The organism is Streptomyces sp. TAA486 (assembly GCF_000426165.1).
In genome coordinates, this window is the sequence record NZ_AUEV01000009.1 from 229,323 (window position 1) to 286,993 (window position 57,671).

49 protein-coding genes and 2 pseudogenes (2 of these 51 cut by a window edge) are annotated in these 57,671 nt (G+C 70.3%); 28 read left to right on the top strand and 23 right to left on the bottom strand.

Annotation, left to right across the window (positions count from 1 at the left end; all coding sequences use genetic code 11):
- A protein-coding gene (locus tag I004_RS0115525) for a glycosyl hydrolase family 65 domain-containing protein (protein ID WP_078511243.1) crosses the window boundary here: on the top strand, positions 1-362 show its 3' end. It extends 2,419 nt beyond the left edge of the window; only the last 362 of its 2,781 coding nucleotides appear in the window; the start codon falls outside the window, past its left edge; the stop codon is at positions 360-362.
- 133 nt (positions 363-495) lie between these two features.
- Here I004_RS0115525 and I004_RS0115530 read toward each other — a convergent pair whose 3' ends face one another.
- Positions 496-999 carry an NUDIX domain-containing protein gene (locus I004_RS0115530; protein WP_028436256.1) on the bottom strand — a complete coding sequence of 168 codons (504 nt, stop codon included), beginning with the start codon at positions 997-999 and terminating at the stop codon, positions 496-498.
- 165 nt (positions 1,000-1,164) lie between these two features.
- Between I004_RS0115530 and I004_RS0115535 the strand changes: the two genes are divergently transcribed.
- Positions 1,165-2,574, top strand: coding sequence for a S28 family serine protease (locus tag I004_RS0115535; RefSeq protein WP_028436257.1), 1,410 nt, complete (start codon positions 1,165-1,167; stop codon positions 2,572-2,574).
- A 184-nt stretch (positions 2,575-2,758) separates the two neighbouring features.
- Here the strand turns inward: I004_RS0115535 and I004_RS0115540 are convergent, their stop codons facing one another.
- Positions 2,759-3,634 carry a sugar phosphate isomerase/epimerase family protein gene (locus I004_RS0115540; RefSeq protein WP_028436258.1) on the bottom strand — a complete coding sequence of 292 codons (876 nt, stop codon included), beginning with the start codon at positions 3,632-3,634 and terminating at the stop codon, positions 2,759-2,761.
- Between the two features lie 98 nt (positions 3,635-3,732).
- Entirely contained in the window at positions 3,733-4,893 is a 1,161-nt protein-coding gene (locus I004_RS0115545; protein WP_028436259.1) for a LacI family DNA-binding transcriptional regulator, read from the bottom strand.
- A 324-nt stretch (positions 4,894-5,217) separates the two neighbouring features.
- Between I004_RS0115545 and I004_RS0115550 the strand changes: the two genes are divergently transcribed.
- The 11 genes from I004_RS0115550 to I004_RS0115600 all read left to right on the top strand — a co-directional run bounded on the left by I004_RS0115550 (position 5,218) and on the right by I004_RS0115600 (position 16,383).
- Positions 5,218-6,405, top strand: a complete 1,188-nt coding sequence (locus I004_RS0115550) for a Gfo/Idh/MocA family protein (RefSeq protein WP_028436260.1) — start codon at positions 5,218-5,220, stop codon at positions 6,403-6,405.
- Between the two features lie 7 nt (positions 6,406-6,412).
- The gene (locus tag I004_RS0115555) at positions 6,413-7,363 is read left to right on the top strand and encodes a DUF6807 domain-containing protein (protein WP_028436261.1); all 951 of its coding nucleotides are present in this window, start codon (positions 6,413-6,415) and stop codon (positions 7,361-7,363) included.
- Positions 7,364-7,439: 76 nt separating this feature from the next.
- Positions 7,440-8,183 (top strand): cupin, encoded by a 744-nt coding sequence (locus I004_RS0115560; protein WP_028436262.1) that lies wholly within the window; start codon positions 7,440-7,442, stop codon positions 8,181-8,183.
- 41 nt (positions 8,184-8,224) lie between these two features.
- Positions 8,225-9,508 carry an extracellular solute-binding protein gene (locus I004_RS0115565; RefSeq protein ID WP_028436263.1) on the top strand — a complete coding sequence of 428 codons (1,284 nt, stop codon included), beginning with the start codon at positions 8,225-8,227 and terminating at the stop codon, positions 9,506-9,508.
- Positions 9,508-10,506: a carbohydrate ABC transporter permease gene (locus tag I004_RS0115570; RefSeq protein WP_037976326.1), complete on the top strand. Its 999-nt coding sequence runs from the start codon at positions 9,508-9,510 to the stop codon at positions 10,504-10,506. The genes I004_RS0115565 and I004_RS0115570 overlap by 1 nt, the downstream gene beginning before the upstream one ends.
- On the top strand, positions 10,506-11,372 hold the full coding sequence (locus I004_RS0115575) for a carbohydrate ABC transporter permease (RefSeq protein WP_028436265.1): 867 nt from the start codon (positions 10,506-10,508) through the stop codon (positions 11,370-11,372). Before I004_RS0115570 ends, I004_RS0115575 begins: the two co-directional genes overlap by 1 nt.
- 6 nt (positions 11,373-11,378) lie before the next feature.
- Entirely contained in the window at positions 11,379-11,987 is a 609-nt protein-coding gene (locus I004_RS0115580) for a hypothetical protein (protein WP_028436266.1), read from the top strand.
- Positions 11,988-12,143: 156 nt separating this feature from the next.
- A complete protein-coding gene (locus I004_RS0115585) occupies positions 12,144-13,295 on the top strand; it encodes a Gfo/Idh/MocA family protein (RefSeq protein ID WP_028436267.1) in 1,152 nt (383 codons plus the stop codon).
- A 50-nt stretch (positions 13,296-13,345) separates the two neighbouring features.
- Complete coding sequence (locus I004_RS0115590) at positions 13,346-14,578, top strand: dihydrodipicolinate synthase family protein (RefSeq protein WP_028436268.1); 1,233 nt, start codon at positions 13,346-13,348, stop codon at positions 14,576-14,578.
- Complete coding sequence (locus tag I004_RS0115595; protein WP_028436269.1) at positions 14,575-15,426, top strand: sugar phosphate isomerase/epimerase family protein; 852 nt, start codon at positions 14,575-14,577, stop codon at positions 15,424-15,426. Before I004_RS0115590 ends, I004_RS0115595 begins: the two co-directional genes overlap by 4 nt.
- A gap of 477 nt (positions 15,427-15,903) precedes the next feature.
- Positions 15,904-16,383, top strand: coding sequence for a hypothetical protein (locus I004_RS0115600; protein ID WP_028436270.1), 480 nt, complete (start codon positions 15,904-15,906; stop codon positions 16,381-16,383).
- Positions 16,384-16,476: 93 nt separating this feature from the next.
- On the opposite strand, the gene I004_RS0115605 is transcribed toward I004_RS0115600, so the two are convergent.
- The 4 genes from I004_RS0115605 to I004_RS0115620 all read right to left on the bottom strand — a co-directional run bounded on the left by I004_RS0115605 (position 16,477) and on the right by I004_RS0115620 (position 23,409).
- Positions 16,477-16,683, bottom strand: coding sequence for a DUF397 domain-containing protein (locus tag I004_RS0115605; protein WP_028436271.1), 207 nt, complete (start codon positions 16,681-16,683; stop codon positions 16,477-16,479).
- The gene (locus I004_RS0115610; RefSeq protein ID WP_078511245.1) at positions 16,680-17,579 is read right to left on the bottom strand and encodes a Scr1 family TA system antitoxin-like transcriptional regulator; all 900 of its coding nucleotides are present in this window, start codon (positions 17,577-17,579) and stop codon (positions 16,680-16,682) included. Before I004_RS0115610 ends, I004_RS0115605 begins: the two co-directional genes overlap by 4 nt.
- 218 nt (positions 17,580-17,797) lie before the next feature.
- On the bottom strand, positions 17,798-18,673 hold the full coding sequence (locus tag I004_RS0115615) for a hypothetical protein (RefSeq protein ID WP_028436273.1): 876 nt from the start codon (positions 18,671-18,673) through the stop codon (positions 17,798-17,800).
- Between the two features lie 41 nt (positions 18,674-18,714).
- Positions 18,715-23,409 (bottom strand): RHS repeat domain-containing protein, encoded by a 4,695-nt coding sequence (locus I004_RS0115620; RefSeq protein ID WP_028436274.1) that lies wholly within the window; start codon positions 23,407-23,409, stop codon positions 18,715-18,717.
- A 180-nt stretch (positions 23,410-23,589) separates the two neighbouring features.
- On the opposite strand from I004_RS0115620, the gene I004_RS0115625 reads away from it, so the two are divergent.
- Positions 23,590-23,943, top strand: coding sequence for an antibiotic biosynthesis monooxygenase (locus I004_RS0115625; RefSeq protein WP_028436275.1), 354 nt, complete (start codon positions 23,590-23,592; stop codon positions 23,941-23,943).
- Between the two features lie 67 nt (positions 23,944-24,010).
- Here the strand turns inward: I004_RS0115625 and I004_RS34135 are convergent, their stop codons facing one another.
- From I004_RS34135 to I004_RS0115660, 6 genes and pseudogenes are all read right to left on the bottom strand, one after another.
- Positions 24,011-24,508, bottom strand: coding sequence for a GNAT family N-acetyltransferase (locus tag I004_RS34135; protein WP_037976441.1), 498 nt, complete (start codon positions 24,506-24,508; stop codon positions 24,011-24,013).
- A gap of 126 nt (positions 24,509-24,634) precedes the next feature.
- Positions 24,635-25,021: pseudogene (locus I004_RS34140) on the bottom strand (VOC family protein); the annotation flags it as partial.
- A gap of 183 nt (positions 25,022-25,204) precedes the next feature.
- Positions 25,205-25,594, bottom strand: a complete 390-nt coding sequence (rbsD, locus tag I004_RS0115640; RefSeq protein WP_028436276.1) for a D-ribose pyranase — start codon at positions 25,592-25,594, stop codon at positions 25,205-25,207.
- Positions 25,595-25,770: 176 nt separating this feature from the next.
- Positions 25,771-27,763: pseudogene (locus I004_RS40335) on the bottom strand (ABC transporter permease/substrate-binding protein).
- A 40-nt stretch (positions 27,764-27,803) separates the two neighbouring features.
- Entirely contained in the window at positions 27,804-29,438 is a 1,635-nt protein-coding gene (locus I004_RS34150) for a sugar ABC transporter ATP-binding protein (protein ID WP_051345063.1), read from the bottom strand.
- Complete coding sequence (locus I004_RS0115660; protein WP_028436278.1) at positions 29,435-30,442, bottom strand: LacI family DNA-binding transcriptional regulator; 1,008 nt, start codon at positions 30,440-30,442, stop codon at positions 29,435-29,437. Before I004_RS0115660 ends, I004_RS34150 begins: the two co-directional genes overlap by 4 nt.
- Positions 30,443-30,633: 191 nt before the next feature.
- Between I004_RS0115660 and recD2 the strand changes: the two genes are divergently transcribed.
- Positions 30,634-32,877, top strand: coding sequence for an SF1B family DNA helicase RecD2 (gene recD2, locus I004_RS34155; RefSeq protein WP_037976330.1), 2,244 nt, complete (start codon positions 30,634-30,636; stop codon positions 32,875-32,877).
- Between the two features lie 153 nt (positions 32,878-33,030).
- Positions 33,031-34,335, top strand: coding sequence for a citrate synthase (locus I004_RS0115670; RefSeq protein WP_199779399.1), 1,305 nt, complete (start codon positions 33,031-33,033; stop codon positions 34,333-34,335).
- 603 nt (positions 34,336-34,938) lie between these two features.
- On the opposite strand, the gene I004_RS0115675 is transcribed toward I004_RS0115670, so the two are convergent.
- From I004_RS0115675 to I004_RS0115690, 4 genes are all read right to left on the bottom strand, one after another.
- Positions 34,939-37,284, bottom strand: coding sequence for a heavy metal translocating P-type ATPase (locus tag I004_RS0115675; RefSeq protein ID WP_028436280.1), 2,346 nt, complete (start codon positions 37,282-37,284; stop codon positions 34,939-34,941).
- A gap of 34 nt (positions 37,285-37,318) precedes the next feature.
- The gene (locus tag I004_RS0115680) at positions 37,319-37,537 is read right to left on the bottom strand and encodes a heavy-metal-associated domain-containing protein (protein ID WP_028436281.1); all 219 of its coding nucleotides are present in this window, start codon (positions 37,535-37,537) and stop codon (positions 37,319-37,321) included.
- A 195-nt stretch (positions 37,538-37,732) separates the two neighbouring features.
- Positions 37,733-37,927, bottom strand: a complete 195-nt coding sequence (locus I004_RS0115685; protein ID WP_028436282.1) for a helix-turn-helix transcriptional regulator — start codon at positions 37,925-37,927, stop codon at positions 37,733-37,735.
- A gap of 165 nt (positions 37,928-38,092) precedes the next feature.
- A complete protein-coding gene (locus I004_RS0115690) occupies positions 38,093-39,004 on the bottom strand; it encodes a sugar phosphate isomerase/epimerase family protein (protein ID WP_028436283.1) in 912 nt (303 codons plus the stop codon).
- Between the two features lie 284 nt (positions 39,005-39,288).
- Here I004_RS0115690 and iolC point away from each other — a divergent pair, with 284 nt between their 5' ends.
- From iolC to I004_RS0115730, 8 genes are all read left to right on the top strand, one after another.
- On the top strand, positions 39,289-40,308 hold the full coding sequence (gene iolC, locus I004_RS0115695) for a 5-dehydro-2-deoxygluconokinase (protein WP_028436284.1): 1,020 nt from the start codon (positions 39,289-39,291) through the stop codon (positions 40,306-40,308).
- A gap of 68 nt (positions 40,309-40,376) precedes the next feature.
- Positions 40,377-41,258 (top strand): Cgl0159 family (beta/alpha)8-fold protein, encoded by an 882-nt coding sequence (locus I004_RS0115700; RefSeq protein ID WP_037976333.1) that lies wholly within the window; start codon positions 40,377-40,379, stop codon positions 41,256-41,258.
- 121 nt (positions 41,259-41,379) lie between these two features.
- A complete protein-coding gene (iolB, locus tag I004_RS0115705; protein ID WP_028436286.1) occupies positions 41,380-42,357 on the top strand; it encodes a 5-deoxy-glucuronate isomerase in 978 nt (325 codons plus the stop codon).
- Positions 42,354-44,306, top strand: a complete 1,953-nt coding sequence (gene iolD / locus I004_RS0115710; RefSeq protein ID WP_078511247.1) for a 3D-(3,5/4)-trihydroxycyclohexane-1,2-dione acylhydrolase (decyclizing) — start codon at positions 42,354-42,356, stop codon at positions 44,304-44,306. Before iolB ends, iolD begins: the two co-directional genes overlap by 4 nt.
- Before the next feature lie 118 nt (positions 44,307-44,424).
- Positions 44,425-45,921, top strand: a complete 1,497-nt coding sequence (locus tag I004_RS0115715; RefSeq protein WP_028436288.1) for a CoA-acylating methylmalonate-semialdehyde dehydrogenase — start codon at positions 44,425-44,427, stop codon at positions 45,919-45,921.
- A gap of 143 nt (positions 45,922-46,064) precedes the next feature.
- Positions 46,065-46,715, top strand: coding sequence for a class I SAM-dependent methyltransferase (locus tag I004_RS0115720; RefSeq protein ID WP_028436289.1), 651 nt, complete (start codon positions 46,065-46,067; stop codon positions 46,713-46,715).
- A 22-nt stretch (positions 46,716-46,737) separates the two neighbouring features.
- A complete protein-coding gene (locus I004_RS39495; protein ID WP_158677041.1) occupies positions 46,738-46,902 on the top strand; it encodes a hypothetical protein in 165 nt (54 codons plus the stop codon).
- 133 nt (positions 46,903-47,035) lie between these two features.
- Positions 47,036-48,250: a serine hydrolase domain-containing protein gene (locus I004_RS0115730; RefSeq protein ID WP_028436290.1), complete on the top strand. Its 1,215-nt coding sequence runs from the start codon at positions 47,036-47,038 to the stop codon at positions 48,248-48,250.
- A 93-nt stretch (positions 48,251-48,343) separates the two neighbouring features.
- On the opposite strand, the gene I004_RS34160 is transcribed toward I004_RS0115730, so the two are convergent.
- From I004_RS34160 to I004_RS39500, 3 genes are all read right to left on the bottom strand, one after another.
- Positions 48,344-48,892 carry a GNAT family N-acetyltransferase gene (locus I004_RS34160; RefSeq protein ID WP_078511249.1) on the bottom strand — a complete coding sequence of 183 codons (549 nt, stop codon included), beginning with the start codon at positions 48,890-48,892 and terminating at the stop codon, positions 48,344-48,346.
- A gap of 43 nt (positions 48,893-48,935) precedes the next feature.
- A complete protein-coding gene (locus tag I004_RS0115740; protein ID WP_028436291.1) occupies positions 48,936-49,433 on the bottom strand; it encodes a GyrI-like domain-containing protein in 498 nt (165 codons plus the stop codon).
- A gap of 79 nt (positions 49,434-49,512) precedes the next feature.
- Positions 49,513-49,650 carry a hypothetical protein gene (locus I004_RS39500; RefSeq protein ID WP_158677042.1) on the bottom strand — a complete coding sequence of 46 codons (138 nt, stop codon included), beginning with the start codon at positions 49,648-49,650 and terminating at the stop codon, positions 49,513-49,515.
- Positions 49,651-49,682: 32 nt separating this feature from the next.
- Here I004_RS39500 and I004_RS0115750 point away from each other — a divergent pair, with 32 nt between their 5' ends.
- Complete coding sequence (locus tag I004_RS0115750; protein ID WP_028436292.1) at positions 49,683-51,896, top strand: FUSC family protein; 2,214 nt, start codon at positions 49,683-49,685, stop codon at positions 51,894-51,896.
- 348 nt (positions 51,897-52,244) lie between these two features.
- Here I004_RS0115750 and I004_RS0115755 read toward each other — a convergent pair whose 3' ends face one another.
- The gene (locus I004_RS0115755; protein WP_028436293.1) at positions 52,245-53,150 is read right to left on the bottom strand and encodes an ATP-dependent DNA ligase; all 906 of its coding nucleotides are present in this window, start codon (positions 53,148-53,150) and stop codon (positions 52,245-52,247) included.
- A gap of 152 nt (positions 53,151-53,302) precedes the next feature.
- Between I004_RS0115755 and I004_RS0115760 the strand changes: the two genes are divergently transcribed.
- Both I004_RS0115760 and I004_RS0115765 read left to right on the top strand, forming a co-directional pair.
- On the top strand, positions 53,303-53,722 hold the full coding sequence (locus I004_RS0115760; RefSeq protein WP_028436294.1) for an SgcJ/EcaC family oxidoreductase: 420 nt from the start codon (positions 53,303-53,305) through the stop codon (positions 53,720-53,722).
- 6 nt (positions 53,723-53,728) lie between these two features.
- Positions 53,729-54,307, top strand: a complete 579-nt coding sequence (locus I004_RS0115765; RefSeq protein WP_028436295.1) for a dihydrofolate reductase family protein — start codon at positions 53,729-53,731, stop codon at positions 54,305-54,307.
- Positions 54,308-54,349: 42 nt separating this feature from the next.
- Here the strand turns inward: I004_RS0115765 and I004_RS0115770 are convergent, their stop codons facing one another.
- Both I004_RS0115770 and nhaA read right to left on the bottom strand, forming a co-directional pair.
- Entirely contained in the window at positions 54,350-55,648 is a 1,299-nt protein-coding gene (locus tag I004_RS0115770; protein ID WP_028436296.1) for an ArsB/NhaD family transporter, read from the bottom strand.
- On the bottom strand, positions 55,648-56,946 hold the full coding sequence (nhaA, locus tag I004_RS34165; RefSeq protein WP_078511255.1) for a Na+/H+ antiporter NhaA: 1,299 nt from the start codon (positions 56,944-56,946) through the stop codon (positions 55,648-55,650). Before nhaA ends, I004_RS0115770 begins: the two co-directional genes overlap by 1 nt.
- Positions 56,947-57,133: 187 nt before the next feature.
- Between nhaA and I004_RS0115780 the strand changes: the two genes are divergently transcribed.
- Positions 57,134-57,671 carry the 5' end (the start) of a helix-turn-helix domain-containing protein gene (locus I004_RS0115780; protein WP_028436297.1) on the top strand. Its footprint extends 593 nt past the window's final position, so only the first 538 of its 1,131 coding nucleotides appear in the window; its start codon is at positions 57,134-57,136; its stop codon lies off the right edge, out of view.

A 57,671-nucleotide genomic window follows, 5' to 3' on the forward strand; every position in this document is an offset into this window, starting at 1 on the left:
CCCGCAGGCCCGACCAGGAGCCGACGCCGAACGTCGCCCGCTGCCAGAAGGCCGCTGCCTCCTCGGAGGAGTCCGGCATGTACGCGGGTTCCGCCGTCGACGGCAACTCGGCCACGTCCTGGCTGCCCGACGGCAAGAAGGGCTCGCTCACCGTGCGGCTCGCACGCACGGTCGGCGCCGGCGGCAGCATCGAGCCGCAGTGGGCCGGCAAGCCCGCGAGCCACCGCACCGAGGTGTCGGCCGACGGCAAGAAGTGGCACGCCGCCGGTGAGGGCGGGTCCTTCCGCTACGTACGGGTCTCGGTCACCTCGAAGGACGCGAAGAAGCCCGCCGGCATCAAGGAGTTGCGGGTGACCCGGTGAGGCCCGGCCGCGGCTGACCACCTCGGCCGTCGCCACGCGGGCCTCCGGGCGGTGCGCTCCTCAGGGAGCACCACCCGGAGCCGTCCCGCCGGGAGTCATCCGGGGACGGGGGCAGCCGGGTCCGGCAGGCCGCTCAGTCCCTGCACAGATCCACGATGTATTCGTCCACCGTCTGCACCATGCCGCCGCCCGGCAGCGGTTCACCGTTCGCGCGCCAGTGGACCGCCGACACCTCGTTGTTGGGCGCGAAGGCGCGCGGCCGGTCGGTGTGCGCGGTGAACACCCCGCCGTACAGGACGCGTCCGCTCGTACCCAGCGCCGTGCGCGTGTGCCCGACGAAGCGGAGCTCGCCCGGCTCCAGCAGCTGAGCCGTCTCCTCCCACAGCTCCCGTACGGCCGCCGCCCGCGGGGACTCCCCGGGCTCGATCCCGCCACCCGGCAGCTCCCAGCACTCGCGCTCCCGCTCGTAGACCATCAGCACCTTCCCCTCGTGCCAGAGCACGACCAGCGCGTATCCCATGGGCGCGTCGTCGAAGGCGGAGTCCTCCGGCTGGTCGCGCGCGTCGTGGAAGGCGAGCAGGGCCATGTTGCGGGGGCCGGTGACCAGGGGCTGCGGCTGATGCCGGTAGTCGGTCATGGTGCGCAGCCTAGGCCCTGTCCTCCGGATCTCCGCGGGCCCGCGACGCCGGCCACGGCGCAGCTGTAACGCATGCGACATCTCGTGCAGGGGCGACAGATCTGGCGGTACGCCATCCCTGCCGGTAAGTTCACCTCGACCTTTGACGGATCCAGGGGAGAGCGCATGCGAAGAACGCTCAGATGGACGCTGTCGCTTGCGGTGCTCATAGGCACTGCCGGCGCCGGCGGAGCGTCGATGTCGTCCGCCACAGCGGCCGACACCGACATCAAGGACCGCGTCCTCGCTATCAAGGGGATGAGCTTCATCGAGGAGAAGAAGGTCGACGGCTACCGCTTCTTCCTCCTCAACTACGAACAGCCGGTCGACCACAGGCACCCCGAGAAGGGGACCTTCAAGCAGCGCATCTCACTGCTGCACAAGAGCGAGGACCGGCCCACTGTCTACTTCACGTCCGGCTACGGGCTGAACGAGGAGCCCAGGCGCAGCGAGCCGACGCAGATGACCGACGGCAACCAGGTCTCCATGGAGTACCGGTTCTTCACGCCGTCCCGGCCCGACCCGGCCGACTGGTCGAAGCTCGACATCTGGCAGGCGGCCAGCGACCAGCACCGCATCTTCAAGGCGCTGAACAAGATCTACGGCGAGCGCTGGATCTCCACCGGCGGCAGCAAGGGCGGAATGACGGCGACGTACTACCGCCGCTTCTTCCCCAAGGACATGGACGGCACCGTCGCCTACGTCGCGCCCAACGACGTGAAGAACGACGAGGACTCGGCCTACTACACCTTCTTCGAGAAGGTCGGCTCCGACAAGTGCCGCGACAAGCTCAACGCCGCTCAGCACGAGATCTTCGACCGCCGCGGCGAGATGGTGAAGCGGCTGAAGGAGCTGGCCAAGAAGGAGGGTTACACCTTCAAGCTGGCCGGCAGCGCGGACAAGGCCTTCGAACTCGTCGCGCAGGACATCGTGTGGGGCTTCTGGCAGTACCACCTCGAGAAGGAGGAGTGCGACGCCGTACCCTCCACGAAGGCCAAGACCCAGGAACTGTGGGACTGGGGCAACGAGATCGGCGGCTGGGAGGCCGGCTCCGACCAGGGCATCGAGTACTACACGCCGTACTACTACCAGGCCGGCACGCAGATGGGTTCACCCGACTACGAGTCGCCGCTCCTGGACGATGTGCGCAAGTACCCGGGGCTCAACAAGCCCCGCACGTACGTGCCGCGTGACATCCCGATGAAGTTCGACCGTAAGGCGATGAAGGACGTCGACAAGTGGGTGCGCGCCCACGCGTCCCAGATGCTCTTCGTCAACGGCGAGAACGACCCGTGGAGCGCCGAGCCGTTCAGCGTCGGCAAGGGCACCGATGAGGCGTACGTGCTCGAGGCGCCCGGAGCCAACCACGGTGCGAACATCGCGGGGCTGAGCGACGAGGACAAGAAGAAGGCGACCGCCGCGCTGCTGAAGTGGGCCGGTGTGGAGCCCGCGAAGGGTGCGCAGCCGAAGCGCCTGACGAAGTACGACGCGGACCTGGACCGTCCCGTCAAGGAGGACCGGATGCTGCGGCCGTAAGGCTGCCGGCACCGCCGTTCACTCTGCACAACCGGTGCCCGGCCGGGGCCAGTTCGGCCCGGCCGGGCACCGGTCTGTCCGCGACCGCGAGCCCGGGCGCGCCGGGCCGGGGGAGGTGAGCCGTGACGGGATCAGGGCATCGGGCAGGACGACGGCACGGAACGACGCGGCGTCGCCTCCCGGCTCACTTCCCGGCGTCCTCGCCCGTCATCAGGCTCCGCAGATGGTCCCGTACCGACGGAAGCAGCCCGGGGAGCTCAGGCACCTGCGGGTACCAGCGCTTCTCGTACTCCCAGCACAACCAGCCGCGTGACGGGTCGGAGTGCGGCCCGGTCGCCACGCTGCCCCCGGTCCCGACGGCCCCGATGGGGTCCTTCGCGTTGCCGGCGTGCGTCAGGAGCCCGACCACCTCCCGCAGCGGCAGGACTCCTTCGCCGGGCGGCACCGGAGTGGTGTCGTCCGCGGAGACGATGTCCTTGACCTGCACATAGCCCAGGAACGGGGCGAGGAGACGCTGGCTCGTGCCCGGGTCCTCACCGGCGCGCCAGGTGTGCATGACGTCCCAGAGCGCACCGGCCGAGGCATGCCCCACGGCGGCGAGGACGCGGGCGGCGTCCTCGCCGGTGCTGTGGGAGTCGTGCGTCTCCAGCAGCAGTCGCACGCCGAGGTCGGCGGCGAGCGGCGCCAGGGCCGCCAGCCGGCGTGCGGCCGTCGCGTCGGCCTCCTCGCGGCTGCAGTCGCCGCCGCCAGGGAAGACCCGTACGAACGACGCGCCCAAGTCCCGTGCGAGCTCCATGAGTTCCTGCACGTCCGTCAGCACGGCGTCGTCGTCGCCGGGGGCCGCGACCTTGGCGTACCCGGCGATCGCCAGGACCTCCACGCCCGCCGCCTTGAACTCCTCGACCACGTCGACGCGCTCGGCCAGGGTCAGACCCGGGTGGACGGGCTCCTCCGGATGCGCGCGCAGCTCCAGTCCCTCGAAGCCGGAGTCGGCCGCGAGACGTACGACGTCGGGAACGGGGAGGGAAGGGATGCCGAGGGTGGAGAAGGCGAGTCGCATGAGCACAGCGGACCAGATGCCCCTGTGCTCGTACAAGCTCCGGGGGTCAACTGGTCGCACGTGCCTCCGCGCCGGGGTGAGAGAGGCGGCGTCCCAGCTCAGCCGCGGGGCCCGGGCGGTGGAGCCGTCGAGCCGCGCGCCATGAGCTCGGTCCGTACGGTGGCGACACCGCCGGGTGGCGGAGTCTCGCGGCCGAGGGCGAGCCGCCCGGCGCGGGCGCCCGCGTCGTGCAGGGGGATGCGGACGGTGGTGAGCGTCGGCGAGGCGTCGGCGCTGAAGGGAAGGTCGTCGAAGCCCGCGACGGAGACGTCTTCGGGGATGCGCAGGCCCTGGTCGCGCAGCGCGGCGCAGACGCCGAGCGCGACAGTGTCGTTCGCGGCGAGAACGGCCGTCAGGTCGGGCACGCGGCGCAGCAGTTCGAGGGCGCCGTCGTAGCCGGAGGAGCGGTCGTAGGCGCCGCCGTGCACGGTGAACTGCTCGGCGTCGGCAAGGAGTTCGGGGGCTCTGGCCCGTATGGCGAGCCGGTGGCCCTCCAGGCGGTCCCGGGTGGTGGTGCGGTCGGACGGGCCGGTCACGTAGCCGATGCTGCGGTGACCGAGCGAGAGGAGATGTTCGGTGAGGCGGCGGCTGCCGCCGCGGTTGTCGAAGGCGAGGGTGACTATGCCGTCCCCGGTGTCCGCGCTGCCCTCTCCGTCCCGTCCGTTCTCCTGGGGCGGCCGTGGCTGCTCCCGTTCGGGGCCTTGGTGCGTGTCCTTCTGCTCCGGCGGGAGAGGGGGCCGGCCGCACAGCACGATGCGAGTGCCTCCGGAGGCGAGGCGGCGCAGCCGGGTCGCGAGCGCGGCGCCGTGCTTCTCGTCCTCCACGCCACTGCCCGTCAGGACGACGGCGGCCGCGCGCTGGCGCTGAAGGTGTGTGAGATAGCTCAGCTCGCTCTCCGTCGAGCCGCCCGTGTTGCAGACGACGGCGAGCTTCTGGCCGCCGCCGCCCTGACCCCCGGCGCCCATCTCGCTCTGCACGGCGCTGGCGATGATGCCGAAGAACGGGTCGGCGATGTCGTTGACCAGGACGCCGACCAGGTCGGAAGTGGCCGCGGCGAGTGCGCTGGCGGGTCCGTTGACGACGTACTGCAGCTCCTCGACCGCGCGCATGACCCGTGTGCGGGTGGCGCCCGCGACAGGGTAGTTGCCGCTCAGCACGCGCGAGACGGTCGCTGCCGAGACCCCTGCTCGCGTCGCCACATCGGCCAGAGTCACTGCCATCCAGTCCTCCGTTGTCCACAGTTCACGTAAATGCCTTGGGGGAGCGCCCTCACCGGTCGGTCGTGCACTGGTGATGCGACGCGGCGGCGCGGTTGACGCGAATGTGCATCAGTGCAGCGCACACGCCACAGTCGTGTTCGTCGGTGGCCGGGCGCGCCCATGTTCTCACTCCGTGTGTCCCTTGGTTACCGCAACCGGTTCCCCGGCCGGTTTGGAACGAGGCATTCCGGTCCCCTGGTGCACAGGGTCTTGTCCTGTCATATCAAGCACCCTTAGTGTCCTCGCCACGGTAAGCGCTTGCACTCTTTGGGAGGCCACTGCTGTATGGCGTTCGAGAAGACTCCGGTACGCGCCGCAGTCGTCGGCACCGGCGGCATCATCACCGGTGCTCATCTGACCGCGTTGCGGGCACACGCCTCACGTGTGCGCCTCGTTGGCGCGGTCGACGTCGACGAGAGCCGTCTCGCTGACTTCCTCGCCGAGGCGGGGGACGGCGTGAGCGGATATCCGGGCATGACGGAGATGCTCGCGGCGCAACAGCCGGACCTGGTGCTGATCGGGACGCCGCCCTCCCTCCACGCCGAACAGGCCCGCGCGGCACTGCGCGCAGGGGCGTGGGTCCTGTGCGAGAAGCCGCTGTGCCTCTCGCTCGCCGAGTACGACACCATCGCGGCGGAGGAAGGGCCGTCGGAGAACGGCGCCGGCGGCAACGGCGGAGCCGACGCCTCGTCAGAGCCCGGCGACCCGGCCGCCCGCAGCGGTCCGTACGCCTCCGTCGTCTTCCAGCACCGCTACGGCTCGGGAGCGGAACACGCCCGCGAACTCCTGCGCTCCGGAGGCCTCGGGTCACCCCTGGTGGCCCACTGCCAGACCACCTGGCACAGGGACACGGAGTACTACTCCGTTCCGTGGCGCGGACGTTGGGCCACGGAGGGCGGCGGGCCGACCATGGGCCACGGCATCCACCAGATGGATCTGCTGCTGCATCTGCTCGGCGAGTGGAGCGAGATACGTGCCATGGCGGGGCGGCTCGTGCACGACGTGGAGAGCGAGGACGTCTCCACGGCACTGGTCCGCTTCGAGAGCGGCGCCATGGCGACAGTCGTCAACAGCGTGCTCAGCCCCGACGAGGTCAGCCGGATACGCATCGACTGCACAGATGCGACCGTCGAGTTGACGCACCTGTACGGGTACGGCAACGACGACTGGGCCTACACCCCGGCCCCGCACGCTCGCAGCCTTTCCGAGCGCACCTCCCACTGGCGCACCCCTGCCGCCGACGTGCCCAGTTCGCACGCGGCCCAGCTCGGCGGCTTCCTCGACGCCATGGAGAAGGGCGAACGCCCCCCGGGCAGCGGCCCCGACGCCCGTCGCACGCTCGAATTCCTCGCTGCGCTATACAAGTCGGCGTTCACGGCTCAGCCCGTGCACCAGGGTGACATCACACCGCAGGACCCCTTCTACAAGGCCATGCACGGCGAACACCCGGACTGGGCACCGAAGGAGCACTGACAGCACGATGAGCGCCACCTCCCCCCGTGATCACCTTCCCGTCACCGTCACGCACACCCACGGCGAGCGCATAGGCGTCGAGGCCGGCGGTACGGAACTGATGGCCTACGTCTACGCCCCCGATCCCGTCGCCTTCGAATCGCGCAAACCGTACGCGCACCCGCTGCGCACCCTCGCCGGCAGCACGGTCACCGGCTACCGGCCCAACGACCACCGCTGGCACAAGGGCCTCCAGATGACCGCCAGCCACCTGTCGGGCCAGAACTTCTGGGGCGGCAACTGCTATGTGCACGGCGAGGGTTATCTGCCACGTCCCGAACTCGTCGGCTTCATGCGCCACGACGGCTTCGACGCCTTCGAAGTGGCCGACGACAGGCTGGACTTCACCGAGATGCTCACCTGGGTCGAGAACGGCGGCGAGGAGTGGGCGCGCGAGCGGCGCGGTGTCGCGCTCCACTCGGTTGACGCCGTGAGCGGCGCATACGCGATCGACTGGTCCATCGAGCTCACCAACACCCGCGGCGAACCACTGGAGTTCGGCTCGCCGACGACCCACGGCCGCGAGATGGCCGGCTACACGGGGCTGCAGTGGCGCGGTCCCCGCGACTTCACCGGTGGCCAGGTGCTCTCTCCCGCCGGGCCGAGCACCGACGAGGAGATGATGGGGCAGCCCGCCGGCGAGCACTCCTGGATCGGCTTCGTCGGCGAACACGACGACGTGGACGCCCATTCGACGATCGTGTTCGCGCACGCTCCCGGCAACGAGGAGTCCGTGCACGCCTCGCACTGGTTCGTACGCTCCGAGCCCATCCCGACCGTGGCCTTCTCCTGGGCGTTCTTCGACGAGTTCGTCCTGCCGCCGGGCGACTCCTTCTCGTACCGCTACAGGATGCTCGTCGCAGACGGCGCCTGGGACGCGGACGGCATCGAGCGGCAGCTGAAGGCGATCCCATGGTGACCGGCCGGGAGAGACCGTCCCTGAACCGCGACCCCTGAACGACCCATCCCGAACGCCGAGTTGAAGGAGACCGCACGTGCTGGACGCACCGCTGCCGGGCGGGATAGGCCTGTCGCACATCACCGCCTACGACTGGGAGGCCGCCGACGGCGTGTGCGGCGGCAGCCCCCACATCCACCTCGCCTGCACCGAGGCGTACGTCGTCACCGGGGGAGAGGGCGCCGTCCAGACGCTGAGCCCCGAGGGCGGATTCACCGAGACACCGCTGGAGCCCGGCGTCATCGCATGGTTCACACCGGGAACCGTGCACCGGATGGTGAACGGCGCCGGGCTGCGGGTGACCGTGCTGATGCAGAACAGCGGTCTCCCGGAGGCCGGCGACGCGGTGTTCACCTTTCCGCAGGAGGTGCTGGCCGACCCCGAGGCGTACGCCGCCGCGGCCGCGCTGCCCGCGAAGGAGGGCCCCGAAGCCGACCGTGCCGCACGTGAGCGGCGCGATCTCGCCGTGCAGGGCTTCCTGGTCCTGAGAGACGCGGTGAAGGACGGCGACACCGAGCCGCTGCACGCGTTCCACCGGGCCGCCGCGGGCATCGTCGCCCCCAAGGTGGCTGCCTGGCAGCCGCGTTGGCGTGACGGTGCGCTGGCGGCCGCGGAACTCACCGGGCAGCACCTCGCCGCGCTCGCCGACGGCGACGCCTCCCACCTCTCCGCCGCACGCGCCCGCTCCGCGGAGCCCACACGGCGCGGTGGCTACGGGATGTGCGGACGCCGCGACGAGTACGAACTGCCCGGCACCACGCTGCCGTACTACGGCGAATAGCACCGACTGCACCGACCGCACGTACCGGAAAGGTTCATCGCATGCCCGCACCCAGGACAAGGGCGTCCTGCGCGGCGGCCGTCGCCATCGCCCTGTGCGCGACGCTCACCGGCTGCGGAGGCGGACCCTCGGCCGCCGCCGACGGCAAGGTCACGCTCCGCTTCACCTGGTGGGGTAACGCCGACCGCGCCGCCCGCACCGAGAAGGCCGTGACCGCCTTCGAACGGGCCCATCCGTCCATCGACATCCAGACCTCCTACTCCACGTACGACTCCTACAAGCAGAAGCTCGCCACCCAGGCGGCAGGCGGCGACGTGCCCGACCTCATCCAGCTCGACTACCGGCAGATCAGCCAGTACGCGGGTTCCGACGTGATGCTCGACCTGTCCCGGCAGCGCAAGCATCTCCCCACGGACAAGATGGATCCGGCACTGCTGCGCACCGGGCAGGTCGGCGGCCGGCAGTACGCCCTGCCCATGGGCATCGGCACCCAGACGGTCGCCTACGACAAGAAGGCATGGCGCGCGGCCGGGGTGAAGCAGCCCCAGCCAGGGTGGAGTTGGCAGGACTGGGTGCGGGCGCTGCGCAAGATCAAGGACGACCGCGGCTCCTACGCCATGACCGACCCGGGAGCCGCCGAGGACCAGTTCGAGATCTGGCTGCGCGGCCAGGGGAAGAAGCTCTACACCAAGGGCGGGCAGATCGCCTTCAGCGCGGGTGACTTGGCGCGCTGGTGGTCCTTCACCTCGGCGCTCCGCAAGGAGGGGCTGGTCAGTCCGGCCACGGACACCACGCAGATGTCCGGGTCGGTGGAGGACACACCGATGGGACGCAAGAGGTCCATCGCGGAGTTCAACTGGGACGCCCCGTCGGCGGGTTACGAGGCGATGTACGGCGACCGGCTCGCCATCGCCCCGACCCCCACGGGTGAGGACGGCACGTTCGGTCAGTACTACAAGCCGTCCATGCTGCTCGGGATCGCGGCCGGCAGCGAACACCCCCGCGAGGCCGCCCAGTTCATCGACTTCTTCCTCAACTCCGACAAGGCCGCCGACATCATGGGTGTCGACAGGGGCACCCCGGTCAACAGCACGCAGCGCCGCAGGGTGCTCTCCACCGTCACCGGATTCCAGAAGCAGGTGGCCCGGCTCCAGACGTCGTTGCAGGGCAAGCTCAAGGCTCCCCCGGCCGCCCCGCCGCGCGGCGACAACGGACTTCAGTCGACCTTCCAGCGCGACTACGACCAGGTCTCCTTCGAGAAACTCTCACCACGCGAGGCCGCAGAGGACTTCCTCACCGAGGCACGAGCGGAGCTGAGGCCCTGATGGCGAACACTTCCACCGCCCCGGCCACCTCGACGGCGGCGCCCGCAGGAGCCGGGCCCGCGGCGGACAGCACGCGCGGTACGGGCCCGAAGGGCCCCGGCCGCCCGCCCCGGCGCGAACGCCAGGGGGCCGCCTGGGTGTTCCTCTCCCCGTGGGTGCTGGGCGCGTCCGTGCTCACGCTGATCCCGATGGCGGTCTCGCTCTATCTGTCGTTCACCGACTACAACCTCTTCGATCCGCCGTCGTGGATCGGCCTGCGCAACTACGTGCAGATGTTCACCGAGGACCCGCGGCTGCTCCGCTCGATCGGCAACACGCTGCTGTACGTGCTCGTCGCCGTGCCGCTGCAACTCGCCCTGGCGCTCACCGTCGCCCTCGCCCTGAAGTCGATGCGGCGCGGGCGGAACTTCTACCGGTCCGCCTTCTACGCACCCTCGCTGCTCGGCGCCTCCATGAGCATCGCGCTGGTATGGCGGGCGATATTCAACGACGGCGGCACCGTCGACAACCTGATGAGCGGCCTCGGCTTCCACATCGGCGGCTGGGTCAACCACCCGGGCTGGGCCCTGGTGAGCGTCGCGCTGCTGACCGTATGGCAGTTCGGTGCACCCATGGTCATCTTCCTCGCCGGACTCCAGCAGATCCCGCAGGACCTCTACGAGGCAGCGGCCGTCGACGGGGCAGGCAGGTGGCGGCAGTTCGCCTCGATCACCCTGCCGATGCTCTCTCCCGTGCTGTTCTTCAACCTGGTGCTCCAGACCATCCAGGCCTTCCAGGTCTTCACCCCGGCCTTCGCGGTCAGCGGCGGCCGCGGCGGACCTGCGGACTCCACGCTCTTCTACACGCTCTACCTCTACGAACGGGGCTTCACCGCCTCGCACATGGGCTACGCGTCCGCGATGGCGTGGATGCTGCTGCTCGCCATCGGCATCGTCACGGCGGTGCTGTTCCGCACGTCCCGGTCCTGGGTCTTCTACGCGAACGAGGAGGCCGACTGATGTCCGCCACCGCCGTACCGAGGCAGAACCGCCGGATCGAGTGGCGGCGCGTCGCGCTCCACGGAGGCGCCCTGGCCGTACTCCTCGTGCTGCTCTACCCGTTGGCCTGGCTCGTCGCCACCTCGTTCAAGCCGGCGGACGAAGTGCTCGCCAGCCTCGCCCTGTTGCCTTCCCGGCTGGCCACCGAGAACTACGGCACCGCGGCCGAGGGCATCGAAGGCGTCACGCTGCTCCAACTGTTCGGCAACTCGCTGACGATCTCGGTCGGTGCCGTCCTGGGCAATGTGCTCAGCTGCTCGCTGGCCGCATACGCCTTCGCGCGGCTGCGATTCACCATGCGCGGGCCGCTGTTCGCCTTCATGATCGCCACGATCATGCTGCCGCACCACGCCGTTCTGATCCCGCAGTACATCGTCTTCAACCAGCTCGGCATGGTGAACACGTTCTGGCCGATGGTGCTGCCGAAGTTCCTGGCCACCGACGCCTTCTTCGTCTTCCTCATCGTGCAGTTCATGCGCGGCCTGCCGCGCGAGCTGGACGAAGCGGCGAAGATCGACGGCTGCGGGCCGTTCCGCATTTTCGCCCGCGTGGTTCTTCCGCTGACCAGGCCAGCACTGATCACCACCGCGATCTTCACCTTCATCTGGACATGGAACGACTTCTTCACCCAGTTGATCTATCTCTTCGAGCCGGAGAAGTACACACTCACACTGGCGCTGCGCACGTTCGTCGACACCTCCAGCCAGTCCGCGTACGGGCCGATGTTCGCGATGTCCGTGTTCGCGCTGCTGCCGATCGTGCTGTTCTTCCTGGCCTTCCAGCGGCTGCTCGTCGAGGGCATGGCCAATTCCGGTCTGAAAGGCTGACCTCACATGAGCACTTCGCGGGTACGCAGTGACCGCGGCGACCTCTTCGGAGCGCGATTCGAACTCTTCGCCGACGTGCTCGCGCTCGGCGTCGCCGCGACCGCCGCCTCGCTGCCGCTGGTCACGTTTCCGGCCGCGCTGTCCACGGCGTGCACCCTGCTGAGGCGCCGGCGCCTATATGCCGAACCGTGCACGGCGGGACGCTACTTCGTCGTCCTCCGGAAGCGGCTGACCCGGCGCGGCGAATGGGCCGCCGGTGCGGCCGCGCTCGCGTTCGGCCTCCTCGTGGCCGCCGACGCAGGGCTCGCCTCGGCCGGTCTGCCGGGCGCGGCGCCCTTCGCCCTGGCACTGGCCGTGGTGGCCACCGCGGCCGCGGTGGTCGGGCTGCGCGCGAGCGCTCAGCCGTCGCACGAGCAGTTTCCGGGCTGGCTCCCCGCCGTGCAGGCAGGTGCCGTCCGCACGGTTCGGGATCTGCCGGGCAGCGGCCTGGTGCTATTGGCCGTGCTCACGGCGGCGGTGTGTGCCTGGGCCCTGCTGCCCGTCGTCCTCCTGCTGCCCGGGCCCCTGGCCCTGGCACTGACGGCCGTCGAGCTGCGGCCGGGGCGCGGACAGTGAGCCGGGCGGCCGCCCGGCGAGTGCCGTTTCGCTTACCCGTACGTGCCGGACCCGCAGGGCCTTGTGGACCCCGGAGAAACGCGGCTAGCTTTTCTGGGTAGAAAGCGCTTGCTGCCCATCTTGCCACCCCCCAGGTGACCGAAGGAGACGACCCACGTGACACGCAGGACAGTGCGCATCGCCATGAACGGCGTGACCGGACGCATGGGGTACCGCCAGCATCTGGTGCGTTCCATCCTGGCCATCCGCGAGCAGGGCGGCCTCGACCTCGGCGACGGCAGCACACTGTGGCCCGAGCCGGTGCTCGTCGGCCGACGGGACCTCGCGCTCAAGGCGATCGCCGAGCGGCACGGACTGGACGAGTGGAGCACCGACCTCGACGCCGTCCTCACCGACGGCAGCATCGACGTCTACTTCGACTCCCAGGTCACCAGCGCCCGCGAGGACGCGCTGCGCAAGGCGATCGGTGCCGGGAAGCACATCTACACCGAGAAGCCCACCGCCACTGGCCTCGACGGAGCTCTCTCCCTCGCGAGGCTCGCGCACGAGGCGGGCATCAAGCACGGCGTCGTGCAGGACAAGCTGTTCCTGCCGGGGCTGCTCAAGCTCAAGCGCCTCGTCGACGGCGGCTTCTTCGGGCGCATCCTCTCGGTGCGCGGCGAATTCGGCTACTGGGTCTTCGAGGGCGACTGGCAGGAGGCACAGCGACCCTCCTGGAACTACCGGTCCGAGGACGGCGGCGGCATCGTCGTCGACATGTTCCCGCACTGGGAGTACGTGCTGAACGGCATCTTCGGCCGGGTCACCTCCGTACAGGCCCTCGCGGCGACGCACATCCCGCGTCGCTGGGACGAGCAGGGGCGGGCCTACGAAGCCACCGCCGACGACTCCGCGTACGGCGTCTTCCAGCTCGAGGGCGGCATCGTCGCGCAGATCAACTCCTCCTGGGCGGTGCGCGTCAACCGCGACGAGCTCGTCGAGTTCCAGGTCGACGGCACGGAGGGCTCGGCCGTCGCGGGACTGCGCCGCTGCCGCGCACAGCACCGCTCCGGCACGCCCAAGCCCGTATGGAACCCCGACCTGCCCGCCACGGAGGTCTTCCGGGAGCAGTGGCAGGAGGTCCCGGACAACGGGGAGTTCGACAACGGCTTCAAGGCGCAGTGGGAGCTCTTCCTGCGGCACGTCGCGCTCGGGACGCCGTACGACTGGGACCTGCTCGCCGGAGCCCGCGGCGTCCAACTCGCCGAACTCGGCCTGCTCTCCTCGGCGGAGGGCCGTCGCATGTCCGTTCCGGAGCTGTCGCTCTGAGACCCGGTCCCGGTCCAGGACCCCGATCCAGGCTTCGAGGGAGACCTTCTGTGATCCGACTTCCCGATGAGAACGGGTCGTTGCGTACGTACGAGCCCAGGGCCGAGCCCGCGGCGCCCGTCGCCGCGCCGCCGGCCGGAGCGGCGCCCGCCTCCCGAACGGTCTTCGCGGCGGCGCACGTCGTCGCCGACCGGTACCGGGAGGCCACCGGGGCCGGCGGCCCCGCCGCGCTCGACTGGGACGCCACGCTCGCCTTCCGCCGCCACCTGTGGTCGCACGGCCTGCGCGTCGCCGAGGCCATGGACACGGCGCAGCGCGGCATGGGACTGGACTGGCCCGTCGCGGCCGAGCTGATCGAACGTTCCGCCGCGGAGGCGAGGTCCGTGGGCGGACGCGTCGCCTGCGGCGTGGGGACGGACCAACTCGACTCGGATGGCGTGGACGTGGCGCAGGTGCGCGGCGCCTACGAGGAGCAGTCCGAGGTCGTGGAGAAGGCCGGCGCGCAGACGATCCTCATGGCCTCGCGCGCGCTCGCCGCCACCGCCCGCGGTCCCGAGGACTATCTCGACGTCTACGGGCACCTGCTCCGCCAGGCCGCCGAACCCGTCATCCTGCACTGGCTCGGGCCCATGTTCGACCCTGCGCTGGAGGGCTACTGGGGCAGCACCGACCTGGACGCCGCCACCGACACGTTCCTGGGGATCATCGCCGAACACCCCGGCAAGGTCGACGGCGTGAAGGTCTCCCTGCTCGACGCCGACCGCGAAGTGGCGCTGCGGCGCCGCCTCCCCGACGGCGTGCGCTGCTACACCGGCGACGACTTCAACTACCCGGAACTCATCGCGGGGGACGGGGGCACGGACGGGGACGGTGGCGGGGGAGGGGACGGTGACGGCGGCGAACACCCGGTGGCCGGTCGGGACTTCAGCCACGCGCTGCTGGGCATCTTCGACCCGCTCGCGCCACTCGCCGCCGACGCGGTGCGTCTGCTCGACGCCGGTGACACCTCCGGATTCCGCTCGGCGCTCGATCCGACGGTGGCCCTCTCGCGGCACCTCTTCCAGGCGCCGACCCGCTTCTACAAGACGGGAGTCGTCCTGCTCGCTTGGCTCGCCGGCCACCAGGAGCACTTCGTCATGGTCGGCGGCATGCAGTCGGCGCGGTCGCTGCCGCACCTCGCGCGGGCGTACGAACTGGCAGACGCACTCGGTCTGTTCCCCGACCCGGGTCTGGCCGAGGAACGCATGCGGCGGCTGCTCGGCGTACACGGGGTGGAGGCGTGAGCGCCGCCGCGCGGCTCGCCCGCTTCTCCGTCAACCAGCAGACCGTCAAGCAGCTCCCGCTGCCCGAACTCGCCGACGCGTGCGGCAAGCTCGGCATCTCCCATGTGGGGCTGTGGCGCGAGCCCGTCCAGGAGTACGGACCGGAGGCGGCCGCCCGTCTGATGCGTGACGCCGGTCTGAGCGTGACGTCGCTGTGCCGGGGCGGCTTCTTCACCGCCCTCGACCCGGTCGAGCGCAGCCGCGCCCTCCACGACAACCGTGCCGCGATCGACGAGGCCGCGACGCTCGGGACGTCCACGCTCGTACTGGTCTCGGGTGGCCTCCCCGAGGGGAGCCGTGACCTCGCCGGCGCCCGCGAACGGATCGCGGACGCGCTCGCCGAACTCGGCCCGTACGCGGGGGAGCGCGGCGTACGGCTGGCGATCGAGCCGCTGCACCCGATGTTCGCCTCCGACCGCTGCGTGGTCTCCACACTCGGGCAGGCCCTCGACCTGGCGGAGCGGTTCCCCGCGCAGCAGGTCGGAGTCGTCGTGGACACATACCACGTGTGGTGGGACGACCGGGCCCCGGCGCAGATCGAACGTGCCGCCGCGGGCGGCAGGCTGGCGGCCTTCCAGCTCGCGGACTGGATCACACCCCTGCCCGAGGGCGTGCTGCTCGGCCGCGGCCAGCTCGGCGACGGAGCCGTCGACCTGCGGGGATTCCGCGAACTCGTCGACGCGACCGGCTACGGCGGGCCCATCGAGGTGGAGATCTTCAACCCGGGACTGTGGGCGCGTGACGGCGTCGAGGTCCTTGCGGAGACGGTGGAGCGGTACGTGCGCCACGTCGTGGTGGAGGAGCGCTGACGGGCCCGGAAGCGCCCCGAAAAATCCTGAAGAAGAAATTCCGGATCGGGGGCAACCGTTCCTGGGGGTTGTGGGTCTTACCTGGTGCTTGGGCCTCTTGGGGGGATGCAAGAGGCCGAGGGGGGCACAGGGGCCCGGCCGTTGGAGCACGGCAGCCGGGCCCCTAGAAATCTGCCCTCGATGAGTCAGCCCCGTCGGAGGTGGCCTGCCCGGGAGCGGGTTGTGCCGGAACCGCCGCGAAGCGGGTCAAGGTGTGCGGACCGGCTCGCCAACCCGCCCTCGCTATATGGCAGTTGGTGATAATCACCCGACAGCGTCCCGCCGATTCATGCAGCCTGGGGGTCTCGTTACCGGCGGTTGCGCCGCTAGTGTCCGCGGGTGCACGAGTGCAAGCGGACAGTGGTGTGACCCCGAAAACTGCTCTGGAGTGTGCGCATGCTGACCACATGCCCGCGATGCGGAACGAGATCAGCCGCGATGTCCGAGGCCTGCGGCGACTGCGGCCATGATCTCTACCGCGTCGCCTATCCCACCCCGTCCGCCGCGTTGCGGCTGACCTTCCTGAACCGCGTGCCGACGCGGATCACGGTGAGCGTCGCGCTGCTCCTCGCCGGTGCGGGCGTGTCCACGGGCCTGCTGTTAGCGGGTGGAGGGGAGGACAAGGAGCCGATCTCCAAGAACCGGGCCCCCGCCTCGTCCGTACCCCGTGAGCCCACTCCCTCGGCGCCACCGACCTCCCCCGAGCCCTCCAAGACGAAGGCTCCGCCGAAGCCGGCGCCTGCGACGACGCAGCCCACCCGTACCCCCTCGGCCGCGCCCTCCCCGACGCGGACGTACCGGGACCCCTTCGCCGATATCCCCGAGGCCCAGCGGGCGTTGAGGTTCGCCGACGAAGTGACGAGGCAGTGGACCGGCCCGGACTCTCCGTACTGGGAGAACCGCCGAGACCGCCGCTGAACGGGCTGCCGTGCGGGGGCCCTTGCCTTGGCCGGGTGCGGCTCAAGGGGGGGCAGCGGTGAGTCGCAGTGGGTGAGGCCCAGCGGGTGCGGCTCAGTCGAGCGCCGCGAACGAGACGAACTCGCTCCACGCGCCGGCCGGGAAGGTGAGCTGCGGGCCGTGGGCGTTCTTCGAGTCGCGGACGTGGACGGTGCTGGTCGAGGCGGCGGCCTCGACGCAGTCGTTGTCGTTGCTGCCGCTGTAACTGCTCTTGATCCAGGCCAGGTTGGAACTGTCCGAGGCGGTGGGCTGCGAAGTCATGTCTCACCAAGCACTTTCTCGATGAAGGCCAGCGACTCCCGTGGGCTGAGAGCCTGAGACCGGATGATTCCATACCGCAGCTCCAGAACCTGAGCCTCTTTCGGGTCGGACATGAGGTGGGTCGTCAGCTGCGCGGCCGCGTATCCCACCGTCGCCCCGTCCCTGAGCTTGAGCACCTGGAGCTCGCCTCCCATGCCGGCGTGATCGTCCCGGTCCGTCGGCATGACCTGGATCTCCACATGCCGCAACTTGCCGACGTGGAGAAGGTGTTCGAGCTGCCGCCGCAGCACCGGCCTGCCACCGACGGGACGCCGCAGCGTGACCTCCTCCTGGACGAAGGTCAGCGTCGGCGGGGGAGTCCTGCGGAAGATCTCCTGCCGGGCCATGCGGGCGGCCAGATACCGCTCCAGGTCGTCGTCGCTGTAGGCGGGGCGACGCATCCGGAACAGCGCCCGGGCGTACTCCTCCGTCTGCAGCAGACCGTGGACGTTGTGGTTGCCGTACGCCCCGAGCTCCACGGACTCGGCCTCGATCCTGGCCAGATCCCGCACCTTCTTCGGGTAGCGGGCCTCCGCAACGTCGCCCTTCATCGCCGCCAACTTGCCGTCGGCGCCCAGCACGTGGTCCGCCGAGGTCAGGAACTCCGCCCTGGGCACCCGCCTTCCGCGCTCGACGGAGGAGACCAGGTCCTCCCCGTACCCGATGGCGGCCCCCAACTCGGCCTGCGTCAGCCCCGCCGCCTCCCGCCACAGCTTGATCTGCCGTCCGACGGTCTTCACGACGGCGCCCGAGTCGTCCTCCAGCCCCGGGTCCCACCCGGACCTGTCGGCCCCGTCGGTGGTGTACGCGTTGCGCCCGGCGGGGCCGGCTGCGCCGCCACTGTTGTCCCTGTCCATGCCTGGCGCGGGTGCGTTTGCCCCGCCGCCGTCCTTGTCCCCGTGTACGTCCCCGTCCATGGCCCGCACCCCTCTGTCGGTGTCCCTGAGGGTTCAACGGGTCTTTGAGGGCCCCGAGTCACGGGGCGAGGCGGTACGGATGGAGGGGGCGGCGGTACAGACGCCGACGGTGAGGGCGAGCTGACCAGATGCGGCAAGCGGTATCACCAAGGCTCAAGTCATTGCGAGACCCACTGGTGCGCGTGCTCCGGGTCAGTCGGGCACGCGAAAATGATGAGGCGTCCGCGGCCAACGTAGATTCCAGTCGGGATGTTGGCTCCGTAGGTGCCGGCGGTTGGCTGGTCTTCGACGGGGATCCAGCTGGTGGTGCCGCCGTCCCATTCGCGGGTGTCCGCGGTGAGCAGCGGCTGCATGGCTGTGCCGCAGGTCTCGCAGGCGACGCGTGCGGGGGCGGCGGTCAGGGCCCAGGAGACGCCTCCGCCGCTCTTCCAGCCGGGGGCGATGGAGAGGTCGTGCGTGTAGGTAGGCGGTTCGCCGGCGTCTTCGTCCCACGACTCTTCCGTCTCCTCCTCCCAGGTGTCGATCCGCTCGCGCAGGGCCTCGGGCAGTGCCCAGAGATCCTCGTGTTCGAGAACCTCCTCGGGATCGAGCACACATGCGCTGGGCAACAGGTTGTCGATGCCCTCGGGCTCCGTTCCGGACGGGGGCCCGAATGGTTCGGCGACGGTGTTCGAGTCACGCCAGCCGACATACAGGTTCAGCTCGTGCCCGTCCGTGTGGCCGGTGAAGCCGCACCAGAACACCTGGAGCAGATCCTTGCCTTCCGGCGCGGGCATCCCAGGGACGTCTCGTCCGTACAGCTGGGCCACCGGCAGCATGGGCGACGGCTGTGCCGGGTGGTCGTTGCCCCCCGGCCGAGTGCACACGGGCCACGGCTCGTGTGCGGGCCACAGCATCGGTCCGCCCACGGAGCTGTCCTGCGGGCCCGGCTTTCCCGGTCGAGGGTGGAGCCGGACAGTGCGGAGGCGGAAGTCGCTCACCTCGGGGAAGAGTTCCTCCGGATCCAGTGGACGGGGCGGGGTGGTTCGGGGCACGGGGTCCTCCGTGGACGGTGACTCGGAGCGTTGTGCAGGGCCTACGGTACGGCGGTGCGGACGCCGGATGCCGGGTTGTCGAGGGAGTCCTTGAGGAAGAAGCCCTTGCTGCCGTGGGCTTCGAACTCGAGGCGGATGGGGATGGGGTTGGTCCCCTCGTAGATGGGCTTGATGTCGTACTGGACGACTTCGTCGTTCTTGCCGACGGCGTCGTAGACCTTCTGCTCGATCCAGTCGCGCTGCTGGGGCGAGTTGGTCGGGTTGTTGGTCTGGGTGACCAGGTTGTGTTTGGCCAGGTGTCCTTTACCCGCTCCTCCCAGACGGTCGGCGAGCAGGTGTCCGCGCGCCTCGTTGAACGCGTCGCCGTCGCCGCGCCAGCCCGGCGGCATGCTCCTGCCCGCAGGGGTGCCGGTGTGCAGCATGTCCCTGTTGATGGAGGCCGAGACACCGGTGGGCCGGCCATGCTCGTCGAGGCCGTGGTAGCGGACGCTGCCGCCGTGTGAGTAGTGGTCGAGGTTGCAGGGAGCGAGTCCGAAGGTGTCAGTCAGGGCCTGCGGATTGGACACGTACGCCACAGGGTTCGGTGCCGGGGCCAGGCCCAGGGGGTCCTGTGTGACGTAGCGGCCGGTCTCGGGGTCGTAGTGGCGGAAGTAGTTGTGGTGCAGTCCGGTTTCGGGGTCGTCGTACTGGCCGGGGAAGCGCAGGGGGATGTATGCGGTGGAGGTGCGCTCCCAGCCGGTCGTTCCCCAGGTGGTCGCCTTTCCGCGCCAGGCGAATTCGCCCTCCGGGCTGACGAGTTCGGAGGGGGCGCCGACGAGATCAGTGGCTATGGCGAAGAAGCGGGCATCGATCTCGCCCTGAGGAAGGTTCTTGCGCTCGTACTGAGTCAGCGGCCTGTGGCCTTCGAAGTCCCAGGTCAGCGTAATGCCTGTGTGCTCTTCGTGCTGCTCCGTGACGCGGGTGCCGTCCCAGGTGAAGCGGATGGTCTCCGCCTCGGTGTGGCCGTCCTCGGCCATGCGATGTTTGGCGGTACGGCGGCCGAGGGGGTCGTAGCTGTAGGTCCAGCGGGTGCCGTCCGGGGTGGTGCAAGCGACGAGGCGGTCCTCGGCGTCCCATTCGTAGCGCCAGGTGTCGGGCTTGCGGGACAGCCGGGTCTTCTGCCGAAGGACGGTGCGCCCAGCGGCGTCGTAGTCGTAACGGATCCGGCCCGCGCCCAGCAGCTTCGTACCTTCGTACTCGCGGGGGCCGGAGGCCGCGGGTTCGGCGACAGGGACCTGCCGCCAGTCCGCCTCGGTCTGGTTGCCGGTCCGGTCATAGGCGTAGCGCTCGTGCCAGTCGTTTGCGTCGACACCGAGCGGACGGCCGAGGACATCCAGCTCGATGCTTTCGGTGTCGCCGGTGACAAGCTCCGCGACGCCGGTGAGGTGTCCGTCGGCACGATAGGCGTAGTCCCGGTTGCTGAGTATGCGGCCGGGTATCGCCGTGGTCTGGCCGGCAAGGCGGCCCGCGGGGTCCCATTGGGAGGTCATGGCCGTTCGGCCGCACATCCGGGTGATCTCGCGGCCGACGTGGTCGTGGGTGAACTCCAGGTGCCAGTCTCCGACTTCGAGACGGTTCCGGTTGCCTGCGGCGTCGAAGGACTGGCGGCTGGTGGCGCCTGTCGGAGTGGTCCGCTCCGTGCGTCTGCCGAGGGCGTCGTACCGGTACTCCGAAGTTCTGCCGTCGACGGTCTCAGCGAGCACCCTGCCGGCCGCGTCGCGCTCGTAGCGCAACGTCGACGTGGGCGTGGATGCCTCAGCGAGGCGACCGTCGGCGTCGTATCGGTACTGCGTGAGCACACCGGCTGCGTCCTTGGTGACAATGTTGCCGGTCTCGTCGCGCAGGAAGGTGAGAGTCTCGCCGGTGGGCCGGCTCCTGGAGGCGAGCCATCCGCAAGCGTCGTAGGTGAAGGTCTCCGTACGGCCGTCGAAGTCCTGTTCCCGGATGAGCCGGCCGACCGCGTCGTGCTCGTACCCCCAGGTCAACCCAGTCGGGCCGGTGACCTTGCGCAGACGCAGCTCTGTGTCGTAAGTGAACTCGTAGCGGGCGCCGTCAGGGGTCCGGCGTGCGGCGATCTTGTCGAAGTGGGTGTATTCCAGCTCGGTGGTGGCGCCCTTCGCGTCGGTGTAGGTGAGGCAGTTGCCCTCGCCGTCCCAGGTCCACTCCTCGCGGTGTCCGAGTGGATCGACGCGCGCGGCCAATTGCCCCTCGGTGGTCCACTCCATCCGAGTCACCGCGCCCAACGCGTCGATCCCAGCGACGGGTCGGCCGAATGCGTCCCGCTCAATGCGGGTGATCGCTCCGCCCACGCTGGTGGACTCCACCGGCAGTCCGGCGCGGTCATTGCGATATGTGACGGTGTTGCCGATCGGGTCCGTCACTGTGGCCACGGCCCCGGTCGGGTCGTAGGTGAAGCACACTATGCCGCCGTCCGGACCTGTGATCGAAGTGAGGTTTCCGCAGTCGTCGTAACTGCGTCGGACGGTTGCGCCGCCCGCGCTGCGGCTTTCCTCGGGCCGGTTGGCAGCGTCGTACGTCGCGGTGCTGACTCCGCCGTCCGGCAGGTGCACGGCCGTCCGGTTGTGCTGCTCGTCGTACTCGAAGCGCGTGACGTTGCCGAGCGGATCGGTCTGCTCAAGCAAGTTGCCGTTCTCGTCCCACTCGCGGGTCCAGCCGTTACCCAGGGCATCGGTCTCCGCGATGATCTGGTGGCGGGCGTCGAACTGGTAGGTGGTGACGGCCCCTTGGGAGTTGATGTACCGCGTGGTGCGCAACGCCCGGTCGTACTCGAAGTGGCTGGAGAGCACCCCGTCGGGACCGACGGTACGGACGACCCGGTCGGCCTGGTCGTACTCATAACGGAAGGTGGAGTCGTTCCGGTCGGTCCAGGAGGCCAGGCGACCGAAGTCGTCGTAGGTGAACTCCAAAGCCTCGCCGGAGGAGTTGACGACGTGGGTGACGTTGCCGCCGTCCTGATAGCGGTAGGACATGACCTCGGTGGCCACGTCGGATGTGACAAGCGCAAGGTGGGATATCCGGCCCGCATCAACGTGCACCCGCACGGTGTAGCCGCCGCTGTGCCGGAGATGGGTCGGGGTGCCGTCGTCAAGGCGCGAGAAGCTGATTTCGTTGCCGTTGAGGTCGGAGACCCATCGCAGCCATAGCCAGCCCGACCTGGACGGGGAATCGCAGAATGTCCGGGTGATGCCGCTGCGCGGGTCGGTGATCTCGTACGTCTCCTCACCGAGCACACCCACGCCCGCATGCGCCAGAGGCAGCCGGGGGCCGGCGACCGGGTATACCGGGTCCGTACCGCCTGCAACCGGGAACTCCTCGTAGCGCAGGAGAGAGCCGTCCTCACGGGCCCAGATCACGCCGTCCGCGGTCGCTTCAAGCCGCTCGTCCAACGTCGATGCCCAGGAAGGGCCGTAGAACTGCCCGTACCGGTACGACGACAAGTGCGTCCGGGAGATCGTCAAGGGCAGGACGCCCGGCAGCTCCAAGTCTGTCTGCGCGTGGAGGAGCTCACCACTGGCGACATCCACCGGGTCGTTGGCGCACGGCCGGGTAGGGGTGGGGCGTCCGGTCAGGTTCGCGTCGTTCGTCGAGTTGTTCAGCGAGGCAGGGCGAACGTTGGTGGGTTTCCCGTCACCGTTCGGCCGGTTGCCGTCCTTGCCGTCGCCGATCTTGTTGAGATCGCCGACGATGCCGTGCTCGTTGTCGCGGTGCTTCTTGGCCATGGAGCGGACGCCGCCGGGAACCCCGTCGGTGACGTGTTTGGCGACCTTCTTCAGCGCCTTCTCGGTGCCGTTGAGCGCGCCGTGCAGGACGCTGTCGAAGGCCTGGGTGAACGGGTCGCGTCCCTTGGTGCGGCCGAAAGCGCCCTTGGCGCGGCCCAGCGGGGCAAGGGAGTTGGTGTGCATGTCGGAGCCGTGGCGGGAGAGCTTCTCCGCGCCGTTGTCGAACTCGTCCGGATCGATCTTCATCCGGCCGCCGCCGCCACCGCCGCCCCCGCCGGAGGGGCCGTCCGCGGAGGCCAGGTTCATGGCGCCCTTGCCGCCACCGCCGTCACCGCCGCCGGCGTCCCCGCCCCCACCTCCGCCGCCTTCGCCGGGCGGCAGGTGAATCGCGTCGTCCGCCAGATCGAGGATCATGTCCTCGACCATCTTCTCCAGCTTGCCGGTGACCGGTTCGGTCACCTCGGCCAGCAGCCGGGCGACGATCTCCTCTTCGGCTTCCTTGATGATGCGGCGGATCAGTTCCCGCATCGCCGCCGTCTGTGCCGCACCGATCAGCGCCGAGAGGCCGCCGGTGACCACGGCCAGTCCGATCCCGATGCCGATCGAGGCGGCCATCGCGCCGAGTTCGATCTCGCACTTGATCTTCATGCCGTAGATGACGTCCGCGACCACGTCGCATGCCGTGGCGAACAAGCGCGATATCTCGGGGACCTTGTCCAGGTGGGAGCCCTTGACCTTGCCCCAGTGCTCGCTCAGCGCATCGACCGCGTAGCCCTCGCTGGAGGCCAGGATCCGGTTGACCGCGGCGTGGGCCTCGCCGCCGTGGCCCTCGAACTTGTCGGCGAACTCCCGCATGGCGTCGGCCATCTCGCGGTAGTCGTCCTCGTCCACGTTGGGCCAGTTGATCCCGATGAAGTCCAGGATCTCATCCAGCCAGCCCGGCAGAACGTAACCCATCCCCCGTACCTCCCCCGGTACAACACCGCGGCCACAGCGGCCAGTTCGAAGTACCGAACAGTCTAAGTAGCGTCAACATGCCCTGTACAAGGGGTTGTTCGGACGAGTGACGTTCGCCCGTTTGTCCCCGGCGTGCGAGTCGTCGGCTGTGCGGGCGGGCCGGTTCTGCTGGAATGCGGTATGAGCATCTTCGTACGCGTGCGGTTCGACGTCGGGGACGAACAGCGGGCGGAATTCGAGCGGTTGGCGCTCTCACTCTGCGAGCAGGCCAAGGGCGTCCCCGGGATCCTCACCTACCGGTTCTTCTCCTCGGGCTCCGGCAGGTACGCGCTGCTGGAGGAGTACGCCGACACTGCGGCGGCGCTGGCGCACAACGACAGCGCGACGGAGCTGCTGGACCGTCTGCGGCACTGCACGGAGTCGATCGGGGTCGAGCTGTACGGCCCACTCGGGCCCGAGCTCCACGAGTGGGTACGGGAACGGCACCACGCGACCTCGTACGAGGAGTTCCCGGAGACGGGCGGTCAGGCCTGAGGCCAACCGTCGGCGAACCCGGCATCCGGACGGACCGCCGAGCGAAGCCCGGCACCGAGCCGAACCGTCACCGACCGGTGCCGCACCACCGGATCTCTCCGTCGACCACCGTGTCCGTCGGCGTGAGACCCAGGGCGCGCGCGACGGCGGCGGACGCCTCGTGCTCCGGGTGGATGTGAGCGATGAAGGTGTCCACGTCCTGATCGCGCAGCCACGTCAGCATGGCCAGGGCGGCCTCCCGCGCGTAGCCGATGCCCTGGTGCTCCGAGCCGATCACCCAGGCGAGTTCGGCCGTGAGTCGCCCCGCGGCCGGGCGGAGAAGCGTGGCCTGCACGGTGCCGACGAGCCGCTCGTCCGACTGGCGGCGGAGCATCCAGCTCAGCCAGCCCTGCTTGCCGTCGGGTGACCGTCCGGCGGACTGCCGCCGGTAGCGGGCCACCAACTGCTCGGCGGAGTCGGGCGATCCGCCGATCCAGATGTGCAGCCGCTCGTCGTCGAACACCGGGAACGCCTCTGCCGCATGGCCGGGACGAAGCGGCTCCAGCCGAAGTCGCAGGGTCGTCATGGGGCTTGCGGCAGGCCACGTCTTCGCGCCGGACCCCTGAGCCTTGTCGGCGGCACGGCCCGCCCCGCCGTCCTCCGCCACGGCTGCCTCCGCGGAGAGCTCCGCCCCGGCCGGCTCCGCGGAGACGCCGGCGGGCTGGATCAGGTCCCAGCGGTTCCCGTACGGATCCCGGAAGACGGCGACCGTCCCGTACGGCTCTCGCCGGGGCGGCTCCTCGAAGACGACGCCCGCTGCCAGCATCCGCGCGTGATCCCCGTCGAAGTCCTCGGTGTTGAGGAACCAGCCGACACGGCCCCCGGTCTGGTCCCCGACGCGGGCCCTCTGCTCGCCGGTGTCGGCCTTGGCGAGAAGCACCCCGGTCTCGCGCGCTCCTCGTGGTGCGACCACCACCCAGCGCTTGTCGCCGTCGAGGGGTGTGTCCTCGACGAGTTCGAAGCCGAGGGCGTCCACGTAGAAGGCGATCGCCTCCTCGTAGTCGTGAACGACGAGGGCCACCAGTCCGAGATGGGGCATCCGGTGATCCTGCCGCCGCGCGCCGCACAGCGCCATCGCGTTTCGGTTCGCTCGCGGCGGGATGGCCGGAACGGCACCGGCAGAGGGCCGGAAGGAAACCGCGGACGGCTGGAACGGAACCTGCGGACCGCTGAAACAGAACCCGCCGACGGCCGGAACGGCGCGCCGCGGTGTCCGGAACGTCTAGAACGGCACCCCGCACTGCAGCATCACGTTCGCGTAGGGACGGACCTCGCCCGTACGGACGATGAGGCGTGCCTGGCGGGTGCGTGCCTTGAACTCCTCATGCGAGACGAGCTGCAGCTCGGGGAAGTGCTCGTGCAGCAGCTCGGACGCCTCAGGGTTCTTGTCCTTCACCTCGGTGGCGGCTGTGGCGCTCTCGATCTCGAGCTCGTCCAGCAGCCCGGCGAGCACCTCGTCGAAGGGCGGGACACCCGCGCGGAACGCGAGGTCGACCAGGAATGGGCCGTAGGGGACCGGAAGCCCCGCGTCGCAGACCACGAGGCGGTCGGTGTGGCCCAACGAGGCCAGTGCGCCCGCGAGATGACGGTTGAGTATTCCCGACTTCTTCATGCGGCCGGTCTGCTCCTTCTTCGTCTTCGGCTTCGTGGTTCAGCTTCGCACGGGATCCCTGCGGGCGGGCCCGGTGGCGGCGACGCCCTTGCGGCGGCGGCCGGTTGCTCTTCGGCCGCCGCCACCTGTCATGCCGTGACCCCGGGTCCTGACACCCGGGAAGGGCGAGCGACCGGTCAGGAGTACCGCTTGACGTTCGTCTTGTCCACAGTGACGACCGGGACCATGATCTCCTTGTCCGGGTCGCTGCCCTCGACCTTGCGGATGGCGTTGCGCACCGCCATCTTGCCGAGTTCCGAGGGCTGTTGGGCGATCGAGGTGTTGAGAGTGCCCTTCTCGATGGCCTTGAAGCCGTCGGGGGTGCCGTCGAAGCCGACGACCTTGATCTGCTTGCCGGCCTTGCCGCCGAGAGCCTTGATCGCGCCGAGTGCCATCTCGTCGTTCTCGGCGAAGATGCCGGTCGCGTCGGGGTGGGACTGCAGCAGGTTGGTGGTGACGTCGAGGCCCTTGGCGCGCTCGAAGTTGGCGGCCTGCTTACCGACGACCTTGATGCCCGGGTACTTCTTGATGGCCGACATGAAGCCCTGGCCCCGCTCACGCGAGGCGGACGTGCCGGGCTGACCGCGCAGGACGATGACGTTGCCCTGCTCGCCGAGCTGCTTCGCGAGCTCCCTGGCCGCCTTCTGGCCGCCGGAGACGTTGTCGGAGGCCACGGTCGTGGCCACCTTCGCCTTGTTGACCGTGCGGTCGACGGCGACGACCGGAATTCCGGCGTTGTCCGCTGCCTTGACGGAGGGTGCGGCCGCGTCGGAGTCGACGGGGTTTATGATGATCGACTTCACGTTCTGGCTGGTGAAGTTCTGGATCTGATTGGCCTGTTGGGACGCGTCGTTCTGTGCGTCCTGGACATTCAGCGTGGCTCCCTGAGCCTTTGCCTCTGCCTCGGCCCCCTTCTTCATCTCCACGAAGAAAGGATTGTCCAGAGTCGAGAGGGCCAGGCCCAGCTTGATGTCCTTCTTGTCGCCGGACTCCGACGAGCCGCTGCCGCATCCCGTGGCGGCCGCGCATATCAAAGCCGCAGCTGTCACTACGGCAAACGTGCTCTTTCGCGTGCTCATTGCTGCATTCCTTGCAGTCGACGGCAGTGAAACGGACGTCGTGCTTCCCCCCGACACACAGAGATCATGCGCGACGCCGGAGTGTATCGAGCAGCACGGCCAGGGCAATCACCGCCCCGATGACGACTTGCTGCCAGAAGATGGAGACTTCGAGCAGATTGAGGCCATTGCGGAGGACCGCGAGGATAAGTGCGCCGACAAGTGTTCCCGAGGCCTTTCCGACGCCGCCCGCGAGGCTGGCGCCGCCGATCACCACGGCCGCGATCGCATCGAGTTCGTACCCCGTGGCGGCTTGGGGCTGCGCGGAGGCGAGCCGCGAGGCCAGCACGATTCCCGCCACCGCGGCGAAGGCCCCGGAGAGCGCGTAGATGACGAGCTTCTGCCGGCGCACACGGATTCCGGAGAGCCGCGCGGCCTCCTCGTTGCCGCCGATCGCGTACATCGCACGTCCGCTGTAGGTACGGGCGAGCACCAGCGCCGTGATGCCGCCCATCACGACCAGCACCACCAGCGGCACGGGGAACCAGCCGCCGAGCGTCTCGCCGACCGTGGCGACGGAGGAGGGAAGCGCGATCGGCGTGCCCTCGGAGAGGACCAGCGAGAGGCCGCGCCCGACGGAGAGCATCGCGAGGGTCGCGATGAACGGCGGCAGCTTGCCGTAAGCGATGAGGCCGCCGCTGACGAGGCCGCAGGCGACGCCCGTACCGACCGCGAGCAGCACGGACAGCCAGACGGGCAGCCCTTCCTTCGTCGACGTCCAGCCGAGCATGATCGCGGAGACCGCGGCGACCGAACCGACCGACAGGTCGATGCCCCCGGAGACGACGACGAAGGTGACGCCGAAGGCGAGGATCGCCGTCACGGCGGCCTGCACGCCGACGTTCAGCAGGTTCTGGGTGCTGAGGAAGTCGGGCGACATGACCGCCAACGCGGCCACGAGGACGACGAGTCCGCTCAGCGCGCCGTTGTCCTTGAGGACCCTGCGCAGCACCGGCGCCGCGCCGCGTGCCGCACCGCCCGGACCGCGGCCGTCGGACGGGCCCTTCCCCAGGGGCTGCCCCTGCCGACCGTGTCCGCTGCTGCTGTGGATGTCAGAGGCCACGGTGGCCCTCCTTGCTCTCGGTCTTCGTGCCGCCGGTCTGGGTGACGGAAGGCGTCCCGGGGGCGCGGGAGCCCCGCCCGTTCTCGTCCTGGCCGTGCGCCGTGCCGACGGCGAGGCGCATCACGGCGTCCTGCGTGGCCTCCCGTGCGGCGAGTTCGCCCGCGATGCGGCCCTGAGCCATCACGAGGACGCGGTCGCTCATGCCCAGCACCTCGGGGAGGTCGCTGGAGATCATCAGGACGGCGTGCCCCGACGCGGTGAGTTCGTTGATGAGTTCGTAGATCTCGACCTTCGCACCGACGTCGATGCCACGCGTCGGCTCGTCGAGGATCAGCACCCTGCTCTGCGCGAGCAGCCACTTGCCGATGACGACCTTCTGCTGGTTGCCGCCCGAGAGGGTGCGCATCCGCTGACCCAGCCCGGACATGCGCACGCCCAGCCGGCTCGCGATGCGGCCCGCGGACTCCTGCTGGCCGGAGAGGTTCACGATGCCGGCGCGGCTGGCCCTGCGCAGCGTGACCAGCCCGAGGTTGTCCTGCACGGAGGAGTCCGGCAGCAGACCCTGGCCCTTGCGGTCCTCCGGGACGAGGCCGATGCCCGCGGCGAGAGCGGCGTTGATGTCGTGCCGGCGCAGCCGCTTGCCCTGCACCTCGACGGTGCCCGAGTCGTAGGGGTCGGCGCCGAAGACGGCACGTGCCACTTCCGTACGGCCGGCGCCCACCAGCCCTGCCAGGCCGACGACTTCGCCCGCGCGCATCTCGAAGCCGACGCCGGAGAAGCCGCCCGCGCGGGTGAGCCCGGAGACGCGCAGCAGCGGCGGGCCGCCCGGGGCGGCGGATGTGACGGGGGGCGTTCCCGTCTTCCGTGGGTACTGCTGCTCGATGCTGCGCCCCACCATCATCCGTACGAGGTCGTCGCGCGGCGTCGACGCGGCGGTCTGCCCGACGCTGCGTCCGTCGCGCAGCACCGTGACCCGGTCGCCGAGCGCGGCGATCTCCTCCAGGTGGTGCGTGATGAAGACGATGCCGACGCCGTCGGCACGCAGCCTGCGCACGAGGTCGAAGAGCTTCTCCACCTCGTCGGCGGTGAGCGCGGCGGTCGGCTCGTCCATGATCAGGACACGGGCGCGCAGGCTGAGCGCCTTGGCGATCTCCACCATTTGCGAGCGTGCGATGCCGAGTTCGCGTACGGGGGTGTCGGGCGCGATGTCGACACCGACGCGGCGGAGCACCTCGGCGGCGTCCGCCTCCATGCGGCCGCGGTCGAGCAGCCCGAAGCGGCGGGGCTGCCGGCCGAGGAAGATGTTCTCGGCGACGCTGAGATGAGGCACCAGGTTGAACTCCTGGTGCATGGTGGCGATTCCGAGCCGCTCCGCGTCGCCCGCGTCGTGGATGCGCACGGGCCTGCCGTCGCGCAGCACCCGCCCGGAGTCCGCACGGTGGACCCCGGAGAGCACCTTGATCAGGGTGCTCTTGCCGGCGCCGTTCTCGCCCAGCAGTACGTGCACTTCGCCCTCGTGCAGGTCGAAGTCGACGCCGTCGAGCGCGACCACACCGGGGAAGGTCTTGCGGATCCCCTCGGTGCGCAGCAGATCACGCGGCGGTGGGGGGCTGGGCGTGGTCAACGGCTCTTCCCTTCGCTCTCGCCGCAGGAGCGGCGCGTGACAAGGCGGGCTTCGAGAGTCACGGAGGCGGCGCTGCGGCCCTCGACGAGGCTGATCAGGGCCTCCACCGCCTTGTGCCCCAGTTCGCCGGTCGGCTGCGCGATCGCGGTGATCGGCGGATCGGTGTGCAGGAACCACGGGATGTCGTCGAACGCGGCGAGCGCGATGTCCTCCGGGACGCGGAGGCCGCGGCTGCGCAGCTCGTCCATCGCGCCGAGCGCCATGAGGTTGTCGGCGGCGAAGACGACTTCGGGCGGCTCGGGCAGATCGAGGAACGCGGCCGTTTCCCGTCTGCCGCTCTCGGTCTGGAAGTCGCCCTGGCCGGTGTACTCCCGGGGCAGCGGCAGCCCGTGGGCGTCCAGTGCCGCGCGGAAGGCGGCCACGCGTTCGTCGCCGGTCGTGGTCTCGCTGGGGCCGCCGATGATGGCGAGGCGCCGGTGGCCGAGCGCGTGCAGATGCGCGACGAGGTCGTGGACGGCGGCGCGTCCGTCCGCGTGCACGACGGGTACGTCGAGGCCGCGTATCCAGCGGTCGACGAAGACCATGGGGGTGCCCGCGGCGGCGGCGTCCCGGATCATCGCGGTGCCGCCGTCGGTGGGGGAGACCAGCAGTCCGTCGATGCGGCGCTCCAGGAGCGTGCGCACGTGGTGTTCCTGAAGTGCCGCGCGCTCGTCGGCATTTCCGATGATGACGCTGTAGCCGCGTCGGCGTGCGGCGTCCTCGACGGCGCGGGCCAGCTCCGTGAAGAACGGGTTGAGCACGTCGCTGATGACGAGGCCCAGGGTGCGCGTCTGGTGCGTCCTCAGGGAGCGGGCCACGGCGTTGGGCCGGTAACCGAGCTCGGTGACGGACGTCAGCACGCGCGAGCGTGTGCCCGGACGCACGGCGGGGTGGTCGTTGAGCACCCGGGAGACCGTGGCGACCGACACCCCGGCGTGGGATGCGACGTCCTTGATGCTGGTCAACTGCCTTACCCGTCTTGCGTTCCCGGCCTCGTGGTAACGATTACATCCGCCATGAGAAGGGACGGCACCGCCTCGGCACAAGGGGCCGACATCTGATCGTGACACCTGCGGCGGGAGCACCCAGGGGTGAGCGTGACCGGGTTGTCCACAGGCCTGCCGTGTTGTCGGTGGCGGGCCCTACTGTCTGTCACATGTCCTTCCAGAACGCCGTGCTCGAAGGGGTCCTCGAGCGCATCACCTATGCCAACGAGGACAACGGATACACCGTGGCCAGGGTCGACTCGGGGCGTGGTGGCGGCGAACTGCTCACGGTGGTCGGCTCGTTGCTGGGCGCGCAGGTCGGGGAGTCGCTGCGGATGGAGGGCCGCTGGGGCTCCCACCCGCAGTACGGCCGCCAGTTCACCGTGGAGAACTACACGACGGTGCTGCCCGCGACCGTGCAGGGCATCCGCCGCTATCTCGGGTCCGGTCTCATCAAGGGCATCGGCCCGCGCATCGCGGAGCGCATCGTCGACCACTTCGGTACGGACACGCTCGACGTCATCGAGGCCGACCCGCGCAAGCTGATCGAGGTCCCGGGCCTCGGCCCGAAGCGTACGGAGAAGATTGCCGCGGCCTGGGACGAGCAGAAGGCCATCAAGGAGGTGATGGTCTTCCTCCAGGGCGTGGACGTCTCCACGTCCATCGCCGTGCGGATCTACAAGAAGTACGGCGACGCCTCGATCTCCGTGGTGAAGAACCAGCCGTACAGGCTCGCATCCGACGTGTGGGGCATCGGCTTCCTCACCGCGGACCGCATCGCGCGGGCCGTCGGCATCCCGCACGACAGCCCGGAGCGCGTCAAGGCCGGTCTCCAGTACGCCCTTTCGCAGTCCACCGACCAGGGGCACTGCTATCTCCCCGAGGAACGGCTGATCTCCGACGCGGTCAAGCTGCTCCAGGTCGACGCGGGTCTCGTCATCGACTGCCTCGGTCAGCTCGCGGCCGAGGAGGAGGGAGTGGTGAAGGAGACCGTGCCGGGTGAGGACGGGCAGCCGCTCACGGCGGTCTACCTCGTGCCCTTCCACCGCGCGGAGGTGTCCCTCGCGGCTCAGCTTCGCCGGCTCCGGCACGCGCCGGAGGACCGGATGCCCGCGTTCCAGGACGTCGACTGGGAGGCCGCCCTGCGCTGGCTCGCGGAGCGTACGGGCGCCGAGCTGGCCCCGGAGCAGCGGCAGGCGGTCCAGCTGGCGCTGAGCGAGAAGGTGGCCGTGCTGACGGGCGGCCCGGGCTGCGGCAAGTCCTTCACCGTCCGGTCGGTGGTGGAGCTGGCCCGGGCCAAGAAGGCGCGGGTGGTCCTCGCGGCGCCCACCGGTAGGGCGGCCAAGCGGCTGGCGGAGCTGACCGGCACGGAAGCTTCCACGGTCCACCGGCTGCTGGAGCTGAAGCCCGGCGGTGACGCCGCGTACGACCGGGACCGGCCTCTGGACGCGGATCTGATCGTCGTCGACGAGGCGTCGATGCTCGATCTTCTGCTCGCCAACAAGCTGATCAAGGCCGTGCCGCCGGGCGCCCATCTGCTGCTGGTGGGGGACGTGGACCAGCTGCCTTCCGTGGGCGCGGGCGAGGTGCTGCGGGATCTGCTCGCCGAGGGCGGCCCCGTCCCGTCCGTCCGGCTGAAACGGATCTTCCGGCAGGCGCAGCAGTCCGGCGTGGTGACCAATGCGCACCGCATCAATTCCGGAGCCCAGCCCGTCACCCACGGATTGAGTGATTTCTTCTTCTTCGCGGAGGACGACGTGGAGGAGGCCGGGAAGCTCACCGTGGACGTCGTGGCGCGGCGCATCCCGGCGAAGTTCGGCCTCGACCCGCGCCGCGACGTCCAGGTGCTCACGCCCATGCACCGCGGCCCGGCCGGCGCGGGCACGCTCAACGGGCTGCTGCAGCAGGCGGTGTCACCGGCCCGGCCCGACATCCCCGAAAAGCGCTTCGGTGGGCGGGTTTTCCGGGTGGGCGACAAGGTCACCCAGATCCGTAACAACTACGAGAAGGGCGCCTGCGGGGTCTTCAACGGAACGGTCGGCGTCGTGACGGCTCTCCACACGGAGGACCAGCGTCTGACGGTCCGTACGGACGAGGACGAGGAGGTGGACTACGACTTCGACGAACTGGACGAACTGGCCCACGCCTACGCCGTCACCATCCACCGGTCGCAGGGCAGCGAGTACCCGGCGGTGGTGATTCCCGTCACCACGAGTGCCTGGATGATGCTTCAGCGCAATCTGCTGTATACCGCCGTCACCCGGGCAAAGCGTCTGGTGGTGCTCGTGGGATCCCGGAGGGCGATCGGCCAGGCAGTGCGCACGGTCTCCGCGGGCCGCCGGTGCACGGCTCTGGATCACCGGTTGCTCGGCGGGGCGGCTCTCCCTGGCAGTGACCGCCGTTCCGGGGGGTGACCGGCGCCGCGTGGAGGGTGCAGGATGTTGAACGAATAGGACGGCACTGCGTGCCATCAAATAGCCCTTTGGCCGACCCCGAGTGCACCGCACCGCGCTCTGTGGGAGACAGTGGAAAGGGTCAGGGCACCTCGAAGAAGAGGCACTACGTCGGTGAGGGAAGACGTGAGCGACGACAACTCTGTAGTACTTCGGTACGGGGACGATGAGTACAGCTACCCCGTGGTCGACAGCACGGTGGGCGACCGTGGTTTCGACATCGGCAAGCTGCGCGCCGAGAGCGGTCTGGTGACCCTGGATTCGGGCTACGGCAACACCGCCGCGTACAAATCCGCCATCACCTACCTCGACGGCGAGGGCGGTGTCCTGCGCTACCGCGGTTACCCGATCGAGCAGCTGGCGGAGCGGGGCACGTTCCTGGAGACGGCCTACCTTCTGATCCACGGCGAACTTCCCACCGTCGACCAGCAGGCCTCCTTCAAGGACGAGATCACCCGTCACACCCTGCTGCACGAAGACGTCAAGCGCTTCTATGACGGCTTCCCGCGCGACGCACACCCGATGGCGATGCTCTCGTCCGTGGTCAGTGCGCTGTCGACCTTCTACCAGGACAGCCACAACCCGTTCGACGAGGAGCAGCGGCACCTGTCGACCATAAGGCTGCTGGCGAAGCTGCCGACGATCGCCGCCTACGCATACAAGAAGGCGATCGGCCACCCGGTGGTCTACCCGCGCAACGACCTCGGCTACGTCGAGAACTTCCTGCGGATGACCTTCTCCGTCCCGGCCGCGGAGTTCGAGCTCGACCCGGTCGTCGTCAACGCCCTCGAGAAGCTCCTGATCCTCCACGCCGACCATGAGCAGAACTGCTCGACCTCGACGGTGAGGCTCGTCGGCTCCTCGCAGGCGAACATGTTCGCGTCGATCTCCGCCGGCATCAACGCCCTCTGGGGCCCGCTGCACGGCGGCGCCAACCAGAGCGTCCTGGAGATGCTCCAGAGCATCAAGGCGTCGGGCTCCGACGTCGACACCTTCATCCGCAAGGTGAAGGACAAAGAGGACGGCGTAAAGCTGATGGGCTTCGGCCACCGCGTCTACAAGAACTTCGACCCCCGGGCGAAGATCATCAAGGCGGCTGCGCACGACGTCCTCTCGGCCCTCGGCAAGAGTGACGAACTGCTCGACATCGCCCTGCGGCTGGAGGAACACGCCCTCAGCGACGACTACTTCACCGAGCGGAAGCTCTACCCGAACGTGGACTTCTACACGGGTCTGATCTACCGCGCCATGGGCTTCCCGACCAGCATGTTCACCGTGCTGTTCGCCCTCGGCCGGCTGCCCGGCTGGATCGCCCAGTGGCACGAGATGATCAAGGAGCCCGGTTCGCGGATCGGGCGCCCGCGGCAGATCTACACCGGCGTCGTCGAGCGTGAGTACGTCCCCATCGAATCCCGCTGACCAACGGGTGACGTTTGCTGTACAGTGCGTGACGCCCCCTTGGGAGACGTCCGCGGAAGGCCCCGTTCAAGCGGATCGGGGCCTTCCGTATGTGCAGATCCATGGAGAGACATAGGTCACAGAAATTGGGGGGTAACCATTGGCCAGGGTCGGACGTCTAACCGGGTGGCAGCGGCACCCCGGCGGGGCCGCAGCCACTGCCGAGTGCGTCTTTGGGGGACGGACCCGGTGAGCAGAATCGGCAAGCGTGCGCGGGGAGCTTTGAGCGGCCCTCCCGTCCGTACGTGCAGCCAGTAAGCACCCGGCCAGGATCCCGTGGGGGGAATCCGTGACCGGGAAACGGAAGCGCCCCGTCGACAGGCCCGTGGGGGGACCTGCTCGGCGGGGCGCTTTTCGTTGCCCTGAGAGGGGTGCCGGCACCCCTCTCAGGGCGTGCGGAACGGTGGAGTTCGTCATTCCGGAATTCCCGCATCAAGAGTGACTGGTGCGGAAATGGCGCCGGATGACCGTCACCGCATCTTCACGTTTCCCTCACTTCTGCCGGTCCCGGGTCACCGGGACCGGCAGAAGTGACGACGTGGACGGCCAGAAGGCGCGGGCCTGTCACTTGAAGCGGCGCAGCCGCAGGCTGTTGGTGACGACGAAGACCGACGAGAAGGCCATCGCCGCACCCGCGATCATCGGATTGAGCAGGCCGGCGGCCGCCAGCGGGAGGGCGGCGACGTTGTAGCCGAAGGCCCACCAGAGATTGCCCTTGATGGTGCCCAGTGTCCTGCGGGACAGCCGGATCGCGTCCGCGGCCACCCGCAGATCGCCCCGCACGAGGGTCAGGTCTCCGGCCTCGATCGCCGCGTCCGTTCCGGTGCCCATCGCCAGGCCCAAATCCGCGCTCGCAAGGGCCGCGGCGTCGTTGATGCCGTCGCCGACCATCGCGACCGTGCGCCCTTCGGCCTGGAGCCGCCGCACCTCGCTCGCCTTGTCCTCGGGCAACACCCCGGCGATGACCGTGTCTTCGGGAGCGGCCCCGGCCCGCAGGATGCCGACGTTGCGGGCGACCGCTTCCGCGACGGTCCTGTTGTCACCGGTCAGCAGCACCGGCCTGAGCCCCAGGGCGCGCAGTTCCCGTACGGCCTCGGCGCTGGTCTCCTTCACGGTGTCCGCGACGGTCAGCACACCCCGCACGGCACCGTCCCAGCTGACCGTGACCGCGGTGCGGCCCGCGGCCTCCGCTGCGGCCGTCGCGTCGGCAAGGTCCGCCGGCAGCCCGCCGGAAGGGGTCCGTCCGACCTCGGCGACCCGGCCTTCCACGCTGCCGCGCACACCGAGGCCCGCGAGGTTCTCGAAGGCTTCCGGGGTGGGCAGCGCGGGCGCGTCCGCTCCGAGGCGCTCCCGTGCGCCCCGCGCGATGGCGCGTGCGATGGGGTGCTCGGAGGCGTCCTCCAACGCACCGGCGAGACGCAGCAGTTCGTCCTCGGCGACGCCCTCGGCGGGGACGACGTCGTGGAGTTCCATGCGGCCGGTGGTCACGGTGCCGGTCTTGTCGAGCACGACCGTGTCGACACGGCGAGTGGACTCCAGCACCTCAGGGCCCTTGATCAGGATGCCGAGCTGGGCGCCCCGGCCCGTGCCCACCATGAGCGCGGTCGGCGTCGCGAGCCCCAGCGCGCACGGGCAGGCGATGATGAGCACCGCCACGGCCGCGGTGAATGCGGCAGCCGCGTCGCCGGTTGCCATGAGCCAGCCCGCGAGGGTGGCGCCGGCCAGCACCAGCACGACGGGCACGAACACCGCCGAGACGCGGTCGGCGAGCCGCTGCACCGCGGCCTTGCCGCTCTGCGCCTCCTCCACCATCCGTGCCATACGGGCGAGTTGGGTGTCCGAACCGACGCGCGTGGCCGCCACCACCAGCCGCCCGGAGACATTGACCGTCGCGCCCGTCACCGCGTCGCCCTCGCTCACGTCGACGGGCACCGACTCGCCCGTCAGCATCGAGGTGTCGAGTGCCGAGGAGCCTTCCGTGACGGTGCCGTCCGTGGCGACGGTCTCCCCGGGGCGTACGACGAAGCGGTCGCCGACAGCCAGCCGCGAGACGGGAATCCGGACCTCGGCGCCGTCCCGCAGCACCGCCACGTCCTTCGCGCCGAGCCGCATCAGCGCACGTAGCGCTGCGCCCGCCTTCCGCTTGGCACGTGCCTCCAGATAGCGCCCCAGCAGGAGGAACGTCGTGACGCCGGCGGCGACTTCGAGGTACAGGGCGGACGTGCCGCCGCCCGAGCCGGGGGAGAGGGTGAACTCGAAGCCGTGGCGCATGCCCGGCATTCCGGCGTCGCCGAAGAACAGCGCCCAGAGCGACCAGCCGAAGGCCGCCAGCGTGCCGACCGTGATCAGGGTGTCCATGGTGGCGGCGCCGTGCCGCAGGTTCGTCCAGGTGGCGCGGTGGAAGGGCAGTCCGCCCCAGACGACCACGGGCGACGCGAGCACGAGTGAGAGCCACTGCCAGTTGTCGAACTGCAGGGGCGGCACCATCGACATCAGCACCACCGGCACGGACAGCACGAGCGCCACGAGGAAGCGCTGCCGCAGGGCGGCCAGTTCGCCCGTTCCGGCCGGCTCGGCCTCAGTGCCGGAGCCTTCCGCCCCGGCATCGGCGGCTACGTCGCCCGACCCGGCGGCCGGCGTCTCCGGTTCGGGTGCGGGCGGCGGCGGTGGCGGCTGCGCCGAGTAACCCGTGCGCTCCACCGTGGCGATGAGGTCGTCGACGGACACCGCGTCCGCGTACGAGATCCTCGCCTTCTCCGTCGCGTAGTTGACGCTGGCGGAGACCCCGTCCATCCGGTTCAGCTTCTTCTCGACCCGGGCCGCGCACGAGGCGCAGGTCATCCCGCCGATGGACAGCTCCACACGCTGCTCGCCGACGGTGGGTGCTTCGTGTTCCGTGGTGCTGGTCATCGTGGTGCTCCCGGGAGCGATGGGGATACGCGGGTTACGCGCGGCCGGTCAGTTCGAAGCCGGCCTCGTCGACGGCGGCTCGCACCGCTTCGTAGTCGGGTTCCGTCGCGGAGGTGACGGTGACCTCGCCGGCGGAGGCGACGGCCTTCACGGAGGTCACGCCCTCGATCCCGGAGATCTCGCCGGAGACGGCGCCCTCGCAGTGCCCGCAGCTCATGCCGCTGACCTTGTACGTGGTGGTGACTGTGCTCATCTTCGCTCCCTGTCCTGGTGCGCCGGTGGCTGCAGAGGTGAGAACCACTATACCCCCCCTAGGTATTCCCGTCCGTGCCGTGCGGCGCCTCCGAATATGACAGAGGCCCCGGTGCCCTGCCCCTGAAGATCCTCAGGGGCAGGGCACCGGGGCCTCGGCCTGCATCGCAGGACCGGTGCGTTCATCGGCCTCGCGTCACCGCCCCCCACGATGGCCGGGGCGGCGGGTGACCCAGGCCCGGACGGTGTCCGCGTACCAGAAGGGCTTGCCGCCCTCCACGAGGTCGGGCGGCGGCAGCAGGCCGTGCTTCCGGTACGAGCGCACCGTGTCCGTCCGGACTCCGATGTGCGCGGCGATGTCCTTGTACGACCAGAGTCGTCGATCGGCCAACTCGGCACCTCCCACAGGGTCCACAGAAGTGGCTGTTGATCATCAGCCTGTGCCCGGTGAACGACGCTGAGTGACCGACGGGGAGGGCCTGTTGAGGGTCTGTGACGTGGCGACCGGCTAATGGTGACGCTCGTGACAGGGCGCCAACACCCGGAATGCGGCGCGCTAGGCGCCGCACCCGCGCAGAAACCGCCTTGTGCGCTGGGCGATCGGGAGCGGCTGGTCCGGCGGGCAGGGGTACATGTCCTGCTCGACGATGGCGAAGAGATCCACGCCCAGGCCCTGGGCCGCGGTGAGCACGGGCTCCATCGCCGGTACGCCCAGTGGCGGTTCGCACATCACGCCCTGACGCACCGCGGGTCCGAAGGGCGTCCCCTTCTCCACGACGTCGGAGAGGATCGCGGGGTCGACCTGCTTGAGGTGCAGGTAGCCGATCCGCTCGCCGTAGGTCTCGATCAGTTTGACGCTGTCGCCGCCGCAGTACGCGTAATGCCCGGTGTCCAGACAGAGGTTGACCAGGTCGGAGTCTGTTGCGTCGAGGAACCGCTCGACGTGCTCCTCGGTGTCGATGTGGGTGTCCGCGTGCGGATGCACCATGATCTCCAGCCCGTACTTCTCCCGTACCTCACGGGCCAGGCGTTCGGTGCCGCTCGCGAGGTGACGCCACTGCTCGGCGGTCAGTTCGCGCGGCTCGATCTCCTCGGCCGTCTTGTCGTCCCGCCAGAAGGACGGGATGACCACGAGGTTGTCCGCACCCATCGCCCTTGTGAGGGCGGCGACTTGGTCGACGTGCTCCCAGGTGGCGTCCCACACGTCCGGGCCGCGGTGCAGGGAGGTGAAGACGGTGCCGGCGGAGACCTTGAGGCCCCGGGCTCCGACCTCTTCCGTGAGGCGTGCGGGATCGGTGGGCAGGTAGCCGTACGGGCCCAGTTCGATCCACTCGTAACCGGCCTCGGAGACCTCGTCGAGGAAGCGCCGCCACGGCACCTGCTCCGGGTCCTCCGGGAACCAGACGCCCCAGGAGTCGGGAGCCGAACCGACCCGGATGCGGTCGAGGGAAGGGGTCGCAGAAGTCACGAAGGGCTCCTCGCTGTGCAGTACGTACGTGTCACGGGGGCGGAGGCGTCGCGTTGGTGCGACGGGGGCGAGCCAACTCGGTGCGCGGCGCCACTGTCAAGAGTATGTAAGGACAACGTTTCATACGGACGTAAACCGGGGATCCGGTGCCCGCGGTCACCGTAGCCGCCGAACTGCCTTGTGGGCGGGGACGTCAGTATGTAAGGACAAATCATTGACAGGTTTTGCCGTCAGCACTGACGATGAGGAGGCCGACCGAGGGAACGACCCATGAGAGGGCATCCATGGCAGTCACGGAAGAGCCGCACGACGTCGTCACGATGGGCCGCATCGGCGTCGACATCTATCCGTTGCAGACGGGTGTTCCGCTGCCCCAGGTCGAGACGTTCGGGAAGTTCCTCGGTGGCTCCGCGACCAACGTGGCCGTCGCCGCCTCCCGGCTGGGCCGCTCCAGCGCCGTCATCAGCCGCACCGGGAACGACCCCTTCGGCGAGTACTGCCACCAGGCGCTGCAAGGCTTCGGCGTGGACGACCGCTGGGTGACACCCGTGACGAAGTACCCCACGCCGGTGACCTTCTGCGAGATCTTCCCGCCCGACGACTTCCCGCTGTACTTCTACCGCGAGCCCAAGGCCCCCGACCTCGAACTCGTCCCGGACGACCTGGACTTCGGCGCGATCGCGGCCGCGCACATCTTCTGGGTGACGGGCACGGGCCTGTGCGCCGAGCCCAGCCGCACCACGACGCTCACCGCTCTGGAGGCCCGTGCGGAGAGCCGGATGCGGCACCCGGCCGGCACGGACTCCTACGTCCGGACGGCCACCGTCTTCGACATGGACTGGCGGCCCATGTTCTGGGGCGAGGGCGGCGCGACCACGGAAGAGGACGTCATGGCCGAGGCGCGCCCGCACTACCGCCGTGCCCTCGCGAACGCCACCGTCGCCGTCGGCAACCTCGACGAATGCCAGGTCGCGACCGGCACGCGCGAGCCCCAGGCATGCGCCGACGCGCTCCTGGAGGCGGGCGTCGAGCTCGCCGTCGTCAAGCAGGGCCCAAAAGGGGTGCTCGCCGCACACCGCGACGGCACCCGCGTGGAGGTGCCGCCGCATCCGGTCGAGGTCGTCAACGGCCTCGGAGCCGGCGACGCCTTCGGCGGCTCGCTGTGCCACGGCCTGCTCGCCGGGTGGGACCTGGAGTACCTCATGCGGTACGCGAACGCCGCGGGCGCGCTCGTCGCCTCCCGGCTCGCCTGCTCCGCCGCGATGCCGACGGCCGTAGAGGTCGAGGAGCTCCTGCGGGGCTGACGGCCGCGCCCCGGCACCGACCCCGCGTCCGTCCGCGCCCGCGGCCAGCACGAAAGCGAGCAACCGACTTGAGCAGCATCAGCATCTGTGACCTCGTCGCCGTACGGGCCCGGCACCCGGAGGCGATCGCGGAGGCTGCCGCCGGACGCGCCCGCCGCTCTCTGGTCGGCGAGAGCGGCCGGTTGATGATCGTCGCCGCCGACCACCCCGCCCGCGGGGCCCTGGGCACCGGCGGCAGCGACCTGGCCATGGCCAACCGCGCGGAGCTGCTGGAGCGACTGGTGCTGGCCCTGTCCCGTCCGGGCGTCGACGGCGTACTGGCGACCGCCGACATCCTGGAGGACCTGCTGCTCCTGGGTGCCCTCGAGAACAAGATCGTCATGGGGTCGATGAACCGCGGGGGACTGGCCGGCGCCTCCTACGAACTCGACGACCGCTTCACGGGATACCGCGCCGAGGACATCGAACGGCTGCGCTTCGACGCCGGCAAGGCGCTGCTGCGCATCGACTACGACGACGCCGGCTCGCTGGCCACGATGCACTCCACCGCACGCGCCGTGGACGACATGGCGGCCCGCCGGCTGCCCGTCTTCGTCGAGCCGTTCATCTCCCGCCGCGTGGAGGGCCAGGTCCGCAACGACCTCAGCGCGGAGGCGATCACCCGCTCCATCGCGATCGCCTCCGGACTCGGCGGAACCTCCGCCTACACCTGGCTCAAGCTCCCCGTCGCCGACGACCCCGACGACATGACGTGGGTGTGCGAGACCTCGACCCTGCCGGTCGTCCTGCTGGGCGGGGAGACCAACGGCGACCAGGAAGGCGCGTACGAGAAGTGGCGTACGGCGCTGCGGCTCCCGTCCGTCCACGGGCTGGTGGTGGGACGGTCCCTGCTCTACCCGGCGGACGGCGACGTCGCGGAGGCAGTGGACACCGCGGTCGGGCTGCTGTGACCGGCCACGCCGCCATGGGTCGAAGCCGCGCGAGCGGCAACCCTGGCAGGAGACGCACGTACGGAAAGGGCCCGAGCACGGCGAGAGGGCCGTGGCGACGACACGGCCGAGGAGGGCGGACATGACGAGCACGACAGGCACCACAGGCACGAGCGAGACGGCGCGCGCGGCCGGGACCCCGGGGGGCTCCGGCACCGGATTCCATCTCCCGGCGGGCAGCACCGGCACACGCGAGTACACCCTCGACATCGACCCGCGGCGGGCCGACTGGGGCTACTCCTCGCTGCGCGTCCTCGAACTGGAGCCCGGCGGCACCCACGACTTCGGCGCGGGGGACAGCGAGTGGATCGTCCTCCCGCTCAGCGGCGGCTGCACCGTCGCGGCCGAGGGCGAAAGGTTCGAACTGCACGGCCGCACAAGCGTCTTCGACGGCGTGAGCGACTTCGCGTACGTACCGCGCGACGCGGAGGTGAGCATCACCAGCTCCGGCGGCGGCCGCTTCGCCCTCACCGGCGCCCGCTGCACCCGGCGGATGCCGGCACGCTACGGGCCCGCCTCGGCCGTCCCCGTCGAGCTGCGCGGCAGGGGCAACTGCTCGCGGCAGGTCAACAACTTCGGCGCCGCCGGCGTCTTCGAGGCCGACCAGCTCATCGCCGTCGAGGTGCTGACGCCGGGCGGCAACTGGTCCTCGTACCCGCCGCACAAGCACGACGAGGACCGGCCCGGTGTGGAGAGCGAACTGGAGGAGATCTACTACTTCGAGATCGCCCCGCACCACACGGACTCCCGCACCGTCCCCGGCATGGGCTACCAGCGTGTCTCGCCCTCCGGTCCGGGCAGCGGCACCGACGTGCTGGCGGAGGTGCGCGACGGCGACGCCGTGCTGATCCCCGACGGCTGGCACGGGCCGTCCATCGCCGCGCCCGGCCACGACATGTACTACCTGAACGTGATGGCCGGACCGGGTCTGGAGCGCGCGTGGCTTATCTGCGACCATCCAGATCACGCCTGGATCCGAGGCAGCTGGGAGGAGCAGCCTGTCGATCCAAGGCTGCCGCTCTACCACGCACCGACTGTGGAAGGAGAGACGGGCGAGTGAACTCCGTACCGGGAACGGACCGCCGCACGGAGGACCGGGCCGGCGTCCCTGCCGAGGGGCGGCCGCGCACCGTACGGCTCACGGTCGCGCAGGCACTGGTGCGTTTCCTCGCCGCCCAGTACACGGAACGCGACGGGAAGCGCCACCGGCTGATCGACGCCTGCTGGGGCATCTTCGGCCACGGCAACGTCGCCGGAATCGGGCAGGCACTCGTGGAGAGCGGCCAGGGCGACGACGCGCCGCTGCGCTACCTCCAGGGCCGCAACGAACAGGCCATGGTGCACGCGGCTGTCGGCTACGCCCGTCACAACAACCGGCTCTCCGCCCACGCCGTCACCACCTCGATCGGCCCCGGCGCCACGAACCTCGTGACGGGCGCCGCCCTCGCCACCGTCAACCGGCTGCCGGTCCTGCTCCTCCCCGGCGACATCTTCGCCACCCGCACCGCCGACCCGGTGCTCCAGCAGCTGGAAGTGCCCAGCGCCGGCGACGTCTCCGTCAACGACGCGCTGCGTCCCGTCTCCCGCTACTTCGACCGCGTGCACAGGCCGGAGGCGCTGATCCCGGCGGCGCTCCAGGCGATGCGGATCCTCGCCGACCCCGCAGAGACCGGGGCCGTCACGCTGGCGCTCCCCCAGGACGTGCAGGCCGAGGCGTACGACTGGCCGGAGGAGTTCTTCGCCGAACGCGTGTGGCACGTACGCAGGCCCGGCCCCGAGGCCACCGAGGTCGCGGCCGCCGCCACCGCCGTACTGGCCGCCCGCCGGCCCTTGATCATCGCGGGCGGCGGCATCCACCACAGCGAGGCCGAGGACGCGCTGCGGGCACTGGCCGACGCCACCGGCATCCCCGTCGCGAGCACCCAGGCCGGCAAGGGGTCGCTGCGCCACGACCACCCCTGCGACGTGGGCGCCGTGGGCCACACGGGAACGGCTGTCGCCGACGACCTGGCACGCGCCGCGGACCTCGTCATCGGTGTCGGCACCCGCTACAGCGACTTCACCACCGCGTCGAACACGCTCTTCGCCGAGCCGGACGTGCGTTTCCTCAACCTCAACATCGCCCCCTTCGACTCGCACAAGATGGGCGCGCAGACGCTCGTCGCCGACGCCCGTGCCGGACTGGAGGCGCTCAGCGGGGCGCTGCTGGGGCACCGGGTCGCGGCCGCGTACGAGGAGGAGTACGCGCAGGGCAAGGCGAGTTGGGAGCGGGCCGTCGATTCCGCGTTCGCCGCCAAGGACGAGGGCGCGCGCCCCACACAGTCCCAGGTGCTGGGTGCGCTGGACGGAGTCGTCGGTGACGACGACGTCGTGATCAACGCCGCGGGTTCCCTCCCCGGCGACCTGCACAAGCTGTGGCGGGCACGCTCGCCGCGCCAGTACCACCTGGAGTACGGCTACTCCTGCATGGGCTACGAGATCCCCGGCGCCATCGGTGTCCGCCTCGCCGCACCGGACCGGCCGGTGTGGGCGCTGGTCGGCGACGGCACGTATCTGATGCTGCCCGGCGAGATCGTCACGGCGGTGCAGGAGGGCGTCAACATCAACGTGGTGCTGGTGCAGAACCACGGCTACGCCTCGATCGGCGGCCTGTCCGAGCAGACCGGTGCCGAACGTTTCGGCACCGCGTACCGGTACCGCGCGCCCGACGGCACGTACACGGGCGAGCCGCTGCCCGTCGACCTCGCCGCCAACGCCGCCTCGCTGGGCCTGGAGGTCATCCGTGCGGAGACCGTCGGCGAACTGCGCACCGCGCTCGCGCAGGCCCGCGCCTCCGACCGGCCGACGTGCGTCTACGTCGAGACCGACACCAGCCCCTCCGCGCCGGCGCCTCCGGGCGCCGCGGCCTGGTGGGACGTCGTCGTCGCCGAGACCTCGGGCCGCCCGGCCGCCCGAAGGGCGCGCGAGGAGTACGAACGCCACGCGGCGGCCAGGCGGCGCCACTTGTGAGCAGCCCAGGAGCCCAGGAGCCCAGGAGCCCAGCGGCTCAGGGGCCGACGAGCCACAGTCGAACAGCCCTTCATACGACCGGACTTCGAACCCACGATCAAGAAAGTAGGGCCACCACATGAAGACTCTCGGACACTGGATCGGCGGCAAGGCCGTCGAATCCGTCTCGGGAAACGTCGGGCCCGTCTACAACCCCGCCACCGGCGCGCAGCCCACACATGTGGCGCTTGCCTCGGCCGAGGAGGTGGACTCGGCCGTCGACGCCGCACGGCGTGCGTACGAGGAGTGGTCGCAGAGTTCTCTCGCCAAGCGCACGGCCTTTCTCTTCAAGTACCGCGAACTCCTCGACGCCCACCGCGACGAGATCGCCGCGCTGATCACCTCCGAGCACGGCAAGGTCCACTCCGACGCGCTCGGCGAGGTGGCCCGCGGCATGGAGATCCTCGAACTCGCCTGTGGCATCCCGGAGAAGCTCAAGGGCGAACTGTCCACGCAGGTCTCCTCGCGCGTCGACGTCTCCTCCATCCGCCAGCCGCTCGGAGTGGTCGCGGGCATCACGCCGTTCAACTTCCCCGCGATGGTGCCGATGTGGATGTTCCCGCTCGCCATCGCCTGCGGTAACACCTTCGTGCTGAAGCCGAGCGAGAAGGACCCGTCCGCGCCGTACCGTCTCGCCGAACTCGCCGCCGAGGCGGGCCTGCCGGACGGTGTGTTCAACGTCGTCAACGGCGACAAGATCGCGGTCGACCGGCTGCTGTCCCACCCGGACGTCGCGGGCGTCAGCTTCGTCGGGTCGACGCCGATCGCCAAGTACATCCAGACGGAGGCCGTCGCGCACGGCAAGCGGGTCCAGGCGCTGGGCGGTGCGAAGAACCACATGCTCGTACTGCCGGACGCCGACCTGGACTTCGCCGCCGACAACGCCATCAACGCGGCCTACGGTTCGGCCGGTGAGCGCTGCATGGCCGTCTCCGTCGTCGTCGCCGTGGGCGACACCGGCGACGAACTGGTGGCGAAGATCGCCGACCGCGCTCACAAGCTGCGCATCGGCCCCGGCGACGACCCGTCCTCCGAGATGGGCCCGCTCATCACCCGCGAGCACCGCGACAAGGTGGCCTCGTACGTGGGCGGCGCGCGCGAACAGGGCGCGGACGTCGTCGTCGACGGCACCGGCTACACCGTCGAGGGCCACGAGGACGGCTTCTTCCTCGGCGTCTCCCTCCTCGACAAGGTGTCCGCGGACATGGACGCCTACCGGGACGAGATCTTCGGCCCGGTGCTGTGCGTCGTACGGGCGGACAGCTACGACGAGGCGATCAAGCTCATCAACTGCAGCCGGTGGGGCAACGGCACCGCGATCTTCACGCGCGACGGCGGCGCGGCCCGCCGCTTCCAACTGGAGGTCGAGGCGGGCATGGTGGGCGTCAACGTGCCCATCCCGGTGCCGGTCGGCCACCACTCCTTCGGCGGCTGGAAGGACTCCCTCTTCGGGGACCTGCACATCTACGGCAACGACGGCATCGCCTTCTACACGCGCGGGAAGGTCATCACCACGCGCTGGCCCGACCCCGCGGAGAGCGGTGGGATCAACCTGGGCTTCCCCACCTCGTCGTAGGACGCCGCGGGCCGAGCCCATTCGGCCCGCATGGTCCGCGTCGGCCCCGTCCGGTTCCTCCGGGCGGGGCCGACGCCGTTCATGGAAGCAGGTCGTCACATCCCCAACAGCCGTTCCGCGCAACGCTGTTAAGGTCCCCGGTTGTGACCGGACCGGACTTCCTCGGCGCCACCCGGACCTTCTACGACGCCGTGGCCCCCGAGTACGCCGAACGCTTCCACGACGAGCTGGCCGCAAAGCCGCTGGACCGCGCTCTGCTGGCCACCTTCGCCGAGCTGGTCCTGAGCGCCGGAGGCGGGAAGGTCGCCGACCTGGGATGCGGTCCGGGCCGCATGACGGCACATCTGCGCGAGCTGGGGCTCTCCGTGTACGGGGTCGACCTTTCGCCGCGGATGGTCGAGCTGGCCCGCCGGGCCAACCCGCAACTCCGCTTCGAAGAGGGCTCGATGACGGACCTGGGCCTGCCGGACGGTGCACTCGCCGGAATAGTGTCCTGGTACTCGATAATCCACACTCCCGGTGACCTGCTGCTGGACGTTTTCGCCGAGTTCCACCGGATGCTCGTGCCGGGCGGCCATCTGCTGGTCGCCTTCCAAGTCGGGGATGAATCCGTGTACTTGGCACGTCCACTGGGCCACCCGGTCTCCCTCGACTTTCACCGTCAGCAGCCGGAACGGATAGCTGAGCTGCTCTGCGAGGCCGGACTGACCGTCGAGTCCCGGCTGTTGCGCGAGGCCGACGGGCGGGGCATGGAGACCACGCCCCAGGCCTTCCTCCTGGCGCGGAAGCCATAGCGGGAGGCGGGCCGCGGGCGAGTTGAAGACGGTGCGGGCGTTCCATCCGAAGATCCGCGACGTGCGCGAACTGCCCGTGCCGCGTGGTCGCGGTCTCTACCACGGCGTACTGGCTCCCGTGACGCACCGGCTGTCTGCCGTACGCAACATCCGCCCGACGATGACGGCGATCGCCGCCTTCGAGTGACCTGCGTCGACCAGGGCACCCGTGCGCCGGAGTTCCAGCGGTCCCCCTGCCGCGCCGGACTCGGGCGATGACATTCCCGCGTACGGGATGTCTGCCCTCCGACTGCACCACCTCGGGAAGATGAAGGTGAACGATGACGAACCTCCACGACGTCCTGGAGACGCACTCCGGCCGGGGAACGGAGCCGGTGCCGGGCGCGGTGGCTCTGGTGGCCCGCGGCAACCACGTCGAGGTGGAGGCAGCCGGTTCCGCGGACACCGCAGGCGTCTCCCCGATGACGAGGGAATCGATCTTCCGCGTCGCCTCGGTCACCAAGCCGGTCACGGCCGCCGCGGCGATGATGCTGGTCGAGGACGGGCGCATCGCGCTCAAGGACCCCGTGGAGCAGTGGCTTCCCGAACTGGCGTCGCCGAGCGTTGTCCGTACGCCTTCGTCCCCGGTCGACGACGTGGTACCGGCCTCCAGGCCGATCACGCTCGCCGATCTGCTCACGTTCCGCGCCGGGTACGGCTTCCCCTCCGAATTCTCGCTGCCGGTCGTGCAGTTGCTGGCCGAAGAGTTGAAGCAGGGGCCGCCTCAGCCCCAGCACGTCCCGGCGCCCGAAGAATGGATGACGCGGCTCTCCCGCATCCCGCTGCTGCACCAACCCGGCGACGGCTGGCTGTACAACACCTGCTCGGACATCCTCGGCGTCCTGGTGGCCCGCGTCTCGGGCCGCACGTTCGACGAGTTCCTGGCCGAGCGGATCTTCGAGCCGCTGGGCATGGCCGACACCGGCTTCGAGGCTCCGGCGGCGAAGCGCGAGCGGCTCGTCAGCTACTACCGGCGCCCGGGCGAAGGTCAGGACGCGGGCGAGGACCAGGACGCGGGGGAGGGCCGCGATCCGGTGGACGGGCCGGCCGGACTCGAACTGCTCGACGCACCCGACGGGCAGTGGAGCAGCCTCCCCGCCTTCCCCTCCGGCGCCGGCGGGCTCGTCTCGACCGTCGACGACCTGCACTCGTTCGCCCGCATGCTTCTCGCTCAGGGCCGGACGGACAGCCGCAGCCTCCTGACCCCAGAGTCGGTGGGGCAGATGACCACCGACCAGCTGACTCCGTCCCAGCGCGAGGCCTCCCAGCTGTTCCTGGAGGGCCAGGGCTGGGGCTTCGGCGGCTCGGTCGACGTCGAGACGGTCGACCCCTGGAACGTACCGGGGCGCTACGGCTGGATCGGCGGCACCGGGACCGGGGCACACGTCATCCCGTCCACCGGAGGGGTCACGATCCTGCTCAGCCAGGTGGAGATGAACAGCCCGTCACCGCCGGCACTGATGCGGGACTTCTGGCGCTACGCGGCGTCGGTCTGACGGTGCCCTGAGCGGGGCTCCACGGTCCTGCCCGCAGGGCGGATGCAGTCGCACCGGGAGCGATGCATGAGCCGGAGGGACCGCACCCCGTCCTCAACTCGCGTCCGCCGCCGCTGTGTTCGGACGTTCGTCCCTGGTGCCGCTGCTCCCGGCGGCACCAGGGTCCGGGCCGGCTGCCGCCGCCCGTGGTTCGGCCTGGAGCAGAAGGCGGGAGTGGGCGAAGCCCGCGCGGAGGTAGGCCGAGACGGCGGCGTCGCTGGAGTGCACCGTCAGCCGCTCCAGCCCCGATTCGCGTGCCAGGGCCAGGACCTCGTCGATCAGCCTGCCGCCCAGACCGGCGCCGCGCTCCTCCGGCGACACGTACACGCACTGCACGTCCCCCGACGCCCGTTCCAGGGCTCCGGGATGCGGCACCCGCTGCGTGACGGCGAGCCAGGCCATGCCGATGACCTCGTCGTCACGGACCATGACCACGCAACTGTGCGAGGACCCGTTCTGCAGCGCCCACGTCACGAACCGGCTCACGAACTCGTCCCGGGAGGTGACGGGCGTCCGTTGCCTCTCCTTCGCCCACTGCCACCGCAGCCGGGCCACGGCCTCCAGTTCGCCGGTCCGGACGGGGCGGATCTCGATGCCGTTCACACGCCCATGGTGCCCCGGGCCGACGGCTTTCGGCGCAGTCCCGTCACTCGGTGACGGGGACGTTGAGTTCCGTACGCAGCTCGCCGGGGTCCATGTCGGGGGTCGGTTCGGTGAGGTAGACCTCCCACATTCCCGGGCCCGTCTTCAGCCCTTGTTCGTGCGTCCAGGCGTAGAGCCGCTCCCACGAGGCGCCCAGTCCGTCGAACGAGCCGTGGTGGACGAGCCGGGCGACCCGCGTCGCGGGGAGGGAGCCGGCGACGACGTCGCCCTCGGGCCGGACGGGGCGGTCCGTCGCGAAGCCGACCTCGAGGACGGCGGTCTCCGTCGGCGGCTCGCGGTAGAAGCCGAACGCCGGGCCTGTGACCGTGACTTGCTGGCGGGCGAGGGTCTCGCCGAGCGCCCGGAACGAGCCGTCGAAGAAGTCCCGCAGCCCCGTGAGCGGCACGACACCACGGACGACGGCGGTGACGGTCTCGCCGACCGTGACGAGTTCGGGTCCGCCGGATGATGGTCCGGCGGGCCGTGATGCGTTGCTGGTCATGATCCTCCCCAGGTGGTGTGCGCACGCGGGTGTGTGTAGGCATGTGCGTTCTGGGACCGACCGGCGGATCGGGTGGAACTCATCGCTTCCGGCGGTGCGGGCCGGCCGTCGGAGCCAGGGCCACCAGGGTCGTGCCGTCGTCCTCCTCCGTGGCCCGCCGGGCGGCGCCGGCGACCGTGCGCCGTGTGGTGCCGCGCACACCCGTGACCTCGGGCATCGGCTCGGAAGCGCCCCCGTAAGCTCGACGGCATGAAGGTCCTGCCCTGGCTCCGTGCGATCGGTGAGACGGCGCGGTCCGGACTGTCGGTGGAGCCGACGGCGCTCCATCCGCTCGTGGCTCTGCGGGGAGCGCTCGGCGTCGCGATCGTCGTCGGGCTCACGCTGTGGGCCGGCTCGCCCGAACTCGCGGTGTCCTCCGCGTTCGGGGCCTTCTCCTCCGGTGTGGCCACCTTCCAGCGGAGCTGGCGGCCGCGCCCCGTGCTGGCGCTGTCCGCGGCGGCGGGGCTGGCCCTGTCGACCTTCGTCGGCTTCCTCGCGGCGGGCGAACCGCTGGCGTTCGTGGTGCTGCTCGCGGTCTGGGCGTTCCTGTCGGGCATGGCGTGGGGGGTCGGACCCACCGCAGGCGTGGTGGCCTCCTCGACCGTGGCCGTCATGCTCGTCACCGTCACCCTGCCCACGACGCTGCTCGGCGCTCTCGCGCACACGGCGCTCATCGCGGCCGGCGGATGTGTGCAGGCGGCCCTGATCGTGCTGCTTCCCGTACGGCGGTGGGGCGAGCGGCGTGACGCGCTCGCCGACGCGCTGGCCGCCGTCGCCGACTACGCGCGCCGTCTTCGCCACGACCCCAGCGCCCCCTTCGATCCCGAGCCGCTGATGACGGCTCGCAGCGCCGCCGCTGTGACCCCGCGCCAGGCGCGCCGGCGACCACGGCAGTTGGGCGGATACCGGGGGCTGGCCGAACGGTTCAGGCCGGTGCTCGCATCCCTCGCCGACCCCGACGTGGGGGCGCCCATGGTGGGGCAGGAGCGGGAGCGCGTAAGGGAGTTGCTGTCGGCGGCCGCGACCGTACTGGACGCCACGGCCCGCGCGATCCGCCGTGGCGAACGCGTGCGCATCCCGCAGGACGCGCTCGCCGTCCTGCAAGTCCCGGAAACGGGGCCGGTGTTGCACGGTCCGGCACGCAAGGCCGCCATGCGGCTCATCGCGCTGACGCAGGAGGCGGTCGACGCCGCGCAGGAACCGGTCGAGGTAACCCGCTCCCTTCCGCTCGTCCCGCGCGCGACGTGGCGGATGCCGGCCAGGCCGGACCGCTCCGAGGACGAGGACGTCTATGTCGACACCGAAGCGACGCCCGAAGAGGCGCGCGCGCCACGGCACTTGACCCAGCCGTCCCTGACCGGGCTCGTGCCTGTCGCGCTGCGCGTCCTCCGCCGCGAGCTGCGCTGGTCCTCACCGGTGTGCAGGCACGCGGTGCGGGTCGCCGTCGCCGTGGCCGCGACCTATCTCCTGGGCAAGGCGCTGCCGCCCGAACACGGCTACTGGGCGCCGCTGACCGTGGTGATGGTGATGCGGCCGGACTTCTCCCGTACGTACGAGAGGGGCTTCGCGCGGCTGGCCGGGACGCTCGTCGGCGTGGCCGTCGCCGGCTCGGTGACCGCGCTGTTGCATCCCCCGCCCTGGGGCAGCGCCGGGCTCGCGGTGGTGAGCATCGGCCTGATGTATCTGCTGATGCGCACCGGCTACGCCATCGTCTCCGCGTGCATCGGCGCGTACGTGGTCTTCCTGCTGAGCATCGCCGGGTCGCTGTGGTCCCAGACGGTGCTGGAGAGGATCTGGCTGACGGCGCTGGGCGGCGCGGTGGCCATGCTCAGCTACGCGGTCTTCCCTACGTGGGAGACACCGATGCTGCGGGACCGGCTCGCCGACTGGCTGACGGCGACGGGCAGTTACACGGTCGCGGTGCTGGACCGCTTCGCCGACCCGAAGGTCACCGCCTCGGGCCCCACGGGCACACCGCTGCCCGGGCATCCCGACCGCAGGATCCGCGAGGCGCTGCTGGACACCCGCGCCGCACGCCAGGAGTGGGACCGGACGGCGTCGCGGGCGGGAGCGGAGCCCGTACGCCACCGTGGCGGACTCTCGCTGCGCTCCGCCGCCGACGCACAGGACGCACTGATCACGACGGGACGCGTCACGATGCTGCTGGAGGCACATCTGCCCGGGCCGGACGCCGAACCCGACCCGGGCGCCAACGAGTTCGCCCGCGCTCTGGAGACCACGCTGCCCGAGGCGTCGAGGACGGTCCGCGAGAAGGAGGCCCCGGACTTCGGCCCGGTGCACGAAGCGCTGTCCCGATGGTGGGAGCGGGAGGCCGGCCGTCCTTCCCCCTCGGTCGCCCTGCGCAGCGCGGACCTGCTGGCCGACGCCCTCGAAGACCTCGCGGACGCGGTGACCTCGAAGTGAGTGGCCGGCGGCGCGCGGCCTGTGGGCGGACGGGACGATCGCGAGGGTCGGACGGATGCCACGGGCCGCCGCCATGACCGGTTCCGGCAGCAGCGACCCCCGCCGGACTGACCGTGCTGACCGAGGACTTGGGCCTCTGGCGGGCCTGCGAGTACGCAGGCGTCCACGGAGTGAAGGCCCCCGGGGCCTGACCGGCCGGTCCCCGGCACGGGTGGGTGGACGGCGTCGGCCGGCGCCGCGAACTCCCCGGCAGCGCGTGCCCGTTCGCCGTGTCCGGTCCGGACGGGCCCGGTCGTGATCTCCGTCGGAGGTCCGGCGTCTCGCCGCCGTCTCCGTCAGCCGTACCCGTCAGACGTCTGGGCGAAGGCGCACGTACCGCACGAGCGGGACGCGGCCGGTGCGTACGCGCACCTCCGCCGTGAGCGGTTCTGTCAACGGCCGCCACCGCACATCCAGTTCGGTGTCCGTGACGGACGCGCCGAGCCGGTCTGCCACGGCACGGCCCAACTGGGACGCGGCCACGGGGGCCAGCCGGGGCGTGGTCAACGCCCGGCGACCGTCGGGGAGTTCGACGACTGCCCCCCAGGGCCGCCGCTCCGGGCCCGTGATGCCGATGAGCCGGGCGTCGGTCGTGTCGGCCGACCTCACCTTCCGCCAGGCGGCCCGGGGGTCTCCGGGGCGGTAGGAGGAGTCCCAGCGCTTGGAGACGATCCCCTCGACGCCCTGCGCTCTCATGTCGCGCATCCATGTGCGGGCCTCCTCCGCGTCGTCCGTGGCGAGCACCATCTGAATCTCCGGGCCCGCCTCGTCCACGACGTCGCGCAGTCGCGGCCAGCGCGTACGCAAGGGCTCCGCCCGCAGATCCGTGTGCGGCACCGCGAGCAGGTCGAAGGCGACCAGGATCGCCCCGGGAGCCGTGGACCTGGGCCGCCTCGCCAGGCCCCGCGACTGGAGGGCCTCGAAGTCGAAGGAGCGCTGCTGCTCGTTCCACACCACCACCTCGCCGTCGATGACGGTGCCGGTGGCCAACTGTGAAGCGGCGTCGACGAGTTCGGGGAACTGGCTCGTCACCTCACGCTTGCTGCGGGAGTGGATCCGCACCCCCTCGGCGGTGACGGCGAGGGCCACCCGCCAGCCGTCGAGCTTGATGGAGTGGTGCCAGCCGGGCCCGTCGGGGACCGCCTCCGCCGGCTTCGGCCGTACGAGCTCCACCGGCAGCCGTACCACGAGCGCACCGTTCGCACCGGAATTCACGGCGCCCAGCCTCACGCTGCGCCACGGGACGGGCGGGCGGCCACGCCGCAGCCGGGCGGGCACTCCACCGCTGTGGCGGAGCGGGGGTGCCGATGAGTTACGGGCGCCGGCCGGGTCAGCACTCGTACGCGACCGACCCCGAAGGAGCGAGTGTGGCCGATGACGAGACGCAGATCCGTGACCTGATCGAACGCTGGGCGAAGGCGGTGCACGAGGGCGACATGGACGGCGTGCTGGACGCTCACGCCGACGACATCGTGATGTTCGACGTGCCGCCTCCCGACGACGGCATCCGCGGCATCGAGCGCTATCGCGCGTCGTGGCCCCCGTTTTTCGAGTGGCAGCGTCAGGGCGCCTGCTTCGAGATCGTCTCGCTGGACGTCACGGCGGGCGCCGACGTCGCCTTCGCCCACGCGCTGCTGCGCTGCGGCACCGAACAGGAGCTGCGGAACGATCCGGCGAACCGCCTCCGTATGACGATCGGCCTGCGCAAGGAAAGCGGACGGTGGACCGTCTCGCACGAGCACCACTCGTTCCCGCACAAAGAACTGGGCCCCGACCAGGAGAAGTGACGACGCATGAGAAGGATCATCCTGCCCATGTCGGTCTCGCTCGACGGCTTCTTCGAAGGGCCGGACCGCACGCTCGACTGGCACATGGTCGACCACGAACTGCACGAGCACTTCAACCAGCAGTCCCGGGGCATGGGTGCCTTCCTGCTGGGACGCGTCAACTACGAGCTCATGGAGTCGTTCTGGCCCACGGCGGACTCCGATCCGGCAAGCACCGGCCCGGTCCAGGAGTTCGCCGGCATCTGGCGCGAGACCCCCAAGATCGTCTTCTCGAGGACCCTGGAGCGGGCCGACGGGAACACCACGATCAGGCGGGAGGTGGATCCCGAGGAGATCATGGCGCTCAAGGCGCAGCCCGGCGGCGACATGGGCGTCGGCGGCGCCGAACTGGCGGCGGCCTTCAGGCAGCACGACCTCATCGACGAGTACCGCCTCTACGTCCACCCCGTCCTTCTCGGCGAGGGCAGGCCGCTGTTCCTCCCTGCGGACGGCAGGAGCGCTCTGCGCCTCGCCGGGACGAGGACCTTCGGCAACGGCGTCGTCATGCTGCACCACGTGCGAGAGGAGTCCGGCCCACCCGCATGAGCGGGGCCGCGGCACCGAGAGGTCGGTCGGCGCGGGCGGAGCTCACGCCAGGGCGAAGTACCGCAGCCACAGGTACAGGGCGGAGAGCGCGACGGTCACCGCGGTGACGACGAGGCCGTACTTGGTGAACTGCCAGAAGCTGATCGGCGTGCGGTTGCGTTCGGCGATGCCGAGGACGACGACATTCGCGCTCGCACCGATCGCGGTGGCGTTCCCGCCGAGGTCCGCGCCGAGCGTCAGCGCCCACCACATGACGTGGTCGCTGCCGCCGCCCATGCTCTCGACGAGGTCGCCGGTGATGGGCGCCATCGTGGCCACGTACGGAATGTTGTCCACCACGCCGGACAGCACGGCGGAGCCCCCCAGCATCAGCATCGAGCCGCCGAGTTCCCGGTCGCCGACGGCGTCCGCCAGAGCACGGGACGCCTCGCCGACCACGCCGGTCCCGATGAGCCCGCCGATCATGACGAACAGCCCGGCGAAGAAGGCGAGGGTGGGCCATTCGACGTCCGCGAGCACGTCGCCGGTGTGCACCGAGGAGATGGCGACGAGCAGCCCCGCGCCGAGGAGCGCGACGACGCTCGGCTCGTAGTGCAGGACGGGATGCAGAACGAAGCCTGCGACGACCAGGGCCAGAACGGCCAGACCCTGCACCAGCAGCCGAGGGTCGCGTATCGCCTCGCGCTCGTCCATCGACATGACCTCGGACGCGCGCTCCTCGTCGTGGACGAAGGACCTGCGGAAGAGCACTCGGCACAGGGCGATCAGGACGAGCGTCAGAACGACCGCAAGCGGCGCCAGATGGACGATGAAGTCGTTGAAGGTGAGCCCCGCGCGGCTGGCGACGATGATGTTGGGCGGGTCGCCGACCAGGGTCGCCGTCCCGCCGATGTTGGAGGCTATGACCTCCGCGATCAGGAACGGCGCGGGCCGCAGGGCGAGCCGTTCGCAGACCAGCAGTGTGACGGGGGCGATCAGCAGCACCGTCGTGACGTTGTCGAGCAGCGCCGACATCGCCGAGGTGATGACGACCAGCATCGCCATGACGCGGAAGGGCCGTCCCCGAGCCCGCTTCACGGACCAGATGGCCAGGTACTCGAACATGCCGGTCTTCCGCAGAACGCCGACGATCATCATCATGCCGAGCAGCAGGAAGATGACGTTCCAGTCGATGCCGGTGTGCTCCGAGTAGAACGCCGCCTTGTCGTCGGTGGCCCCGATCGCCAGCATCAGGGCCGCACCGGCGAGGGCTGCCGCCACCCGGTGGATCTTCTCGGTGATGATCAGTGCGTAGGCGCCGGTGAAGACGGCTATCGCGGCCCAGCTGTGCCAGTCGTCCATCACTCCACCTCGCCGTGCCGGGAACCGGGCGGGCCGCCGTCTCCGGCCGACCGGTAGCGCGCGTCGCGGACCTTCAGCACCACGCAGGCCACGGTCGCCGTGAGCAGCGAACCGGTCAGCACCGCCGCCTTCACCTGCTCCACCGTCGCCGGGTCGGTGAAGGCCAGCTCCGTGACCAGGAGCGAGACCGTGAAGCCGATTCCGGCGAGCATGGAGACGCCCGCCATGTCCGGCCAGGCCAGGGCCGGATCGAGGCGCGCCCGTGTGAAACGCGCCGCGAGATACGTGCCGCCGAGGACGCCGGCGAACTTGCCGGCGAACAGGCCGAGCAGGACGCCCAGCGACTCAGGCTGACGGAACATCTCCCCGAGGGCGGTGCCCGAGACGGTGACGCCCGCCGAGAAGAGGGCGAAGAGCGGAACGGCGACGCCCGCGGAGAGCGGACGGACCAGATGCTCGACGCGTTCGGCCGGCGAGGTCTCCTCCGGCATGGGCGTCCGCGCTCCGGGCCGCTTCCCGCCGGGTGCCGTGCGGGGACGGGTGCGCAGCAGCATTCCCAGGGCGACACCGGCGACCGTGGCGTGGACCCCGCTGTTGTACATCAGCGCCCACACGGCTACCGCGAGTGGCACGTACACGTACCAGCCGCGCACATCCAGCCGGGCGTGCAGCACCCGGAAGAGTGCCAGTCCCGCCACCGCACCGGCCAGCGCCGCCCAGTTGAGGGTCGAGGTGAAGAACACGGCGATGACGAGGATGGCGCCGAGGTCGTCGACCACGGCGAGGGTCAGCAGAAACGTGCGGAGGCCGGACGGCAGATGGGACCCGATGACGGCCAGTACCCCGAGGGCGAAGGCGATGTCGGTGGCCATCGGCACGGCCCAGCCGCCGAGCCCGCCGCCCCCGGCGGACGCGACGAGGACGTAGACGCCCGCCGGCACGGCCGTCCCGGCGGCCGCCGCGACCACCGGAAGGGCCGCGGCCGCCGGTCTGCGCAGCTCGCCCGAGACGATCTCCCGCTTCAGCTCCGCGCCCGCGACGAAGAAGAAGAGCGTGAGCAGTCCCTCGGACGCCCAGTGGCGCACGGACAGGTCGAGCCCGAGGGAGGGGAGGCCGAAGTGGAAGGAGCCCACGGCCTCGTACGAACCGCTCAGGGTGTTCGCCCAGATCAGGGCGGTCAGCGTCGCCGCCAGCAGCACCACGCCGCCGGCCGTCTCGGTGCGCAGGACCTCGGCCAGGCGGCGCGAGGGCCCGGCAGAAGGAGCGGGGAAGGTGAACTTCGGGAGGACCGGGGACATCGGTGTGGCTCCAGGAAGGTGAGGCGGCAGAGACGCCCGAAGGCGACGCCGACCAGACTTCCCGGCACACCTGCACCCCATCGATCATGACGAGGTGGTCGGACCACCGTACCCCGGCCCTCCGCTCCCATACGCTGTGGTCCGGGGGCCGGACCGTAGAGCGGAGACCGAGGGGGAGTGCGGGGCTGTGGACGAGAACAGACCGCAGGCCGGCGGTGAGGACGACGGCACCGGGGACTTCCTCGGCCGTTACCCGGAGCTGCTGGCCGAGGTGTCGGAGACCGGCCGCCAGCCGCGCCGGCACGAACTGGATTCCTTCCGCGCCCTGGGCGAGCGCGCGGCCGAGCGGGGATGGGCGCTTCGGGACCTTGTCGGCCTCTACCTCGGGCGGACACGTGAACTGTGGGGCACCCTGCCGGGAGTCGCCCGCGCCGCGACCGCGAGCGAGCGCGCCCGCACGGGGGACGCGCTGCTCGGCGCCGTCGAGGTGGCGGTGTCGGCGCTGGGGGAGGGGCACGAGCGCGCCCAGCGACTCGCTGTGCGCCAGGAGGAGGGCGAACGGCGGGAGTTCGTCGACGATCTGCTCTACGGCCGCAGCGACATGGGCAGGCTCGCGGAGCGCGCGCAGCGCTTCGGGCTGCGCCTGGCCGGTCTGCACACGGTCGCGGTGGCAGTGGGCACGGAGAAGTACGACGACGTGCACCGCACGGTGCGGCGCATCGAGC

Coding starts and splice junctions, on each gene's coding strand:
- I004_RS0115530 (WP_028436256.1), bottom strand. CDS start 999: ATGACCGACTACCGGCATCAGCCGCAGCCCCTGGTCACCGGCCCCCGC.
- I004_RS0115535 (WP_028436257.1), top strand. CDS start 1,165: ATGCGAAGAACGCTCAGATGGACGCTGTCGCTTGCGGTGCTCATAGGC.
- I004_RS0115540 (WP_028436258.1), bottom strand. CDS start 3,634: ATGCGACTCGCCTTCTCCACCCTCGGCATCCCTTCCCTCCCCGTTCCC.
- I004_RS0115545 (WP_028436259.1), bottom strand. CDS start 4,893: ATGGCAGTGACTCTGGCCGATGTGGCGACGCGAGCAGGGGTCTCGGCA.
- I004_RS0115550 (WP_028436260.1), top strand. CDS start 5,218: ATGGCGTTCGAGAAGACTCCGGTACGCGCCGCAGTCGTCGGCACCGGC.
- I004_RS0115555 (WP_028436261.1), top strand. CDS start 6,413: ATGAGCGCCACCTCCCCCCGTGATCACCTTCCCGTCACCGTCACGCAC.
- I004_RS0115565 (WP_028436263.1), top strand. CDS start 8,225: ATGCCCGCACCCAGGACAAGGGCGTCCTGCGCGGCGGCCGTCGCCATC.
- I004_RS0115570 (WP_037976326.1), top strand. CDS start 9,508: ATGGCGAACACTTCCACCGCCCCGGCCACCTCGACGGCGGCGCCCGCA.
- I004_RS0115575 (WP_028436265.1), top strand. CDS start 10,506: ATGTCCGCCACCGCCGTACCGAGGCAGAACCGCCGGATCGAGTGGCGG.
- I004_RS0115580 (WP_028436266.1), top strand. CDS start 11,379: ATGAGCACTTCGCGGGTACGCAGTGACCGCGGCGACCTCTTCGGAGCG.
- I004_RS0115600 (WP_028436270.1), top strand. CDS start 15,904: ATGTCCGAGGCCTGCGGCGACTGCGGCCATGATCTCTACCGCGTCGCC.
- I004_RS0115605 (WP_028436271.1), bottom strand. CDS start 16,683: ATGACTTCGCAGCCCACCGCCTCGGACAGTTCCAACCTGGCCTGGATC.
- I004_RS0115610 (WP_078511245.1), bottom strand. CDS start 17,579: ATGGACAGGGACAACAGTGGCGGCGCAGCCGGCCCCGCCGGGCGCAAC.
- I004_RS0115620 (WP_028436274.1), bottom strand. CDS start 23,409: ATGGGTTACGTTCTGCCGGGCTGGCTGGATGAGATCCTGGACTTCATC.
- I004_RS0115625 (WP_028436275.1), top strand. CDS start 23,590: ATGAGCATCTTCGTACGCGTGCGGTTCGACGTCGGGGACGAACAGCGG.
- I004_RS34135 (WP_037976441.1), bottom strand. CDS start 24,508: ATGACGACCCTGCGACTTCGGCTGGAGCCGCTTCGTCCCGGCCATGCG.
- rbsD (WP_028436276.1), bottom strand. CDS start 25,594: ATGAAGAAGTCGGGAATACTCAACCGTCATCTCGCGGGCGCACTGGCC.
- recD2 (WP_037976330.1), top strand. CDS start 30,634: ATGTCCTTCCAGAACGCCGTGCTCGAAGGGGTCCTCGAGCGCATCACC.
- I004_RS0115675 (WP_028436280.1), bottom strand. CDS start 37,284: ATGACCAGCACCACGGAACACGAAGCACCCACCGTCGGCGAGCAGCGT.
- I004_RS0115680 (WP_028436281.1), bottom strand. CDS start 37,537: ATGAGCACAGTCACCACCACGTACAAGGTCAGCGGCATGAGCTGCGGG.
- iolC (WP_028436284.1), top strand. CDS start 39,289: ATGGCAGTCACGGAAGAGCCGCACGACGTCGTCACGATGGGCCGCATC.
- iolB (WP_028436286.1), top strand. CDS start 41,380: ATGACGAGCACGACAGGCACCACAGGCACGAGCGAGACGGCGCGCGCG.
- I004_RS0115715 (WP_028436288.1), top strand. CDS start 44,425: ATGAAGACTCTCGGACACTGGATCGGCGGCAAGGCCGTCGAATCCGTC.
- I004_RS0115730 (WP_028436290.1), top strand. CDS start 47,036: ATGACGAACCTCCACGACGTCCTGGAGACGCACTCCGGCCGGGGAACG.
- I004_RS0115740 (WP_028436291.1), bottom strand. CDS start 49,433: ATGACCAGCAACGCATCACGGCCCGCCGGACCATCATCCGGCGGACCC.
- I004_RS39500 (WP_158677042.1), bottom strand. CDS start 49,650: ATGCCCGAGGTCACGGGTGTGCGCGGCACCACACGGCGCACGGTCGCC.
- I004_RS0115750 (WP_028436292.1), top strand. CDS start 49,683: ATGAAGGTCCTGCCCTGGCTCCGTGCGATCGGTGAGACGGCGCGGTCC.
- I004_RS0115765 (WP_028436295.1), top strand. CDS start 53,729: ATGAGAAGGATCATCCTGCCCATGTCGGTCTCGCTCGACGGCTTCTTC.
- I004_RS0115770 (WP_028436296.1), bottom strand. CDS start 55,648: ATGGACGACTGGCACAGCTGGGCCGCGATAGCCGTCTTCACCGGCGCC.
- nhaA (WP_078511255.1), bottom strand. CDS start 56,946: ATGTCCCCGGTCCTCCCGAAGTTCACCTTCCCCGCTCCTTCTGCCGGG.